Source organism: Mesorhizobium onobrychidis (assembly GCF_024707545.1).
Taxonomy (GTDB): Bacteria; Pseudomonadota; Alphaproteobacteria; order Rhizobiales; family Rhizobiaceae; genus Mesorhizobium; species Mesorhizobium onobrychidis.
Window position 1 is genome coordinate 1,408,159 of sequence record NZ_CP062229.1, and the last position, 55,602, is coordinate 1,463,760.

Consider the following 55,602-nt stretch of genomic DNA (forward strand, 5'->3'; position numbering starts at 1 on the left):
GCAAAGCCGAGCAGGCCCTGTGCGTAGAGCAGTGCGGAAAGCACCGAAGCTGCAAATTTTGTGTTCATCGTTTTCGTCCCGCAAGTTTGGTTTTAGGTTCGCTTCAGGGAAACCCCCGAAGTGCCCGCGCCGCCAGCGGAGCCCCCCGTCGCGGCGCGGGCCTTCGGTCCTCTCGGCTGCAAGTTGCCGGAGGGGCCGCGCATCTTCGTCAGCCCAAAACCGACCCGCCAGAGGGCCTTGAGCCGGTTGATGCGCAGACTGGACACGATCCAGACCGTGGCGAAAAACAGTGCGGCATGCAGCGTCGAAACTTCGCCTGAAGTCATCTCCGCAAGCTTTGTCATCGGGTTGCCGGCGAAGGTGCCGACGCCGCCAATGATCGCTGCGGCTATGCTTATCCTGAAAAGCCAGGAGATCGCGTTCGATTGCATGTTCATCTTCGTTTGTGCCGGCTGTTTTCGTTGGGTCAACTTTGCCGGTGACCTGTATCCAGATCATGCCGCTACAGCCCGCGGTTTGTTGCAGATTGGTTTCGAGGCAAGTCAAATTTCTTTCACAAGAGGCAAGATCGCACTTTCGTTTGAAGATGGCGGTACCTTTCTGCAGGTCTGGGCTCGGCCACTTTGCCCATGGTCCGTGGGCTTGGGGATATCCCTCGGAGGGGCTTCCGGCCGTTAACCAGAGGAAACAGATTCGAAACAGAAACGTCTGCGATGCGAAATCAATTCGAAACATGACGTAACGATAAGCCGGTCATCGAATTTGGAGCCGGCCATGTCCGGCAGACGGGGGACATCATGTACACTGCCATTTCTGCCAAGCTCATCAACATCGCTGCCGCCGTCACTGCGGGTACGGTTCTTCTGTTCGGCGCCGGCAGCGGCGTTGCCCATGCCGCCAATCGGGCCGCCAATCAGATCGTGGCGCGGATTTCGCTTTCGCAGCAGACGATGGAAGTCCTGGTCGACGGGCGGCCGACCTTCGCGTGGAAAGTGTCAACCGGCGACAGGGCGCATGTCACCCCGACCGGCTCGTTCAAGCCGACCCGCATGCACCAAATGTGGTATTCGAGCAAATACGACAACGCGCCGATGCCGCATTCGGTCTTCTTCAAGGGTGGCTACGCCGTTCATGCGACCAATTTCGTCAAACGTCTCGGCCGCCCGGCCTCGCATGGCTGCGTGCGGCTGCATCCGGACAACGCCGCCGATTTCTACCAGCTTGTCGAGATTTTCGGTCCGGCCAACACCCGGATCGTCATCGTCAAATAGATAACCAAAGACTACCCGCCTGCCGGGTATAAATACATTGCGGGTCGGACATCACTGCCCAAGAAAAAGGCCGGAAATTTCCGGCCTTTTTTATCAATCAATCAGCCGGCACCGGCATCAGCTTCGGGTCCGGCTTCTCGGCGTGATGCGGCAGGTCCTTGCTGGCAATGAAGGTGTAGAACATCGGCACCACGAACAGGGTGAATATGGTCCCCACCAGAATGCCGGTGAAGATCACCAGGCCCATCGAATAGCGCGCCGCCGCACCCGCGCCGCTGGAGATGATCAGCGGCACCACGCCGAGCGCCATCGCAGCGGTCGTCATCAGGATAGGCCTTAGCCGCACCCTGGCCGAGGCGACGATCGCATCGCGCCGCCGCATCCCGTGGAGCTCGCGCTGCTGGTTGGCGAACTCGACCAGAAGAATGCCGTGCTTGGTGATCAGGCCGATCAGCGTGATCAGACCGACCTGCGTGTAGATATTGAGCGTTCCCAGCCCCAGATTGAGCGGCACGATCGCGCCGAAGATCGACAGCGGCACCGACATCATGATGATCAACGGATCGCGGAAGCTTTCGAACTGCGCCGCCAGCACCAGATAGATGACGAGAACAGCTGCCGCGAAGGCGATGATGATCGTGTAGCCCTGTTCCTTCTCCTGCCGCGACTGGCCGGTATAGTCGATGAAGAACGTGTCGGGCAGGCTTTCCCTGGCGATATCCTCGATGGTCTTCAGCCCGTCGCCCGTGGTGACGGTGGGCAATGGCAGAGCGGAAATCGTGGCGGAGTTCAATTGGTTGAACTGCTCGATCACGGCCGGCGAGGCGTTGGTCGAGATCTTCACCACCGCCGAGAGCGGCACCATCTCGCCCGACGCGCTGCGCACGAAATACTCGGCCAGCTTTTCAGGGTTGTCGCGGAAGTTCTGCGGCACCTGCGGGATGATGTCGTAGCTGTTGGATTCGCGGTCGAATTGCGCCACTTCGGCGCCACCGACCAAAAGGGTCAGTGTCCGGCCGATGTCGGCGATCGGCAGGTTGAGCGCCGCGGCGCGGTCGCGGTCGATCGTCACCGTCACTTGCGGCGCGTCGTAGGACATCGAATTCTGCACGGCGAGGAAGCGACCGGAGGCCTGCGCCTTGTTCTTGATGTCCTCGGCCGCCTCGTACACCTGGGAGGCATCGCCGGTCGAGCGCACCACCATCGTGACCGGCAGGCCGCCGCCGGAGCCGGGCAGCGTCGGCGGTGCGAAGACGAAAGCCTCGACGCCTGCCACCTTGGCAAGGCGGGCGGTGATGTCTTCCTGAAGTTCCTTCGAGCTGCGCGCGCGCTCGGCCCAGTCTTTGAATGCGAACCCGACGAAGGCGTTGTTCGTCGGGCCTTGGAACGCAACGGCGGAGAACCGCGCCCTGGTTTCGGGGATATCATTCATCAGCCCGAGAATCTGGTTCACATAGGTCTCGGTGTAGTCCGACGTGGCATAGCGCGGCGCATTCACAATAGACAGCAAGAAGCCCTGGTCTTCTTCCGGCGCCAGTTCGCTCGCGGTCTTGGTGAACATGAAGCCGGTCGTGGCCACCAGTGCGATGACGATCATCAGCGTCACCGGGCGATATTTCAACGAGCCGCTGACCAGCCGCTCATAGATGTTTTCGACGCGCCCGAACGTGTTGTCGACAATACGCTGGAAGCGGCTGTGCGAGCCGGCCCTCAGGATGCGTGCCGACATCATCGGCGTGACGGTGAGGGCAACGACACCCGAAAGCACCACCGAGCCGGCGAGCGTCACCGCGAATTCGCGAAACAGTGCGCCGGTCAGGCCGCCGGTGAAGGCCAGCGGCGCGAACACGGCGGCCAGCGTTATCGTCATGGCGATGACGGCGGACGAGATCTCCCGCATGCCGTTGAAGGCCGCCTGCATCGGCGACAAACCGTCTTCCTCCATGTGGCGGTGAATGTTTTCCACCACCACGATGGCATCGTCAACGACGAGGCCGATCGCCAGCACCATGGCCAGCAACGACAAAAGATTGATCGAATAGCCCAGCGAAAACAGCAGGAAACAGACGCCGATCAGCGACAGCGGAATGGTCACGATCGGCATCAGCACCGAGCGGAACGAGCCGAGGAAGAGCAGGATGACGACGATGACGATGGCGACCGCCTCGCCGATGGTCTTGAACACCTCCTCGATCGAGGCGCTGATCTGCTCGGTCGAATCGTAGACGATCTCGATCGTCATGCCGAGCGGCAGCGTCTCCTGAATTGTCGGCACAATTTCGTGGATCGCCTCCGCTGTCGTCAGCGGATTGGCGGCCGGCGTCGGGAAGATGGCGAGGAAGATGCCGGGCTTGCCGTTGAAGCTGACCCTGGTGTCGGTGTTCGCCGCGGCGAGCTCGACGCGTGCCACGTCGCGCAGCCTCACCACATTGCCGTCTTTCGAACGGAGCGGAAGAGCAGCGAAAGCCTCCGGCGTCTGCAGCGTCGAACGAACGGTGATCGAGGAGGCGACGTATTCGTTTTCGGTATTGCCGGGCGCGGAGAGGAAATTCGATTCGTTGATGGCGGTCAGCACTTCCGCCGCCGTCACGCCGCGCGCCGCCAGTTTGACCGGGTCGATCCAGACGCGCATCGAATATTCGGCGGCCCCGAAGATCTGCACGTCGGCGACACCCTCGACCGTCGACATGCGCGGCCGCACGACGCGCTCGATATATTCGGTGAGCTGCTCCGGCGTCATGTTCGGATTCTGCATCGAGATATACATCATCGCGAACTGCTCGCCGGTGCCCTTGACGATCACCGGGTCTTCGGCCTCGTCCGGCAGATCGCCGCGCACGCCTTGTACCTTCGACAAGACTTCGTTCAGCGCGATGTCGGGGTTGGAGCCGAGTTTCATCTGCACCGTCACGGTGCTGGAGGACGCCCGGCTTGCCGACGTGACATAGTCGATGTTTTCGGTCGAAGCGACGGCGCGGGCGATCGGCGCGGAAATGAACCCCTGGATCAGGTCGGCGCTGGCGCCGGGATAGGCCGTGGTGATCGTGATGGCCGTTTCTTCGACCTCCGGATACTGCCGGATCGAGAGGCTGAAGATGCCCTGGAAACCCAGAAGCAGGATCATCAAGGCGAGCACGGTCGAAAGGACCGGACGGCGAATGAAGATGTCGGAGAAGCTCATTTCTGGGCTGCCTGCTGGTTTGCCGGCTTGGTCGGGTCGATGGTGTTGTCGACGGCAACGGACATGCCGTTGGAGAGCCGGTTCTGGCCGGCGGTAACGACTTCGTCGCCGGGCGCGATGCCTTCCAGGATCTCAACCAGGCCGGCATCGCGGCGGCCGGGCTTGACGAACACCTGGGCAAGCACGAGCTGCGGCTTCTGTTCTTCCGCCGTCGGTTCGGCCGGATTAGCAGCCGGTTTTTCCTCGGGTTTTGCCGCGGGCGCTTCGGCTGCGGGCTTCGCACTATCTGTGGCGGGCTTTTCTTCCGGCTTCGCCGCAGCAGCAGGGGGGGCGCCATTGGCCGCGGCAGGCTTCGCCGGACGCACCACAAAGACGAAGTCACCGTACAGGCTGGAGGTCAGCGCGGTCTGCGGCACCGTCAGTACGTTGTTTTCCTCGGGCAGTTCGACGCGCACCTGCACGAATTGGCCAGGGGTCAGCTTGCCTTCGGGGTTGGCGACCTCGGCCCTGACCGTCACCAGCCGGCTGGCCGGGTCGATTTTGGGGTCGATGCCGCGAATAGTGCCGGTGAAAGGCAACTCGCCGTCACCAACGCCCAGCCGCACCGTCTGGCCGATCTTCAGCAGCGGAAGCTGCTGTTCGGGAACCGAGAAATCGGCCCGCATCGTCTCCAGATCCTGCAGGGTCGCTACGGAAGTGCCGGGTGAGAGATACTGGCCGAGATCGATCCTGGGGATACCCACGGTGCCGCTGAAGGGCGCGGTCAGCAGCTTCTGCTCGAGCACCGCCTGCAGCCTGTTGACCCGCGAAGCGGAAGCCAATGCGGCTGCCCGCGCCGTATCGAGCGTCGAATCCGAGCCGACACCGCGTTTCTGCAATTCAAGGGCGCGTGTCAACGCCGTCTGGTCGAGCGCTGCTTGCGCCTTCGTCGCTTCGAGATCGGCGCGCTCGGCGGCATCGTCAAGCTGAAGGAGACCCGCGTTGGCTTCAACTTTCTGATTGGCGTGAAACAGGATGTCCTTGACGATGCCGGCGGTTTCGACGGTCAGGTCGACGCCGCGGACCGCACTGACAGTGCCGATCGCCTCGACGCCCGGCGTCCATTCCGTCGGCCCGACGATTGTCGTCGACACGGTCGCGGCCGGGGGCTTCATGGTGGCGAAGAATTGCTGCATTGCATTGTCGCGGAACAAATTGAAGCCGACGATGCCGCCGCACACCAGCACGAGCAGAATGAAGGCAATGATGAAACGCTTGATCACGAACAGTCCCCTTGGCCATGGCCCGGCATAACAGTCGGATGACCGAAACACATACCTGTGACTGGTCCCGATTTCAAATGACGGCGATCTTACTGTACCGTCTGGACGGTCTTGTCAATTCCGCATAGGCTAATGTATGGGGAGCGTTTGATGAAAGCCCGCAGAGCAAATTCGCGTGATAAAATTCTCGCCGCCGCAGCCGATGTGGCACGCGAGACAGGGCCCGGCAGCCTGTCGCTGGACGCCGTCGCCAGCCGAGCCGGCGTGTCGAAAGGCGGCTTGCTGTACAATTTCCCAACCAAGGCGAAACTGATGCAGGCGCTGGTAGAGGATTACCTGCGCGCCTTCGAGCAGGCGCTGGAGTCCGCCCGCACGGCCGGCGTCGGCGGCGAAAGCCCGCTTGCGACTTACATCAAGCTTTCGGCCGAACATGCCGAGGAATCGAAACCGTCGGCTTCCTGGATATTTTCAGCGATCGCCGAGGATCCCGATTTTCTGACACCGATAAAATCGTTCAGGCGGCAGGTTTTCGAGCGCCTCAAGGGAGAGACGCCGGACCTCAAGGCGCTGCTGGTCTGCTACCTCGCCATCGAAGGACTTCGCAGCATGAACCTGTTCGATTCGGATGTTCTTTCGGTCGACGAACGCCGGTTGCTGATATCGTCCTTGCTGGAGATCGCGGGATAGATTGCCGCGTAGGCTGGGCGAAGCACCTGCGGCAAGACACATCCCATCTCTCTCGACATTGATGCCTGCCCATCACCGCCGCTGCGTTACGGGAAAACCTGATCTCGCGGGCCGCCTGCATCATTGTCATGGCCAGATTTCCAACGTATTGCCGGCCGGGTCCTGCAACGGCCGTGCAAACGACCGGCACAGGGCGCAATGATATGCGGATGGGTGGAGCATGAGCGAAATCAGGGTGGAGCGCCTCACCAAGCGGTTCAACGAAACCGCCGCGCTGGACGCCGTTTCACTCGAGTTTGCGGCGGGCTCGTTCACTGCGCTGCTCGGTCCGTCCGGTTGCGGCAAGACCACGATGCTGAGGTTGATCGCCGGCTTCGAGGCGCCAAGCGAAGGCCGCGTGCTCTTTGGCGACGAACTGATGGCCGATCCGCAGCGGCAGGTGCCGCCGGAAGCGCGCGGCGTTGGGGTCGTCTTCCAGTCCTACGCACTCTGGCCGCATATGGATGTCGCTGAAAACGTCGCCTATCCGCTGAGAGCCCGGCATGTCAAACGAGGCGAGATCGCCGGCCGTGTCGGCGCGGTTCTCGATATCGTTGGGTTCAACGGATTTGAAAGCCGCCGCATCGAGGAACTGTCCGGCGGCCAGCGCCAGCGTGTAGCGCTGGCGCGCTGCCTCGTTGCCGACGCCAAAATTATCCTGTTCGACGAACCGCTCGCCAATCTCGACATGCATCTGCGCTCGTCGATGGTCGACGCGTTTCGCGACATCCACCGCCGCACCGGCGCCACCATCGTCTACGTCACCCACGACCAGGCCGAGGCCCTGGCGCTGGCCGACCGCGTTGCCATCATGAGCGGAGGCAAGGTGCTGCAGGCGGCGGCGCCGCAGGAGGTCTATCGCGCGCCGGCCAATGCCACGGTTGCTGGCTTCGTTGGTCGCGGGTCTATCGTTGCGGGCCTAGCGATCGATCACGCCCAAGGAAGCGCGACAGTCGACATAGCAGGGCATCGCCTCATGGCGCGAAGTGCCGGGACATCGGCTGGGCCGGTGAAAATCCTGCTGCGGCCGGAAGCGCTGCGGATTTCACCTGAAGGCATGCCGGCGACGGTGCTCGACAGCATCTATCGCGGCGCGGTCCATGAGGTGCGGCTGGCCTTGCCGATGCCGAGACGGGGGCCAGGACAGGGTCCGGCACAGGAATTGGTGATCGACAGTACCGAGGCAGTTGCAGTCGGCCAAAGAGTGCATGTGACCGTCTCGGACGCCTGGATTGTCCCGAGCGCCTGAGCCGGCTTACCGCCAGGGCAACACACCGGCCGGAAGCCGCCGCCCGAACCGGTCGAGCACAAGCAGCAGGACGACGACGACGGCAATCGTGGAAACAGCGATCGCGGCGGCCTGCGTTCCCAAGCCGGCTTCCTCGAGGCTGAACAGCACCACGCCCAAAGTTTCGTTGCCACTCGACCAGAGCAAGGCCGAGACCGTCAGTTCGTTGAAAGCGCTCATGAAGACGAGCAGCCCGCCCGCCACTGCCGCCGGCGCGGCGAGCGGCGCGGTAATAGTTGCAAGCCGGCGCAGCGAGCCGGCTCCCGACACCGCCGCTGCCTCGTCGAGATCGCGTGAAATCTGCCCGACCGCGGTCGCCACCGGTTTCAAGGCGAGCGTGAAAAACCGCATCACATAGGCGACCATAATGATCGAGGCCGTTGCATAAAGGCTGCCGACCAGCGGCAGCGGGCGCAGGAACAACAGGATGCAGGCAATGGCAAGCACGACGCCGGGAACCGCATAGGGCAGGTCGACGATGCCGCCGAGCAGACGCTGCCAACGGCGGCCGAGCCGTTCGAGGACGGCGGTCACCGGTATGACGCCGATGGCGAGGACCAGTGCTGCGCTGCCGGCAAACAGAAGGGAATTGCGGAAGGCACGGACGGTTGAAGCCTGGCGGACCAGAACCTCGGAATAATTGGACGCGGTCATCGTTTGCCAGCCCAGCGGCACACCGAAGGACGGGACGAGCGACGTTGCCAGCAGCGCGCAAGCCGGAAGCACAAGGATGAAACCGATCACCAGCCAACCGAGACCGGCCAGCAACAGGCGGTAGCGCCCGAGCTCGAAATGCGCCGGCGTGCCTGAGGTAAAGCGGTGAGCGGCGCCACGCAGGGCCAGCGACTGGCAAGCAACACCGGCCAGCGCCAGCACCCCGACCAGCGCCGACAGCGCCGTGATCTGCGGCAGAACGCCGGGTCCGAAACTCGACAGGTCCTGATAGATCAGCGTTGGCAGCGTCAGATAGTTGACCGGCATTCCGAGCAAAGCGGGGATGCCGAAATTGCCGACGCTCGAAACGAAGGCGAGTGCTGCCGCAGCCACGATATACGGACGCACGACCGGCAGGACGATGGTCCACAGCACGGATAGCGGCCTGGCGCCGGCGGCCCTGGCCGCCTCGACGAGATCGCGAGGAATCCGCGCTAGTCCGGCCCGCAGCGTGATGAAGACGATCGGTGCATGCTGGACGGCGTAAAGCAGGATGATGCCGTTGCGGCCAAGCATCGGATTTGGAGTTCCTGGCGGAGGCGCTATCCCAATCATGCCGAGAAGCGTGCTGGATGGGCCAAACAGGTGCAGCCACGACAAAGCGGTGACCTGTGGCGCGATCATCAGCGGCAGCAACAGCAGGAAGCCGAGGGCTTTCGTCCCGGCAGGTCGGTCATCGTTATGGCGACGGCAAAGGGGCTGCCGAGGCAGACCGCCAGCACGGCGCCGAAAAAAGCAGTATCCAACGTATGCCACATCGCCCGCAAGGCGGCGGGCTTGGCCAGGCGTTCGGCGAAAGCGCCGAAGTCGAGTTCGCCGCCCGGCGCGACGGCCGCGACGAGGAGCCTGACCATCGGCAGCAGACTGAGCAGAGCGATGACCAGTAGAACGGCGAGCGCCGACGCGCGAAACCCTGATGTGGCCCGCACCCCGGGCCCGCGCCGAGCCGGCACGGACCGCCCGGCGAGGATATCCGGCGCGGATGACACCACTGGGTAACGGGCTGGCTACTGGCTCATCACGGCGCCGAACTTTTCCTTGTTGGCGGCGTCGTTGGCGAGTGCGGCGGCCGCATTGTAGCCCAGCACCTTGATCGACGAGCGGTCGGGATAGCCGGCCGGCAAGGCAATATCGGCGCGCGCCGGGATGTAGCCCATTTTTGCGGCGGCCTGCTGTCCGTCCTTGGACAGCAGGAAATCGACGAAGGCCTTGGCGGCGTCGGCGTTCTTGGCCGTGGACAGGATGGCGACCGGCTCGGTGACGGCCGAGACACCTTCCCTGGGGAATACGAACTCGACGGGCGCACCCTTGGCCTTCTCGCGAATGGGCATGTAGTCGACGATCATGCCGAACAGCTTGTCGCCGCCGCTGACGGCCTTCAGCACGTCGCCATTGCCGCCGCTTGCCTGGGCGCCGTTCCTGGCGAGCGCGTTATAGTAGTCCCAGCCTTGCGGCAAATTGCCGGTCAGCGTCGCGGTGTGGATCATCGCCGCACCCGAGGTCAGCGGGCTCGGCATCGCGACAAGGCCCTTGGCCTCCGGCTTGGTGAGGTCTTCCCAGCTCGCCGGCACGAAGGGCGCCTTGGTGTTGTAGACAATGCCGGTGGTGATCAGCTTGGTCGAGAAATAGGTCTTGTCCTTGTCATAGAGCGCCCCTTCGATACCGGAGATATCGGCCTCGGGATAGGCGAGCAGCCGGCCTTCCTTCTTCAGTCCTTCCATGGTCACGACGTCGGCGATCAAAAGCACATCCGCCTGCGGCTGGCCGGCTTCGATCTCGGCACGCAGCTTGGCCAGGATCTTCGGTGTTCCATCGCGCACCCATTCGACCTTGACTGCGGGGTACTTCGCCATGAAGGCATCGACGGTCTGCTGGGCGTCGGTGTTGGGCTGGCTGGTGTAGAGGACGAGCTTGCCGTCGGCAGCCGAAGCGCCTGCGATGGCGGATGCCAAAAACATGGCGGCGAGAATGATCTTGCGCATGGAAAACCCCACTTGGTGTGAAGAGACGGATCCGGCTAGGCGCCGGATGCGAGAACGCTCTCCCTAGCGCCGCAGGATAAACCTATTGTGACAGGCGGGGATCGGCAAGGATGGCAGGTTTTTCGCCGCCGCCTCGGACGATCCGGGGAACTTTTGCTCGGCTGGCGATTTTGGATGTATGGTGGGAACCCGAACGACCAGAAGGGTGTTGCCGATGACGACAAAACGCCTTGCGATCTGCGCTCTCGTTTTCGCGATGGGCTGCAGCATGTCCGCCGCGGCCTTCGCTGGAAGTCGCGACCAACGGGCTGACCCTGAACGCTACGTTCCCGCCGAAGGCGACATCATCGATATCCTGTTCGGCGGCCCGCGCTACTATGACCAGCAGTTGTTCACGACAGCCGCAGGAGCCTGCTCCTACCACAGGGTCGGGCCCGACGCGAATGCGTCGAACAAGATCAACGATCACTACTGCGGGAAGTAGGCGGCAGGCTTTAGCGCCCGCCAGTCTTCTTCATCTGCTCGATGATCTCTGCCATCAGCGCCAGGTCGCGGCGTGAGTCAGCTAGGTCGGTCAGCGGCTTCGTCCCGTCGGTGATGTGACGGTGGAAGGTCTCCAGTTCGTTGGAGAAGGCGTCGCCATAGAGCGGCCCGAATGTCCGCGTCACTGGGCCGGCTGCTCCGGTTTCCGTCACTTCGAGCCGCGTCGGCAGGCTGCGGATGTAGGGCGTGTCGTAAATGATGCGGACCCGTTTGGTGTTCGAGCGCACCTCGATTATGGCATCGAATAGGCCGAGATCATCGACCACTGCATCATAGCAGCAGGCGAAGTGGCCGTAGTCGAATGTCACGCTGGTGTTGGCGCCGCCATTGGTGCGGTGCGCCGCCAGCACACGGTCCGGTTCGCCGAGCAGTCCGCGCATCGCCGAAATATGGTGCGAGCTCAGCGCCGTCAGGCCGCGATAGGCGCGTACGAGGTCAGCGGGCGCATCGCTGCCCACCACTTCGCGGATCAGCGCTTCGCGTTCCTTGGCGCCGCGTGCCAAAAGGGCCGGATCGATGTCGGTGGGATAGAGGATGTTCTGGCTCTTTTTCAGGAAATGCCGGCCCTCGGAGATCAGGTCGAAGATGCGGACATGGGTAATGTCGGCGAAGTCAGGCAGTTCCTCTATCGCTGCCAGATAGGCCGGAGCGTAGCGGCGCATGTAGCCGACGAAGATCGTTTTGGCGGAGTTTGGCGTCAGCGCCAGAAGCTCGTCGATCTCGCGCACCGTCAGGCTGGCGGGCTTTTCCAAGAGGACATACTTGTTCGCCTGGACGGCGGCACGGACGAAACGGCTGTGGGTCTCGTCTGACGAGAGGATGAAAACCGCGTCGATATCCGGCGAATCGATCAGCGCCTCTGCCGTTTCGAAGGCTTTGGCGGTCGGGTATTGGGATGTGCACAGCGCCATCAGGCTCGGCGAAACATCATAGATGCCTGATATCAGCCAGCGGTCGCGCTGGTCGCTCAGCACCGGCAGGTGGATCGACTGCGCGACCTCTCCAAGACCCACTAGCCCGACACGGATCACCGCCACGGCACACTCCCTTTGCAAACCAATTGTTTCAGCCAAAAGCCTGTTTGGGCGACAGGGGCGGCTCGTCCTTCATGCCGCACCGGTGACGAGCGCGACGAGTTCGTTGCCGGTTGTCTCGGATGAACGGACGGTCGCCACCATCCGTCCCGCTCGCATCACCCAGATCTGGTCGGACAGGCGCCGCACCTGATCGAAATTATGACTGACCAGGATGACGCTGACGGCTTGTTCGCGCAGCCGCCGGATCAGGGCTTCGACATTGGCCGTCTCCTGCACGCCGAGCGCTGCGGTTGGTTCGTCCATCACCACCAGCTTGGCCCCGGAACCCGCGGCGCGGCAGATCGAGATCGCCTGTCGCTGTCCGCCCGACAGGCGCCGCACGCGCTGACTGACCGAAGGCATGTTGATCGACAGGCGCGACAGCATGGCGCGCGCCTGCTGTTTCATGGCCTTGCGGTCGAGCAAGGCGAAGGGACCGATCTGGCGCACGATCTCGCGGTTGAGGAACAGGTTCTGGGCGACGGTCAGTTCGTCGATCAGCGCCAGGTTCTGGTGCACCGTCTCGATGCCGGCCTTGCGCGCCTCGTCGGGGTTGGCGAAGGGACGCGGCCGGCCGTCGAAGAAGATCTCGCCGCCATCCGGCACATGGACGCCGACCAGGCAGCGTATCAGCGTCGACTTGCCGGCGCCATTGTCGCCGATCACCGCTGTGACCTCGCCACGGCGGGCCTGGAAGGCGACATCGGTGAAGGCGCGGATGCCGCCGAAATGCTTGCTCAGTCCTTCGCAGGCGAGGATCGCGTCGACCGAGGGGGAGTGATTGACGGCGCTCATTTCTGATACCGCATGATCAGTGCCGCCAGCACCACGATGGCGCCAACGGCCAGGGGCTGGTAGAAGGCCGAAACGCTGAGCAGCGTCAGCCCGTTGACGAGAGCGGTGAGCATCAGCGCTCCGATCGCCGGGCCGAGAATGCTGGCGCGTCCACCAAACAGGCTGACGCCTCCCAAGACGACTGCCGCCACCGAATTGAGCAGAAGGCTGGTATTGATCTGCGGTTCGGCCGAGCCGATGCGCGCCACGAGGAGCAGTGCGGCGATGCCGGCGCAGAAGCCTGAAATCGTATAGGCGGCGATCTTGACCCGGTTGGTGCGGATGCCGAGCGCGCTGGCGCTTTCGACCTGGCCGCCGGTCGCCAACAGATGCACGCCAAAGCGGGTGTGGTAGAGCGCGATATGCGCCACCAGAACGGCTGATATCGCCACCCAGACGGGATAGCCGAACGGTCCAAAGGAGCCTGAGGCCAGCCGCAGCAGGAAAGTCGAGCCGACCATTATCGGCTCGCCGCCCGACAAGATCAGGCCGAGCCCGGTGACGCCCGAAAGCGTGCCGAGCGTTACCACGAAGTCGGGTATTCGCCCGGCTGTGATGAGCAAGCCGTTAAAGAAACCGACCGCGCTGGTGGCGGCTACGGCGAGCACGCAGGCGAGGAAGATGCCATAGCCCGCGGCATCGACGAGGCCGAGGATGATGGCGCCCAGCATGACGGCTGCCGCCAAGGAGAGATCGATGCCGGCCGTCGCCACGACGAAGGTCTGGCCGATCGACAGCACGACCAGGATCGCCGCTGCCAGCAGCAGGGCCTGCAAATTGGCGACGCTGAGAAAGACCGGCTGGGCGATGCCGAACACAATGACGAGGCCGACGAGGCCGACGACCGATGCCCAGTCGGCCCAGAAGGAAGGATCCAGGAGGAGAGCCGCCAGGGAGGGACGGCTCTCCTCCGCCGCGCCCGCTTCCCGCGAGGACGCGTTCTCGGCGGGAGCGCTCACTGCTGCAACATCTCGCGGAATGGGTCCGGATAGTCGCCGCCGGGGCGCGGGAAATTCTTCAACGAGGCTTCCGCATTGTCCTTGTTGATCAGCAGAACCGGCGCCGGCACGTTGGCGGGAAGCGCCTTGCCCTTGGCCGCCGCGGCGCAAGCTTCCACGCCCATGGCACCGACAACGTAGGGATACTGGGCGACGGTCGCGGCGAGCTCGCCGGCGGCAACGGATTTCAAGGCGTCGACGATGCCGTCGAGGCCGATCACCTTGACGTCCTTGCCCGAGGTCTGGACGGCGCGCTGGACGCCGAGCGCCATGATGTCGTTGGCGGCGAAGAAGCCGGCGAGATCTGGGTGTGCGGCCAGGATGTCGGTAGCCGCGGTCAGCGCCTTCTCACGGTCCCAGTCGGCGCTCACCATCACCACGACGTCGAGCTTGCCTTCGACAGCCTGCTTGAAACCCTTGATGCGGGCATTGCTGCCGACATCGCCGACGATGCCGGCCACCAGCGCGACCTTGGAGCCTGCAGGAACCAGCTTCAGCATCTCCTCGCCTGCCAGCACGCCGGCGGCGACGTTGTCGGTGCCGATATAGGTGCTGATGGTGAAGCCGGCGGCCTTGGCCTGCTCGGCGTCGATGGTGCTGTCGATGTTGACGATCGGCTTGTTCTTCTGGGCGACAGGCACCAGTGCCTGGACGAGGTTGCTGACGCTGATCGGATTGACCAGATAGCAATCGAAATCCTGCATGGCCATGGCGGTCAACCGATCGGCCTGCCCGGTCGCATCGCCCATATTGGCTGCTGCCTGGACGGTGACGGCCACGCCGTCGGACTTGGCCTGCTCTTCGATGCCCTGGTGCATGTACTGGAAGAAGGGATTGTCGAGGCCCTTGACGATGGCCGCGACGCGGGCCGCGTCCTGGGCATGGGCCGGCATGGAAATAATGGCTGCAAACAGGCCTGCGCCAAACGTCAGGCAATTGAACATACGCATGCTTCCTCCTCCTAATTGTTGTTGTGTCGCAATCGACCTGCTGTTCGGCGAACGGAATTGTGCCGACGAAGGCCAACCCGGCGCTTGCGATGACAGGCTGCTGACCGTTCCGCGATTGCCACACGGCTTGCAGGTTCCGACCCGGTTAGGGCCATTTTTCGTGTCAGGCATTTCTCCTCCCAGAGCGCTGACCGATGCCTGTCAGCATTTCCGCATGTTTTAGAAAAATTTGACACGCGTCAAGATTTAAAATGGTGTGCAGCGGTTTTTGATGTGCTGCAATGCAGCAGAAATTGGCAGGGACGAGGAAGAATGCAGCGATGAAGACGAGCGCTGGCGTTCCTTCGCGCCCCTCTGTCCTGCCGGACTCGGCCGTCATCCCCGCTTTCGCCAATCTCCAGCGTTGAAAGACAGGCTGGACGGCGAAGCTGCCGATCTCCCCCCAAGTGAGGGAGATGTCCGGCAGGACAGAGGGGGGCGCTGTCCCGCCCAACGTCTCGCGAATGTCGGGGAATTCAGCTCAAGCCAGAGCCGCCAGCGCCGGCCCATCGGTGCGAAACAGGTGGCAAACCGATGGTGAGATGTCGAGCGCGATCGGGCTGTGCAACGGCGTCCTGTCGCCGCCTTCGGCCTGGACGACCAGCGTGATGTCAGGCGCGATCTCGACATGCAGGATGGTCAGGCTGCCAAGCCGCTCCGCCAGCACGGCTTGCCCCTTGAATTGTCCGTTGGCCGCGATGCGGAGATGTTCCGGCCGCATGCCGAGCAGCAGCTCGTCGCCAGATTTGCTTGCGCCGGCGGCGACCGGCACGGTCAGCGCCTCGCCGTCCGGCAAGGTTACGGTGACGCCTTCGGAGCCAGTCGAGGCCACCTTCAGCTTCAGCAGGTTCATCTTCGGCGAGCCGATGAAGCCGGCGACGAAAATGTTCGCCGGCCTGACATAGAGGTCGAGCGGCGAGCCGACCTGCTCGATCGAGCCGCCGTTCAGCACCACGATTTTGTCGGCCATGGTCATGGCCTCGGTCTGGTCGTGGGTGACATAGATCATGGTCGCGGCCAGATGTTCATGCAGGCGCATCAGCTCGAGCCGCATGCTGACCCGCAAGGCGGCGTCGAGATTGGACAGCGGCTCGTCGAACAAAAACACTTTGGGATTGCGCACGATGGCGCGGCCGATGGCGACACGCTGGCGCTGGCCGCCCGAAAGCGCCTTCGGCCGCCGGTCGAGTAGATGCGAAAGCTGCAGCACCTCGGCGGCCTCTCGCACTTTGCGTTCCTTTTCGGCGGCGGAAACGCCGGCGATCTTCAGCGCAAAGCCCATATTCTCGGCCACCGTCATGTGCGGATAGAGCGCGTAGGACTGGAACACCATGGCGAGCCCGCGCTCGGACGGATCGATGTCGTTGGCGCGTACGCCATCGATCAGCAAGTCGCCGGCGGTGATCTTTTCCAGGCCGGCGATCATGCGCAGCAGTGTGGACTTGCCACAGCCGGACGGGCCAACGAAGACGACGAATTCGCGGTCCTCGACATCCAGGTCAAGGCCTTTGATGATCTCGACGGATCCGTAGGATTTGCGCGCACCGCGCAGCTTGAGCTCAGCCATGGCTTGCCTCCCTGGCGCCGGCACGCTCGGTCGCGCCGTCTTTGCTGTCCTCGTCCTGCGCCATCGCCAACGGCGCGCCCGGTTCGCCTTCCCACAGGATCAGGCTGGCCGCGCCGATCAGTCCTGCGCGGGCGCCAAGCTGCGCTGGCACGATCGGCACATCCCGGTAGGCCAGCATGGCCCGCTGCTCGACGGTTGCCCTGATGGTTGGAGCCAACAGGTCGAAACCGTTGGCAAGGCCGCCGCCCATGACGATCAGGTCCGGCGAATAGAGGTGAAGCAGGTTGGTGAAGCCGATGCCGAGCCACCTGGCTTCCGCCTCGATCAACTCGAGCGCACTGATATCGCCGGCACGTGCGGCCTCGACGACGTGCCTGGCCGAAACGTCGCCGTCGGCCGAAAGGCGCCTGAGCAGGGAGCCGTCGCCCGGCGCTGTCAGCGCTGTGGCACGCCGCCCGAGCGCGGTTCCGGAGGCAACCGCCTCGAAACAGCCGACAGCGCCGCAGAAGCAGCGGTCGCCCTCGCCGGTGATGGTCATGTGACCGATCTCGGCGGCAAGCCCGCGCCGGCCGTGATAGATGTGGCCGTCGGCAACGACCCCGCCGCCGATGCCGGTCGATACGGTGACGAACACCAGGGATCCGGTGCCCTGGCCGGCGCCGAAGCGCCATTCGCCAAGGGCCGCCGCATTGGCGTCGTTTTCCAGCCGCACCGGCAGGCCGAAATGCTTGCCGAGAATGTCGATCAACGGCACATCGTGCCAGCCGGCCAGCGTCGGCGGTGCGATCACGATCCCGGCTTTGGGATCGAGCGGACCCGGTGCGCCGATGCCGATGCCGACGACATCCGCCTGTGGGCGCTGTGTCAGAAGAGCCCCGGCCAGTGCGATGATCTGGCCGATCACCGCATCCGATCCCGCGATCGCCATCGTCGGCGCCGAAACCTGCGCGACAACCCGGCCGCCGCTCTCGACCAGCGCGCCGCGCAGCTCCGTTCCGCCGAGATCGAAGGCGAGGGCCAGTCTTGTCATCAGGCGGCGACCTTCAGCCCATGCAGCCAGGCCATGCGCTGCGCGAGGTCGGGGTCGCCGAATGCCAGCGATCCGAGCACCACCGTCTCGGCCCCGGCGGCGCGCAGGCGCGGCACGGTCTCGTGGCGGATGCCCCCGTCGGCAGCCAGGATGATATCGGCCTCCCGGCCGGCTTGCCGCATCAATGTACGCGCCTCTATCAGGCGTGGGCAGGCCTGTTCGGAAAGGCTCTGGCCCTTGACGCCGATAGATGTGCCAAGAAGCGTCACAAACGCGACTTCGGGCAGGAACGGGGTGACCGCAGCGACCGGCGTTTCCAGCCTGAGCACCACGCCGGCTTCGGCGCCGAGCTCACGCGCCAGTTGCACGGCGCGCAGGCCGGCTTCGCCGTTTTCGGCATGGACGCTGACCAGGTCGGCGCCGGCCTCGATGAACTGACGCGTCTGCTCCTCGACGATCTCGGCTTCGACCATCAGGTGCACATGGATCGGCTTTGCCGTCAGCCCGGCGATCCGCGCCACCAGGTCAGGGAAGAACAGGAAGCCGGGGGTGAAGCGGGCGTCTGCGACGTCGATGTGGTGGAGGTCGACATGAGGTTCTATGCGCTTCAGGTCGCGCTCCATATTGGCAAGATCGGCCGACCACAAGGAAAATTCGCCGAGCAGCCGGCTGCGCGGCAGGGCGGCGATGGCGTCGGGACCGGACAAGAATTTGGTCGTCATGACGGAATGAGGCTCCGGAAATTCCAGTAGGTGTGAAGGAAGGTCGTGATCTCAGCCTGCAGCTCGGCGAAATGCCTGACGCTGTCGAGTGCCTTTGGAGAGGTTTCGGCAAAGGTTGCGCCGGGGATCGCCGCCGCGAGCGTACGGGCCGCCATCAGCGGATGCACCGCATCCATGGCATTGCCGATGACGAGCGTGGGGATGCCAAGGGCAGCGGCGTCACTCGCAGAAACACCTGGGCCGTCGGCGGCAATGTCGGCGAGGACCTGCGCGAATGGCGCGGCGTCCGGCCGGTCGAAATAGCCGAACAGCGAGGCAAGGTTGTCGGGCGCGTCGCGCTGCAGGCGCGCGGCGGTTTCCGATTGCGCGAAGATCGTCCTGGCATCGTCGGGGCCGTGGTCCAGGATAAGCTTGGCAACCTCGGCGATCGGCCGCAGGTTCACCGGCGCGCTGTCGAAAATCCAGGCCGGCCGCACCAGCAGCAGGCCGGCGACGCGACCCGGGTGACGGCAGGCCAGGCGCAAGGCGATCGCCGCGCCCATGGAAATGCCGCCGGCGACGAAACGGTCGAGGCCGACCTGATCGGTGGCGGCAACAACATCGTCCGCGAACATGCTCAGGCAAAACGGACGGCGGCTGCCCAGTCCGGAGGCACCGTGTCCGCGGCATTCCAGCGTGATGCGCCGCAACCCCGTCCCGGAAGGGAAAGCCTGGGCGACCTGCGCCTCGCCGCCGCCCAGCCCATGCTGAAAGACGACCGCAAGCCCGTCGCCGTGGTCGCAGACTTGCAGCGCGGCGTCATCGCGAAGCAGCGTGGCAGGGCGCGCCATCAGATCAGCCCCTTCAGGAAGCGGGCAACCGCAGGCGCTTCGTCGGCCGAAAGGCCGTGCGTGACCAGCGCCTCGTCAAAGCCAGATACTTTCAGGCGGGCGACGAAATCCCCAAAGTCGACGACACCTTGCCCGGCGGTGGCGAAGCGGCCGTCGGCAAAGCGGTCCTTGGCGTGCGCCATGGCGACATGGCCTGCCGTGGTTTCGACCGCAGCGGCCACGATGGCGCGTGCTTCCTCGGGGCTCGCCTGTTCGAACAGGTTGGCCGGATCGAGCACGACGCGCAGCCGTTTCGAGCCCATCTCGGCGATGAGGCGCATCGCGTCCGACGCCGAGGTGACGATGTTGGCCTGTTCGGGCTCGATGCCGAGATCGACGCCGTGGCGCTCGGCGAGTTGCAGCGCCTTTTCCATCTCGCTCGCCATGTCGTCCCATGCCTCAGGGGCGGCATTGTCAGGGTGATACGCCCACTGATCGTCCGCGTTGCGCGTTCCCGTGCACAAGGTGACCAAGGGAACGGACAGGGATGCCGCGGCCTTGATGACCACGCCAAGCCGGCGCAGGCCGTCGTCGCGCATAGCCCTGTCGGGATGGGCCATGTTGTAGGTGCCGGAGAGCGCCACCAGCGCGACACCGCAAGCATTTGACGCGGCCGCGATGGCATGAATGGCGTCTTCCGGTACCGCATCCGGCATCGACGGCAGGCCGGCGCAGGCCAGGTTGAACTGGGCGACGGCAAATCCCGCGTCGCGGACCGCCGCCAGCACGACGGCCGGTTCGCTGCCCGGGAAGGTCTTGGCGAACACCCCGATCTGCATCAGACCGCTCCCGTGACGCTGGCGATCTCGACGCGCTCACCGCTTTCGACCGAGCGGGCGATCGCCACCATGGCGCGGATCGAGGCGAGGCCGTCCTCGACATTGGCGCCGCGCAGCGGCGCGCCGTCGAGCACCGTGTCGGCGAGGCCCTCGAGCTGCCGTCTGAAGAAATGACCGTCGGCGCCGAGCGGCCTTCGCGACGTCGCATCCTTCTCGTGAAAGATATCGACCTCGCTCGCCCGGAAATACCAGGGGTTGAAGGTCTTGGCGATCACCGAGCCGTTTTCGCCATAGAGCTGGAAGCCCTCGTGCCAGTCCATGCGGACAGCGACGGTGAGGTCGAGATGGCCAAGCGCGCCGTTGGCGAATTCGGTTTCGACGAACCAGCAATAGGCGCCGAAACGCTCGTTGAGCCGGGCGCGCACGGCGACGATCTCGCCGCACAGGAAGCGCGCGGTGTCGACAAGGTGCGAGCCGTGCGCCAGCATAAAATACTGCCTGAGATCGGCCTTCGGATTGCCGCCCGGCCTGCGCGCCAGCTTGCTGGTGACGGGCAGCGGCTGGACCGCGTCGGTGTTGGTGTAGCGGTGGGTGGAATCGCAATACCAGGCTTTTAGCGCCAGGATCTCGCCGATCTCGTCGCGGACGAAATCGCGCGCCGCTTCCAGCGCCGGGTCGAAGCGCTTCATGTGCCCGACCTGCAGTACCTTGCCGGAGCGCCTGACCGCATCGGCGAGCATCTCGCCTTCCTCGATCGAGACGCCGATCGGCTTTTCGCACAGCACGTGCTTGCCGGCCTCGAGCGCCTTGATCGACATCGGAACGTGGTAGGCGTCGGAGGTCGCGACGATCACCGCCTCCAGTTGCGGGTCGGCGAGCATCTCATCGTAATCGCCATACATTTTTTCGGGTTCATAGGTCGCGCCCATGCGCGCCAGAAGATCGGGGGCGGCATCGCAGATCGCATAGAGATCGGCGTTCCTGGCCTTCACGCAGGATTCGAGATGGGCGAATTGGGCGATCGGCCCGCAGCCGAGCACGCCGACACGAAGGCGACGGTCTTGCTTTCGGATCATGGTCTCTTCCTCACGCGCCGTAGCCGCGCATGGTCTGGCGGTTGGTCTTGACCGCGGCGGCCGGATCGGCGGCGGCAGTCTCGGATTCCTCTTCCAGCACCAGCCAGCCGTTGAAATGTGGCGCCGCACTGGCGATCTCGATCACAGCTTGGGTGTCGCAGACGCCCTTGCCGAGCATGGCCCAGGTGCCGCTGGCGTCGACATCCTTCAGATGCACGTAGCGGATGCGGCCGCGGTAGGTGGTGAGCGTATCTGCCATGTCTTCATGGCCGCGCAATATGTGGCCGGTGTCGGGCACCCAGCCGACGAGCGACGGATCGATCAGTGCGAAAATCCGGTCGTAGTCGGCACGGTCGAACAGCAGCGTGTTGTGGTGGGAACTGGGATGGACAGCGATGTCGACGCCGGCCTTGCGTCCGAATTCGCCGGCCTTGTTGTAGAACTCGGCAGCGATGGCAAACTTGTCGTCACGCGGGCCGTCGGACACGACGGTGGCCGAACCCATGGAGACGAGGGCGCCGGGAAATGCGGCGGCGAATTCGATCCAGCGCTGTGCGGTTTCCAGGTCGGCGCCGATCCTGTCCTGCAGCGTGAAGCCGCTCTTCGAGCCGAATGCGAAAGAGACGAGAGTCAGCCCGGCCGACTTCAATGCCGTCGCGAATTCCGCCGGCCTGTCGGCATAGCGGCCGATCATCGTGTCGGTGATCTCGATGCCGGCATAGCCGCCATCGGCGATCGCCTTCAAGAGATCGTCGGGACCACCGGCAAACCGGTCTCCGAGCATTTCCCAGGTAAAGGTCTGGCAACCGACTTTCAGGTCTTTCACGATCGTCCTTTCATTCCTTGATGCCGCCCTGCGTCAGCCCTTCGATGATGTGCCGCTGGAAGAACAGCACCAGTATGATCAAAGGGACGGTGACGACGGCCGAAGCTGCGGCGATGTCGCCCCAGGGCACGTAATAGAGATTGGTGAAGTTGGCGATGCCGACGGGGATTGTCTGGCGATCGATGTTGGAGGTGAAGGCGAGCGCGAACAGGAACTCGTTCCAAGCGGTGATGAAGGCAAGCAGGCCTGTTGTCACCAGGCTCGGCAGCGACATCGGCAGGATGATATGCCAGAGCAGGCCGGGAACGCTGACGCCGTCCATGCGCGCCGCCTCGTCGATCTCGCGCGGCAGCGTTTCGAAATAGCCGAACAGCACCCAGGTGACGAGCGGCAGCCCGAGCGCCAGATAGGTGATGATCAGCGCCGTGTAGGTGTCGAGCAGGCCGAGATTGGTCGCCACCAGATAGAGCGGCCCGACCAGTGCGATCTGCGGAAACATCGACACCGAAAGGATGATCATCAGGATGCCGAAGCGGCCCTTGACGTTGAGCCGCGACAGCGCGAAGGCGGCCAGCGATCCGACGAAGAGGCACAGGAATGTAGTGGCCAGCGAGACCACCAGCGAATTCCAGACATAGCGGTGCAGCTGCTTCTCGATGAAGGCGTTGTAGTAGTGCTCGAGCGTAAAAGGCGCGGGGATCAGCGATGGCGAGCCTGACGTCAGCGCCTTGTCGAGCTGGAACGATGTCGAGAACTGCCAGATGAACGGGCCGCCGGACCAGATGAGGATTAGCAGGGCGCCAAGATAGATGGCGATCGTCTGCAGCGGCGAACGCGTATCGTTCATTGCGCCCTCCTGATCTGCCTGATGAGATAGAGGCAGAACGCCAGTGCGATGATGCCTTCGGTGACGAACATTGCCGTGGAAACGGCCGAGCCATAGCCGAATTGCAGCGTCGAGAAGAGCACCTTGTAGGACAGTGTCGACAACGTTTCGGTCGAATCGGCCGGACCGCCGCCGGTCAGCACGTAGACGAGGTCGAAGACGCGAAACGCGTCGAGCGCGCGGAACAGGCCGGCGATCAGCAAGGTCGGCATCAGCAGCGGCAGGCGGATATACCAGAAGGTGGTCCAGCCTTTCGCGCCGTCCATGCGCGCCGCTTCGATCAGCGAATTGGGCACAGTCTGCAGCCCGGTCAAAAGCAACAGCGCCATGAACGGTGTGGTCTTCCAGACGTCGGCGATGATGATGGTCGTCATTGCCGTGTCGGGCGAGCCGTACCAGTTGACGTTCTGATCGATCAGCCCGGCATGCAACAGGATATAGTTGATGATGCCGTTTTGGCCGTCGAACAGCCAGCCGAACATCTTGGAGGTGACGACGGTTGGCATCGCCCAGGGAACCAGCATGGCGGCGCGAACCAGGCCGCGTCCTTTGAAGGCCTCGCACAGGATGAGCGCCATGCCGAGCCCGATCACCGTCTCCAGTATCGTGGACGCCGTGGTGAACCACATCGTGTGCCACCAGGCATTCCAGAATTGGGCGTCGCCCCATAGCTGCACATAGTTGGAGAAACCCGAGAACTCGTTCTCCTGAGTGATCAGCGAGGTGTTGGTGAACGAGAGATAAAGCCCGTTGATGATCGGGTAGAAGGAAACCGACGCCAGCGAAACGAAGGCCGGCGTCAGCAGGAGCAAGGCCCACAGTGAAACTGGAAGCGCCTTGCCAAACCGCCGCGGCCGGCCAATGCCAGAAACAGTGGCCGCCGCGGTCATGGGTTCAGCCGACGATCTGGTTGATTTGCGCAGCCAGCGCGTCCATCTCGGCCTGGACGTTGCCCGACACCAGCGCCTTGGAGATGCCCGACTGCAAGGCCAGCGTCACCTTCGCATATTCGGGCGTGATCGGCCGGGCGGTGGCGCCGGTGAACACGTTCTCGAGGGTGGCCATGAACGGCTGTTCGGTCTTGATCTTCTCGTCCTGGAACAGCGCCGGGCGCGTCGGCGCAAGGCCGAAGTTCAAGGCGATGCGATGCTGGGTCTCGGTCGACGACAGCCAGGTAAGCAACTCGATCGCGGCTTCGCGCTGCTTGGAGTTGGCGTTGACGCCAAGCTGGTAGCCGCCGAGACAGGCCGAGCTCTTGCCGCCGGGGAAGGACGGCAGCGGCGCGACACCGATCTTGTCCACCACTTGGGAAGCCTTGGCGTCCTGGGCAATCGGATAGACATAGGACCAGTTGCGCATGAACATCGCCTTGCCCGAGGTGAACGGCTGGCGCGACGGCTCCTCGTCCCAGGACAGGACGTCCTGCGGGCTGATCTTGGTCCCGTTGATGGTGTCGTGCAGGAACTGGATCGCGTCCACCGCCGGCTTCTGGTTGATCAGCGACGACTTGCCGTCGGTGGCAAGGATCGCGCCGTTGTTGGAGGTGATGATCTCGACCGCGTCGCAGACCAGAACCTCGGCCTGCTTGCCCTGCCAAAGATAGCCGAAATCGACATCGCCGGCCTTCTGCGCGGCGGCGGCGATGGTCGCCATGTCGGCCCAGTTTTCCGGCACCTTGCCGCCATGCTTTTCCAGCACGTCCTTGCGGTAATAGAACATGCCCGAATCCATGAACCAGGGCAGGGCAGTCAGCTTGCCGTCATAGGTACAGGCGTTGAGGGTTCCGGAGAAGTAGGCGCTGCGCTTGTCCGCCGGAAAGTATTCGTCGAGCGGCAGCGCCCAGCCGGCGGCGGCAAAGCCGGCGATCCAGATCACGTCCTGGCTGAAGACATCAGGCGTGCCGGTGCGCCGGGCGAGCTGCTGGACGAGGCCCTGATAGACTTCCGTCGATGAGCTCGGCGGCGGCAGCTCGATGTTCTTGACCAGAACGCGGTCCTGCGATTCGTTGAAGGCCTTGATCAGATCGCCGAAAGTCTCCTTGCCGAAGAAGGCGGCGCTGGCAAAGCTGATTTCGGCGCGTGACTGTGCGCGCGCCCGGCGAACGCCCAGCCCGGTGCCAAGGCCAAGTGCCGCCGCACCCAGCAGGCCGGCGCTGCCGATGAGAAACTGCCGGCGGTCGGCGATCGTCACATGCGCCGCAGGCTTCGAGCCGGAGACCGGCCCTTTTTTGATGTCAGTCATTTTCTCCTCCTTGCGCTGGCAGCCTCCCAACCAGCATTTCCGCATGTTCCATAAAACTTTTACGCGCGTCAAGATTTAAAATGCTGTAAAGCGGCCTGCGAATGTGATCCGTTGCTGGTGCAATGGGTCAACCAGAGCGTCGCGATGTCGGGAGGTGGATTAGAAAATGCCAGGAATATCAGCAGCTAAGCTCGGCATCGGTGTTGTAGGGTGCGGCAACATCTCGATGACCTATTTGCGCAATGCGGCTCTGTTCGGCGAGGTGGAGCTGCGCGCCTGCGCCGACATATCGCCTGACATGGCGGCCCTGCGTGCCGGCGAATACGGCATCCGGGCTCTCAGCGTCGACGCGCTGCTGGCCGATCCCGAGATCGACCTTGTCCTCAACCTGACCGTCCCGGCGGCGCATTTCGACATTTCGTTTTCGGCGCTTTCGGCGGGAAAGCACGTCTTCACCGAAAAGCCGCTGGCGACCTCGGCCAGCGACGGGCGGCGGCTTGTCGCCGAGGCGGCGGAGCGCGGGCTGCTGCTGGGCTCGGCCCCGGACACCTTCCTTGGCGCCGCCGGACGGCGGGCGCGCTGCCTCATGGACGAGGGCGCGATCGGCCGCGCGGTGACCGGCACCGCCTTCATGATGGGGCGCGGCATGGAGCATTGGCATCCCAATCCGCAATTCTACTATCAGCCTGGCGGCGGACCGGTCTTCGACATGGGCCCCTATTACCTGACGATGCTGGTCAATTTGCTCGGGCCGGTGGCCCGCGTGATGGCGATGGCGACGCGGGGCCAGGAGGAGCGGCTGATCACCGCCGAAGGCCCCTACCGGAACACCAGCTTCAAGGTCGGCACACCGACCAACATCCTGTCGCTGCTGGAGTTCCGCTCAGGCGCCACCGTTACCTTCGGCGCCTCGTGGGATGTCTTCAGGCATTCCAACCACCCTATCGAGCTGCATGGGACGGAAGGCTCGCTCAGGCTGCCCGATCCGGACACGTTCGGCGGCACCGTCTCGCTGTCGCAACGTGGGGCCGACTGGGCCGACTTTCCCAGTGAGAGCGAACTCTATGGCGCGCGCAATTGGCCCTTCGCCGCGCCCGACCGCGCCAACTATCGCATGCTCGGCGTCGCCGATCTTTCGCACGCGCTGACCACCGGCAGAAGGCCGCGGGCGTCCGGCGACCTGGCACTCCATGTGCTCGAGATCATGGAGGCGATCCTCGCTTCGGGAGAGAGCCGTAAGTCCGTCGCCGTCAACACAAAGGTTGATCAGCCGCTGCTTCTTCGGGAAGACGAAGCGGCCGGCCTGCTTGCCTGATATCGGAGGCGACCTAACATGACGACATCGCTTTCGCCCTTGCTCGATCCGGAGGCGCGGCATGTGCTCGACCTCGACCGGCAAGCGGCTGCCCCGCCATTCGAAGCCGGCACGCCTGAAGAGGCGCGCCGCGCCTATGAGCAGGGCCTTCCGGCATTGCAGGGCGAGCGCGAGCCGGTCAGCTCGCTGACCGAGCGCACCATCGCCGGGCCAGGCGGCCCGTTGACGCTCAGGATCTACCGCGGGCAAGGCGCGGCCGCGACGGATGCTCCTGCGCTGCTCTATCTGCATGGCGGCGGCTGGGTGATCGGCAATCTCGAGTCCCATGACGAGATCTGCCGCTGGTTGGCCAATCTGGCGGCCTGCGTCGTCGTCTGTCCCGACTATCGGCTGGCGCCGGAGCATAAGTTTCCGGCGGCCATCGAGGATTGCGTTGCTGTGCTTTCCTTCATGCAGGGCGGCGCGGGCGATCTTGGCATCGACGCAGAACGAATCGCTGTCGCCGGGGACAGTGCCGGCGGCAATCTCGCTACCGTGCTTTGCCTGCTTGCGCGCGGCGACAAGAACCCGCCGACTGCGCAACTGCTGTTCTATCCGAACACGGACGCCTCGCAGGCGGCGGACAGTTATCGCCGCTTTGCCGACGGTTATGGTCTCACCGCGGCGACCATGGCCTGGTTCCGCGACCACTACATCCGCGATGCCAGGGACATTGGCGACTGGCGCGTATCGCCGCTCAAGGCCGAGAGCCTTGCCGGCGCAGCCCCGGCCTTTGTCGCCATCGCCGGTCACGACATCCTCGCCGATGAAGGCGAGGCCTACGCGAAGCGTCTGGAAGATGACAAGGTGCCGGTCGTCCTGCGGCGCTGGCCCGGCCAGATCCACGGCTTCGTTTCGATGGGCCGCCATGGTCCGGCGGCACGGCAAGCGGTCGGCGCGGCGGTTGCCGCATGGCGCGGCTTCGATCCTGTCTTTGGAAACGCTCAGGCCGACTGACGCATGACCAGCGTCGCGTCGAGACTGACCTTGGGGGCAACTGCCGCGTCGTCCTCGTCCAGCAAGGCCAGCAGCGTCTCGACGCTGTGTCCCGCCATGGAAGCGAAGTCCTGCGCCATGGTGGTGAGGGCAGGGCAGGTGTAGCGGCTCAGCGGATGGTCGTCATGGGCTGCGACCCGCAGGTCGCAATCGCCTTTGCGGCCGATCTTGCGGCCTTGCGAGTAGGCGGCAGCCATCACGCCGAAGGCGAGACGGTCGTTGGCGCACAGAATGGTCTTGCCCGGCGGACCGCCACGGGCGAGCATCGCTTCCATCTGCTCATAGCCGATCCGTTCGAAATCCCAGGTGTAGTCATCGGTGTTGCCAATGACCACCGGCTCGTGCCCGAGCCGCTGCATGGCGCCGATATAGCTCTTCAGGCGTTCGCGCGAATTGTGGTTGACGTGTGGGATATCGAAATAGACCGGGGCATCGCCGGAACGGCAGAGATAATCGACGATCGTCGAGACGCTCTGGCTGTTGTTGTTGCCGACGAATGGCGTGTCGCCCTCCAGATAGGTGTCGAAATAGACGATCGGTATGGTCTGCGTCAGCTTCTCCAGCGTGCGGTGGTCTGAGCGCAGGCCGAGCGGCGCGATCAGCGCGCCGGAGACTTTCAGCGAAAGAATGGTTCGCGTCGCTTCCACTTCGAGATCGCGCGAGCCGTGCGAGGAGATCACGATCGGCCAGTAGCCTTCGTCGCGCAACCTGAGTTCGATGCGGCTGACCATCTCGGAATAGAAGGGATCGGCGACCGTCGGAACCACGATGCCGATGCTGCGGGTCCGCTTGCGGTTGAGGTTGCGCGCAAAGAGATTGGGCTGGTAGTCGGACGAGCGCAGCGCCACCTCGATCCGCTGACGCGTCGCCGGCTTGACGCTGGTCGGATCGTCGAAATATTTCGACAGTGTCGGCCTGGAGACGCCGCAAGAGCGAGCAAAATCCTCCATCGTCTTGTGTGTCATCGACATCAAAGCCCCCGCGCTGCTACGAGCGCTGCCCGGTCTCTACATACGGTGCACCAGCGCGCAACTGCAAGGCGAAACTTTACAGACAATTTCGATAGTTTTCATGCGTCAATTTATTAATTGACGCGAAAAAGCGCAAGCCCTATCACCTCCAGTGGGCGAATTCGAAATTCATGTCACCCGGAAAGTGCTCGCGCGGTTCATCAGAAGCGAGGCCGGGGCGAAACGCCGGGAGGGATTCCGCGAGATGAGGAAGCTGGTCAGTGCCGGCGAGATTCTGGTCGAGATCATGGCCGAGCGGATCGGCCAGAGCTTTCTCGAGCCTGGTCCGCTGCTTGGACCCTACCCGTCCGGAGCGCCTGCCATCTTCATCGGCCAGGCGGCGGCGCTCGGCCAGCCGGCCGGTCTCATCGGCGCCGTCGGCGACGACGATTTCGGCAGGCTGAATATAGAGCGGCTGCGGGCACTAGGCGCCGACGTGTCGGCGATCGCGGTACACAAGGGCCATGCAACGGGCACGGCCTTCGTCACCTACCGGGCCGACGCCAGCCGGCATTTCGTCTTCAACATCCGCAACAGCGCCTCCGGCCTGATCGAGACCGACGGGGCGGCAACAAACTTGCTCGCTAGCGCCGATCACGTCCATGTCATGGGTTCATCGCTGTTTTCCGACCGCGCCATCGCGGTGGCGCTATCGGCGATCGAGACTGTCAAGGCCAAAGGTGGAACCGTGTCATTCGACCCGAACATCCGCCGGGAGATCATGCAGGCGTCCGGCATGCGCGCGGCGCTCGATCATGTGCTGGCGCGAGCCGACATCTTCCTGCCGAGCGGCGAGGAGCTCTTCCTGTTTTCATCGGCGAAGGACGAGAAGAGCGCGGTCGACGAATTGCTGGCCCGTGGCCTGTCCTGCATCGTCCTGAAGAAAGGCGCCGCCGGCGCCGTTTATCATGATCGCAACGGTGCGGTCGCCTCGTCAGGCTTTGCCGTTGACGAGGTCGATCCGACCGGCGCGGGCGATTGTTTCGGTGCTGCCTTCGTCTCGTTCTGGCTGCGCGGGGCGGCTCCTGCCGAAGCCCTGCGGATCGCCAATGCCTGCGGTGCGCTTGCCGTCACCCGCAAGGGGCCGATGGAAGGCATTTTCCCGCTTGAAGCGGTCGAGGCATTCATCGCCACGGGCAACACGCAGTGAGTGACGCGACGCGAAGGTTTGCGAACATTGTGGCCAGGCGCGCCGCAGGCGAGAGAAGCGGCATCGCCTCGGTCTGCTCGGCGCATCCGCTGGTCATCGAGGCTGCCCTGCGCCACGGCGCCTCGCGGCACGCGGATGTGCTGATCGAGGCCACCTGCAACCAAGTCAACCACGAGGGCGGCTACACCGGGATGACGCCCGCCGACTTCCGCAGCTTCGTCGAGGCGCATGCGCTGAAAGCGGGTTTCCCAGTCGATCGCCTGATCCTTGGCGGCGATCATCTCGGACCCAATCCGTGGAAGCACATGGCTGCGGCCGCCGCGATGAAGAAGGCGGGGGCGATGATCGATGCCTATGCGAGCGCCGGCTTCACCAAGATGCATCTGGACACGAGCATGGCCTGCGCCGACGATCCCTCGGTGCTTGCAGATGAAACGATCGCCGCGCGCGCGGCCGAACTTTCGGCTATCGCCGAGGCGGCGGTCGAGCGCGCCGGCAGCGAGAAACCCGTGTACGTCATCGGCACCGAAGTGCCGGTGCCGGGCGGTGCACTGGAGGCGCTCGACCACTTGCATGTGACGGCGCCGGACGATGCCTTGCGAACGGTGGAGGTACACGCCCGAGCGTTTTCCCGCGCCGGCCTCGAGGCCGCTTTTGCCCGAGCGATAGGCGTCGTCGTCCAGCCGGGAGTCGAGTTCGGCAATACCGAAATCGTGCCCTATGCGCCGGACAAGGCGACCGAACTGGTAGCTGTGCTCGACCGCATGCCAAAAGTCGTTTTTGAGGCGCATTCGACCGACTACCAGCCGGCCGAAGCGCTTAACGCTCTCGTTCGCGACGGCTTCGCCATTCTCAAGGTCGGCCCCTGGCTGACCTTCGCGCTTCGCGAAGCGCTGTATAGGCTCAGCCACATCGCCGATGTGCTCGCGCCGGACCCTTCGCGCGAAAGCCTGCCTGCCGCGATGGAACGCATCATGCTGGCGTCGCCGGACAACTGGCAGAAATACTATCCGGGCACCCCGGAAGAGCAGCGCGTGCAGCGGCATTTCTCGTTCAGCGACCGCATCCGCTATTACTGGCCGACGCAGGCGGCGCAGCGCGCGACACAGACGCTGCTGGACGTGCTGAGCGAGAAGGACATTCCCCGGCCTCTGATAAGCCAGTATCTGGGGCAGCTCGACGCCGAGGTTGCGGCAGGCCGGGTCAAGCCCCTCGCGCACGACCTTCTGATCGGCAGCATCACCCGTGTCCTTGATATCTACGCGGACGCGACGGGACAGTAGGGATCGCGCAGCTGGAAAAACGGCAACTGCCTAAATCCGCCTCATAGAGTCCGATGTCGACGTCGTTTCGAAAAGGGCGCCGCCGCAATTTACAACTAACATGTTAGTGTGCTAGTGCTGCGTTCACATTGATCTCTGGAGAGAATAGCAGTGGCCTCGCGCTTTGGTCTTTCGGTTGCCCTCACCACGCCTTTCGAGGCTTCCGGGCAAATCGCCATCTCTCCCATGATCACGCAGGCCCGGGCTTGCCTTGGCGCCGGCTGCAGCAGCGCAACGCTCTTCGGCACCACCGGGGAAGGCGCCTCGGTGGGCACGGGAGAGCGGCGGATCGCCACCGAGGCCATGCTGGCCGCCGGCATTCCGGCACATCAGCTCGTCGCCAGCGTGCTGGTCGATGCGGCCGAAGACGCTGCCGAACAGGCGCGGCATGCCTTGCAGTGCGGCGTCCGCAACATCCTGCTGGCTCCACCGAGCTACTTCAAGAATGTCAGCGAGGACGGGTTGTTCGGATGGTTTTCCGCCGCCTTCGCCGCGCTCGGCCCACTGGCCCGCGACGTCCTCCTCTACAACATCCCTTCTGTCACCATGGTGCCGCTCCCGCTTGCCCTGATCGGTCGGCTGCGTGCGGCCTTCCCCGGCGTGGTCGCCGGCGTCAAGGATTCGGGTGGCGACTGGAGTTACAGCGAGGCGCTGCTAAGAGCTCATGGCGACCTGGTGATCCTGATCGGCGACGAGCGGCACCTGGCCAGAAGTGTGCGCCAGGGCGGGCAGGGCGCCATTTCCGGCATGGCCAATTTCGTCACCAGTGAAATCCGTGCCATGGCCGAGGATGGGCGCGACGATGCCCGTGTCGAGAGCTTCGTGCTCGAATTGCTCAAATATCCGGTCACCCCGGCGGTGAAGGTCATGGTGGCGCGCAAGACCGGCGACGAGCGCTGGCTGGCTGTCCGTCCGCCGCTGGAGCCGATCGCTTCGCAGGGGCGGCAACAGCTTGCTGCCGCCTATGACAGGCTGTTTGCGACAGAGCCGGCCTGACCGGCAAAGGGAAGCGCGCTGAAATGGACGACAGCAGCGAACCGGCAACCCTCAGGGAAAGAGCTTATGCCAGTTTCACGCGGCATTTGCTGGCCCGCGATCTGCGACCGGGACAGTTCGTGTCGCAGCGTGAACTGGTTGCCTTTACCGGGCTGCCGCTTGGCGCCATCCGCGAGATCGTGCCCCGTCTCGAGGCCGAGGGGCTTTTGACTACCATCCCGCAGCGCGGCATGCAGATCGCTCATATCGACATCAACCTGATCCGCGAAGCCTTCCAGTTTCGCCTGTTCATGGAGCGCGAAGCGGTGGCGATGTTCACCGTCAACGCCTCCGACGCCGAGCTCGCCCGCCTGCGGCACGAGCATGAGGACATGCTGGCTCAAGCGCTGTCGCAGGCGCCGACGCCGGAAATGGAAGCCAGGGCCCAGAACATCGATTGGGCCATGCATGACACCTTCATCGATGCGCTGGGCAACGAGATCATCGCCAAGGCGTATCTGGTCAATTCGGTAAAGATCAGGCTAATCCACCAGGAGCGTTTCCGTATCGACGGGCGCGTCGTGCCGGTAATGCAAGAGCACCTGACGGTGATCGAAGCGCTCGAGAGCCGCGACCCGCAAAAGGCGGTCGAGGCGATCAGCCGGCATATCGACAACGCGCGCCGGTTGGCGCTCCAGATCTGAGGACGTATGGTTCGCGGCTGCCGCGACGCTATCCACAACGACAGCAACCCAGGGAGGAAGAAATGTCGTCCAATCCGTTTAAGCCAACAAGAAGGCAAGTCCTTGCAGGAACCACGGCGCTCGCCGCCGCGGGCCTGGCGGGCCTTCGCCCGAGTTTTTCCGCCGGCGTCGACTGGAAGCGCTTTGCCGGCACGACGCTCGACGTCAATCTGGTTAAAAGCCCGCGCAGCGACACCATCCTGAAATATATCGCCGAATTCGAGGAGCTGACCGGCATCAAGGTCAATGCCGAGGCGACGCCGGAACAACAGCAGCGGCAGAAGACGGTGATCGAACTGAGCTCCGGCAAGCCGAGCTTCGATGTCGTGCATCTGAGCTACCACGTGCAGAAGCGCCAGTTCGAAAAGGGTGGCTGGCTGGCCGACATCGCCGGCTATCTGGCCGATCCGACGCTGACCGATCCCGGCCTGGTCGAAAGCGATTTCGCCGAGGCCGGCATGCTTTTCGCCAAGGACAACCAGGGCGTGCTGCGTTCGCTGCCCTTCTCGGTGGACTACTGGATCGTCTACTGGAACAAGGAGCTGTTCGAGGCCAAGGGCCTCAAATACCCTGAATCGTTCGACCAGCTGGTGGCCGCCGCCGAAGCGCTGACCGATCCATCGACCAACACTTTCGGTTTCGTCGCCCGCGGCCTCAAGAATGCCAACACGCCGGTGTGGACGTCGCTGATGCTCGGCTACGACATGACGCCGCTCGATGACAAGGGAAAGCTGCGCACCGAAACGCCCGAGGCGATCGAGGCCGCTGCCCTCTACCAGAGGCTGATGACCAAGTCCGCCCCTCCGGGCGTCACCGGCTTCAATTGGGCTGAAGCGCAGTCCGCCTTCCTGCAAGGCAAGATCGGCATGTGGTTCGATGGCGTGGGTTTTGCTCCGCCGATGGAAAATCCCGAAAAGTCGCGCGTGGTCGGCAAGGTCGGCTATGGCGTCATGCCCAAGGGGCCCAAGGCGCATGCCTCCGGGACGTTTGGCGACGGCCTCGGCGTGACCGCCTCCAGCGAAAAGAAGGAAGCTGCCTATCTCTTCTGTCAGTGGGCGGTTTCCCCGGCCATGGGCGCGCGCCTGCTCCAGGCCGGCGCCGGCGTGCCTTTCCGCAAGTCGGTGCTGGAAGACCCAAAGGTGCGCGAAGGCGTTACCATGCCGGCAAGCTGGCTCGATGCAGTGGTTCAGTCCGGCAATATCAGCAGGCTGGCGCTGCCGGTGATTATCCCGGTCACCGAGTTCCGCGACATCTACGGCGTGGCGTTGACCAACATGATTGCCGGTGCCGATCCTGCCGAAGAGCTGAAGAAGGCCACCGCGCAGTTCCAGCCGGTTCTCGACAGGAGCGAGCAGGGCTGATGTCCGCCATTGCCCCAGAACGCACCGGGGTGACGACTGAACAGGCCATCGAAGGGAGCCAGACGATTCGGCTGGCTCCCAACTACTGGCCCTTCGTCGTTCCGGCGCTCGTCGTCGTTAGCGCCGTGATCGTCTTTCCCTGGGCTTTCACGCTCTGGATGAGCGTCAACCGCTGGACGCTCGGCCAGTCGCGGAGCTTTGCCGGGATGGAAAACTATCTCCGCCTGGCCAGCGACCCGCGATTCTGGGAATCCCTTGTTCATACGCTGACCTACACCTCCCTCTCGGTGGCAGCGCCGATGTTCTTGGGCACTGTCGCCGCCCTGATCTTCGACGCCAGGTTTCCGCTGCGCGGCCTGTTGCGCGGCGTCTTCGTCATGCCGATGATGGCAACGCCGGTTGCCGTGGCGCTGGTCTGGACCATGATGTTCCATCCCCAGCTCGGCGTGCTCAATTACCTTCTATCGCTGGTCGGCATCCCGGCGCAGGAATGGATATTCAACGCCAACACGGTCATCCCTTCGCTGGTCGCGGTCGAGACCTGGCAGTGGACGCCGCTGGTGATGCTGATCGTGCTGGGCGGGCTAGCCTCGGTACCGCGCGAGCCGTTCGAGAGCGCCGAGATCGACGGTGCCAATGCCTGGCAGCAATTCCGCTACCTCACCCTGCCGATGATCGCGCCGTTCCTGATGATTGCGTTGATCATCCGCACCATCGATGCGCTGAAGAGCTTCGACATCATCTATGCGATGACCCAGGGCGGACCGGGCACGGCGTCGGAAACCATCAACATCTATCTCTACAACACCGCCTTTTCCTACTACGACATCGGCTATGGCTCGGCCATGGCCGTGGTGTTCTTCATCGTCATCGTGGCGCTGTCCTTCATCCTCCTGATGCTGCGCCAGCGCTCGCAGTGGAACGACGCGGAGGGCAAATAGATGAGCTCACGATTGCTCAACCAGATCGGCCTGTTTTTCGCGGCCCTGGTCATCGTCTCGCCGGCGATTCTTTTCTTTCTCTGGATGATCTCGCTTTCGCTGAAATTCGAGATCGACAACGGCGCCTATCCGCCGATCCTGATCCCCGAACGCTTCGCCTGGTCGAACTATGTAAAAGTGTTCGAGGAGAACAATTTCCTGCTCTATCTCTGGAACTCGGTTCTGGTGACCGGCACGGCGACACTGCTGGCGCTGCTGATCGGCGTACCGGCCGGCTATGGCATAGCGCGGCTCAAGGCCGAAAAATCGGCGGTCGTCATCATGATCGCCCGCATGACGCCGGGGCTATCGTATCTCATCCCGCTGTTTCTGCTGTTCCAATGGATCGGGATACTCGGCACGCTTTGGCCGCAGATCATCATCCACCTGGTGGTGACGGTGCCGATCGTAGTCTGGGTGATGATCGGCTATTTCGAGACCACGCCGATGGAACTGGAAGAGGCGGCCAATATCGACGGCGCCAGCTCCTGGCAGGTGTTCCGGCTGGTCGCCCTGCCCATCGCCAAGCCGGGCATCGTTGTCGCCTTCATCCTGTCGGTCATCTTTTCGTGGAACAATTTCGTCTTCGGCGTGGTGCTCGCCAGCCGTGAGACGCGCACATTGCCGGTCGCCGTCTACAACATGCTTTCCTATGAGCAGGTGAGTTGGGGGCCGCTCGCCGCCGCAGCACTGGTTGTGACGCTGCCGGTGCTGGTCCTGACCATGTTCGCGCAAAAGCAGATCGTCGCCGGGCTGACCGCCGGAGCGGTCAAGGGCGGCTGAAGCCGCATTCCAGCTCGACATCAATTTTTCTCCCGGAGAAATCCAATGGCATCGGTAACAATCAACAACGTGCAGAAGGCTTTCGGAGCCACCAAGATCATTCACGACGTCAGCGTCGATATCGCCGACGGCGAGTTCGTCATCCTGGTCGGCCCGTCCGGATGCGGAAAGTCGACGCTGCTGCGCATGATCGCCGGACTTGAAACGATCTCGGGCGGCAAGATCACAATCGGCGAGCGTATGGTCAACAATCTGCGGGCGCGGGACCGGAACATCGCCATGGTGTTCCAGAATTACGCGCTCTATCCGCATATGACGGTGGCCGACAATATGGGCTTTGCCCTCAAGATCAAGAAAGCCGATCCCGCCGATACCGCTGGCCGCGTCAGGAATGCCGCCAGCATCCTCGGCCTGGAAAAGCTGCTTGAGCGCTATCCGCGTCAGCTCTCCGGCGGCCAGCGCCAGCGCGTCGCCATGGGCCGCGCCATCGTGCGCGACCCGCAGGTCTTCCTGTTCGACGAGCCGCTCTCCAATCTCGACGCCAAGCTGCGCGTCCAGATGCGCGGCGAGATCAAGGCGCTGCACCAGCGGCTGGGCACAACAACCATCTACGTCACGCATGACCAGATCGAAGCCATGACGATGGCCGACAAGATCGTCGTGCTGCATGACGGCCTGGTCGAGCAGATCGGCGCGCCGCTCGACCTCTACGACCAGCCGGCCAATCTCTTCGTTGCCGGCTTTATCGGCTCGCCCGCCATGAATTTTATTGCCGGCCGCATCGAGGAAGGCGTGTTCCGCAGCGCCGGCGGGCTGATCCTGCCGCTGCCGGAAGGCGCCCGCCCGGCTGACGCCGCAGGACGCGAACTTGTCTGCGGCATCCGCCCCGAACATATCCGCGCAACTGCCCAGGGCATGCCGGGCACGGTCACGCTTCTGGAGGCCACGGGCTCGGAAATCTTCGCCAAGGTCGACTGCGCCGGCGAGGAAATCTCCTGCCTGTTCCGCGAGCGGCTGCCGCTCAAGCAGGGCGCGCAGGTGCGGATCGAGATCGATCGCGCCTGCGCCCACCTGTTCGACGCGAAAACCGGCCGGCGTGTGTAACTGACGCAGGCACCCATAATCAGCGTCAGCGAACCCATTCGCCAGCATTCCCGATCTGAGTTCCGGCCCAGCAAAGTCTCCCAAGGCCGCTTGAAACGGTTGCTCCTGGCGAAGGTTCGGAGCCGGATATGATCCCCGTGAAAATTACGCGAAGCGTCTTCGGCCAGGATTGACCGTTCAGTACCGCCGGAACCGGTCTAGCCGAAGACGAACGCCATCAGCAGCTCCGGCTCGATTACCGGCGCCCGCACGACGTTCAATTGACCACGGTACCGACGTTCGCCCGTGCCGAGGACAAATCCGCTGGTGACCGGCGTTTCACCGTTGATGTCGAGGCGCGCAAGAATGTCGGCGACGTTGAGGTCCAACGCCAGCTTGAGATCGTGCCGCGCATCGTCGTTTGGCCCGGAAGGCAGTTGGCGCTTCACCAGTTGCTGGAACGGAACATTGAAAGTCAGGATCTTCTTCGATGACGTCAAGGCAAATGCAGGCGAGGGGCAGGCAACCAGTATGGCGTTGATTGTCCTTATTGACGCGAGCTTACTCAACGTAACGTTTTCCTCCGCCTGACCGCGTATGCAGGCTACCCGGATTGCCGATGTCAGGTTGCCCTTCTGCGCCTGAGTTCCGGCTATCTCATCGATGAGCATGCCGATCGTGCACTTCCGGCTCTCAGCCATCTGCTTCAGCGATATCCAAAAAGCCCGCTCCAGGCGGATCCCGCGGCGCATTCCGCCACGCGCCACAACTCGAAATTCCAGTGCAAAATCCTCGTTGGCGAGCGGCAGGAGTAGCGGATCAGGATTGGTGGGGGGAGAGGTGGCGCTAGCGCTCACTCATAGCCTCCTGACGCGCCTTGTTGATCGGCTTCAAAAGGTAACTCAGGATCGTCTTGCGTCCCGTCTTGATGTCGACTGAGCAGATCATGCCCGGGATGATCGAACGAGCCTTGCCATCCCGTTCGAGCGTCGATTTGTCTGTCGGGACATGTACCTGGCAAAAGGGCACACCCGTTTTTTGATCGACCAGGCTGTCGGCGGAGACCTTGCCTTCGATGCCGCCGAAAATCGAGAAGTCGTAGGCGATGACTTTTAGCAGCGCCCCCTGCTCTGCCAGCGCCTGCGTCAGTTCATCCAATGGGTCCTGCTGCAGCCGGAGCCCAAACTCCTCGACCTGGAGTTGAGCTTCGGTGATCGTTGACCTGATCATCTTGACTGTCTCGCCGGACAAGTTCAGCTGACCATTGAGCATTTCCCCCCGTCCCGCTATATTGAACTCGTTTAATATAAACTATTTTATTCAGCGACTTTCTGCAGTGCCTGTACAACTTGTTCCTTTGGCCCGTCAGCAACTATCCTGCCTTGTCCGACGACAACAAGGCGATCTGCCAGCTCAAGCATGCTGTAGCGGTGGTTGACACGATCAGGCGACGGGCTCCCGAGGATGCCTCGAGATCGATGCTGGGAAGATAGAGCCCTTTCGCCTGGCGCAGTTCGAATTCGATTGCTTCGCGGTTTTCGACCGCTTGGCCGATCTCCGGATTGGACTCGACGGCCACGGCCATCGCTTCCTTGAGCGTGAGGGCACTAGCGCCCCCGCAAGCCAGCATCGAAAATGTGAAGAGCAGGCCAAGGCGCTTGCCAATGGCCACTTTGATTGTCGTATTCATGGTCTACCCCACCCACGCTTCTGCCCGGTACTTTTTGTATGGCCAAGCCTTCTCACCGAAGCTTTGACAAATTATCCGATAAATTCTTCGAATACGTGAGTGTTTATTGATTTAGGGCCGGCCAAGAACCGAATTCGGGCCATAAGTTTCGGGAATGTAGCAAAAATGGCACATAAAACGGGCGCTCGCCACGGTTGTGGGCTGCGCCTGCGCCTGTGATCAATGCTGTTCGCCGCTTTCCTTAAGCCTCGCGCAATCTTTGCAGTCTATCCTGCTTGTCGATTGGCGAGGGAACATGACACGCAAGCCGCTACTGCTTTTTGCCTTCCCGGCTCTCATTCTTCTCATTCTGGCAGGGGAGCGAGCAGCGACGTTCCTGCTCGGAAGCTATCCGGCCAGCCCCGCCCTGTGGCGGATCTGGCTTGAATTGCGGCCGTTGGCGACGATGTTCTGGCAGCAGGTCGACCTCTACCTGAGCGGTTCAATGGTCCTTCATGCCGCCATGCTGACCGCCGCATCGATCGTCTGCTGGATGGCTTGCCGGACGCGAAAATCGGCCGCGTTCTTCTTCCTTGCCAACCACGCCGCTCTGCTTTTCGCCGGGTTGATGATGGCTTCCAGCAGCCATTCTGAAACAGCGAGCACGATTGCGGCATTCACCGCGCCGAGCGGACATCCATTCTCGCTGATCCTCGATTTCACATGGCAGAACAGCCTGGTGCTGGGTCTGGGCACTGCAGCCTGCGCCTATTGTCATGTTGCGTTTCTCGTCGAAGCGCGACAGCGTTCCCAAGCGCTCGCCGTACGGCTTATTGCTCTGCAGCGGGATCTCTAAAGCGCGTCGCGCAAAAGTGCGCAGCGGTTTTGCGATAACGACATGCATAAGAACAAGAACTTAAAGCGCGTCGCATGAATCCATTCAAACGCGACGCGCTTTAGGACCCGGGGCACGCCGTGGTCTTCACGAAATGGGCCTTCACGTAGCCGTCCAGGCTGACTGACGGCAACGGATAGTAGGTGACCGGGCACCATTGCCGCTTTCGGTCGGCCCCCGCCGGCCGGCATGGGCCTGTGGCCACGATGATGCCGTTGTGATCGCTAGCGATTGCGCCGGCCGCGCTGGAGAGGTGGCTTGGCTGCGATCGGATATAGAGCACATCCCAAAAGTCGACATTGACAACATGGTAGCAGGTCGCAGCCGTCGCGCTCCCGATCGGCATTGCCGACAAGACGACGGCAGCTCTGCACAAAGCTGAACGCAAGAACCCGTCTCTCGATGTGTCTGTCGCTTCTAGTTGATTTTCTTGTAGTGGACCTTGCCGTCAGGCTGCACTATGCGCTGGTAGGAAGAGTTTGGGGGAGGGGGCGGCGGCGCGATCCTCTTTTTGGGCGGGCGCGGCGCTTCGACGATACTGGGTTCGGTCGCTTCTTCGAGATCGGTGGCTGCTTCCGCCATGGTGCTGGTCGTGATCACGGGAGGCTCCGCCGCGCTTGACATGTCGTCATCACTGTCCAGGGGCAGCTCCTGTTCAAGCCGGGCAATACTGCCTTTGACTTCGTTGAAGCTGCCCTGCAGTTGACTGTCCAGTTTTTCAAACCGGCTTTGAAAGCCGTTGTTGACCGTATCGAGCCGGGCTGCGATCCGTTGCTCGAACGATCCGAGCTGTTCCAGCCGCCGTTCGACAAGGCGCAGATCGTTGATGCCGCGGTAGAAATAGACCGCCGCCGTTATGTTTACCGCCGTGATCAGCAAGGCGCCGACGGCGACAACGCCGATCATCCTTGCATTGCTCGGTTTCCCCACCGCAGCTTGCTCTTCCGTGTGGGTTGCCGGCCCAATGTCGATTGCCGGCATATCCGGGTCGCTGATCATCGTCATTGGACCACCACCTTTGCGCCGACCGAGACACGCTTGAAGAGATCGATCACATCGGTGTTGGTAAGACGGAAACATCCCGATGTTCCGTCGAAGCCGATGCCCTTGGGATCGTTGGTGCCGTGGATGCGGTAGAGCGTGTCGCGCCCGTCCCGCAGCAGATAGAGTGCCCTGGCGCCGAGCGGATTGTAGGGACCGGCGGGCACCATTTCCGGCAGCTCCGGCTGGCGGGCGCGCATTTCCCTGGGCGGGCGCCATTCCGGCCATTCCGTTTTCGCTCCCACCTTGACGATGCCGGTCCAGCCAAAGCCGTCGCGCCCGACGCTGATCTGGTAGCGCAGTGCCTGGCCCTGCCTGGTCACAAGATAAAGCGCCTTCTCGTCCTTGCGGATGATGATCGTGCCGGCCCGTTCCGCGGTTTGGAGAGCAACCGCCTTGCGCAGGCTGGGCCCCATTGCCGGCAGCGGCGGCCGGTCCGACAGCGCAGATCGGGCATGGGCGAATTCCCAGGCCGGCATCCCCAAGGCAAGGCCGATGATGCAGGCGCCGGCAAGCCTCGGGACGGTACGAAATCTACCGTGCAGCGTCATCGAGCCGCTCTTTGAACATCCGCTTCAGGTCCTTGTTGAAGCGCGCCCGCCCATCCACTTCGGAGGGCAGGATGGCCCGGTTCAGCGCGTCGGTCAGCAGCGCATTGTCCAGGCCGACCGACTTGATGTGCGGCGCCTTGAAGATCTTCTCGAGTTCGCTGCGCGAAAAGTGGTTGCCGAACCATTTGCGCTTATGCTTGTTGGCGACCAGCGTGATGCTCACCGAATTGCCGCGCAGTTCGCGGATCTTCGTGTAGAGCCGCTTGCCTTGCCGCAGCGAGGCGACGTTGAGCTCGAAGACGATGAAGATCTCGTCGCTCGTCGAAAGCACGGAATTCTGCCAGGGGGTTTCGATATTCGGCAGGTCGATGACGATGTCGTCGAACCGGTAGGCGACGAGGTCCAGCAGCCGGAACACGAAATCGGCGCCCTGCGGCTCAAACGGCAGCTGCGGCCTCTCGAATGAATAGAGGGTCAGGCCGGACGGGCGAGAGAGCTTGATGACATCCATCAGTTCGACATCGAGCCTTTCAGGCTGGCCGATGATGCCGGCCAGGTCGAACTGGTTGAACAGGTTGAGATAGGCGCCGCAATTGGCGCTCTGGAAATCGAGGTCGACGAGGCAGGTCGAAGCCGCACGTTCGGTGGATTTCGACGCCAGGAACTCCGCCGCCGACAGAGCGAGCGTCGTGGCTCCGGCGCCGCCGCTGGCGCTGATGAAAGTGATGATACGGCTCTTGGTGCCCTGGTTGCCGGTGTCGTGAAATGTGACCGCGTTGAGCAGTTCCTTGGCGTCGAGCGGCTTGTGCAGCCAGTCCGAGGCGTTCATGCGAACCAGGATGCGCGTCTTTTCGGAGGTCAATTCGTCGGAAACCGCGATCAGCGGCACGGATGCCCACAAGGCGCGCGCCGCGACGATGCCGGGCTCGCCGAGCAACTCGCCATTGGCCACGTCGAGGATGACGATGCCCGGCCGCGTCTCAGGGGGCGGGCCGTTGAGGAAGTCAGCCGTCTCGGAAATCCTGACATCGTAGATGGCCAGCGCGTCGAGCCGCGTCGCCACCTCGCGTTTGAACTGCGGATCCGACGAGAACAGAGCGACCTGCTTTCTTTTGGTCGGGAGAACTTTGGTGTTGATGGCATTCATGGGTAGGTGCTTTTCATATCTTCGCCCGTAACCGTGCTGAGCATGGAGGGCATGGTGATGTCATTGAATCCAAGAAGCCCACTGAGAAAGAAGAACTGGAAGGTAAGACCCTCAAGGCTGACCGTGACCGTCGGGACCGGTCCGCCTGGGCGGCCCCAATAGCCGAGGCCGGTCGCGGAGTAGGTGATCCTGACATTCGCCGGCTGGAGCCTGGGGAAGAAAACGACCATGCGATTGTAGATCGCGTCGAAATTCGCCTGGTCGAATCCAGTACATCCGCCTGCACCGGTACAGGAATAGGTGGGGAAGCTTCCAGACGCCATAGCCGTGCCCACCAGCGGCACGTTCGTGGTGACCGCCGCGCTGGCAAGCGCGACACTGACAGGATTGGAAATAGAGGCTGCCCTCGCGCCGACTTGGACCGCCTTTGTGGCTGCGTTCCATTGGTAAAGCGCATAGCCGAAATCGATAAAGCCGAGCGTCAGCGTGAGAAGCAGGGTCATGGCAATTGTAGCCTCGACCATTGCGGCTCCGCATTCCTCTTGTCTGAAATCACGTCGTGGTCGCATGTCAATAGCCAACAAATCGCTCCTCATGCGAGGCCGCGATGGTGATTGGGCCGACCCCGATGTAGAACAACAGCGAGCCGGCCCCATAGTTGTAGGTAGTGGTCACGCGGATTGTGCGAACGGTCGTGCCGGTCCCTCTGTAGTCCTGCAAGCCCGTGTCTGGATCGACCGGGTTTGCAGTGTCGTAGGTCGCGATTGCGACGGGCTCGTCGGCAGCCCAGTCAGCTACCCTGAACGTCCCGGCCACCGGTGTCCCGTATTTAGCGATGTTTTGTGCAGTAGAGACGCAATAATTTGTGCCTGGGTCAGGGTTTACAAAGTCCTCTGTGCAGCGCGCCATGAAGCGTGCGGCATCACGCAGACCCGCCTCGATCAGCAGCTTGCGATGGATAATGGTGCCAAACTCAAATACGCCGGCCGTCAGGGCAATCATCAGCGGCGTGATCAACGTCATCTCGACCAAAATTGCACCGCGCTCCTCGCGCCGGAATTGCCGGGCGAGGCGCTGGACGGAGTCGACGCACCTAGCGATAAAGCTGCACATTGTCCTTCGCGAAGCCCATCATGGTGCCTCGACCCTTATTGCCATCGATGTCAACGATTTCGGCCAGCACGTCGTCACCGGTAACCGGCTCGGTGAGGAAGAAACTCGCGAAGCCCATCGCGGTCATGCTGCCACTCTGTCCGTTCAGTTCATCCTCGTATTGAGCGCAATCGACAATTGCTGCGTAGATCAAACGCCGATCAGGATCGGTCGATGGCGATGCATGGCAAAGTGCTTCGCCGGTTTCACCGCCGACTGATAGGGTGTCGACCAGACCGTTGGCGGGGTCCGTCTCGTATTTGTAAAGGTCATACCGGGACGGCGGGTTGGCGTTCGTATAGGCGCTCCCGTCTTCGTGTTGGAAGTCATCCAGCTCACCATTGGGGTAGTTGGCTGCCACGTAGCCCTCGTAATCCCACAGGCCATTACCGATGCGCCCGTCGAATAGCGGGTAGGCGGTGTCCTGCGTCAGGCCATGGAACTTTGTGAGGTCGGTCCCGGGTATCTTGTCGCACGGGTCGGTGCCGGGATTGTTGCCCTTTGGCGCGAAGTCGAACCCTTTTCGAATGTTGGGTGCCGGTGGCACCGACGCGTCGGTCTTTGCGAAGTGCGATCCGTACATGTCGAACCGGGTATTGAACGCCGCCTTCGCTTTTTCAGTCAGATTGCCGGTCTGTGTGTAAATTCCTCTGCTGTTCACGCATTCCGGAAAATCGACGTGCGCGATGTCATCGGCAAGATCTGGCTCACCGTAACCATGGGCAGACAGCGGGCGCAGGAAGCCCATGTTGCCCGGCCCCCACGACGTTGAGCCCATCACAAGTTTAATGCCCTTTCGGTAGAAATTCTGATTGTTCGCCACATCCTGCAGGTTCTGACCCGGGAACGGGTTGCAGATGAAGAGCGGGGTCATGTCGCAGACGACGACGCCCGCGAATCCCGCAACGGCGGTCGCGCCGACATCGAAGAAGTTGTTCGCCCCGGCGCCGACGAAGGACGCTGGGAAGATCGCGTCGAAACGGCTTGCCTGGACTGAAACCATAGCAAACTGCGCATCCGCGCTGGTCGCCGCCTTCCGATCGACTCCATTGGCGTCGACCCCCGTCAGCGGATTTATGGCCGTCGAATCGCTTGGCGGTATGCTCGCGAGAAAGCACCAAGCGATGTCGCCTCCGTTCCGGCAGGCCGTCGTGCCGTTCACGGCGCCGCCATTATCAAGGTCGGCGCGAGCAGTCACACTGGAGAAGCGGCTGTCGTTCTCGACAAGGTTGGCGAGTGCTCGTTCCGCCCGGGTCCACGCATCCGGCTTGCCGTCCAGTTCCGCTGCCGCCGCGAGCGCGAACGCGTCAGCGCCCTTCTGAAGATCGTTGTGGAGGTTGTTGACCCGGCTCATATCGATCGCCAGCAGGGAAAAGCCGATGATCGCCGGCAGCATGACGCTGACCAGAATCAGCGCTATTCCCCTCTGATCGTGCCAGAACGCGCGAACAATCCGCAGCATGGCCCTTGCTCCCCTGACGCCAGTCGCTTTGCCTGACGCTGAACCCGCACCCTTCTATTCAACGCCGGTGTTGCCGACATTGACCGTTATGGCTGGCGGTGGCGGTGGTGGTGGTGGAAATTTGTAACTCTGGGCAACAGCGGCAGCGCGCGCGCCATCGCCTTCAATCGCCGTGTTCCTCGACGCCGGGTTGAGCGGGTCGACCGTCTGCAGCAGCGAATTGTATTTCTGCGTGTCGCCGGCAGCCAGTGTCACCGTTTCGTAATTGTTCAGGTAGTCGGCGGCGCAGCCCGTCAGCAAGCCGGCGCACAAGAGGATGAGCAAGATCCTATTTCTTGGCATAGATCATCTTGTCCTTGGATTTGAGGTCGAGCATGTGGCCGTAGGGACCGACCACGCCTTGGCCGAGTTCATATTTGCGAACCATGTCCTTGGTCACTTCCAGTTGACCGAGCACGAAAAACTCTGGGTCGTTGGCCGACCGCGTCTTGTCGAACGGCGTCGCCAGTTGCTCGCCAGGCTTTACCGGCCGCACGATACGCGGCGTCACGATCACGACCAGTTCGGTTTCTTCCTTCTGGTTGCTCGAATTCCTGAACAGCGTCCCGACGATCGGCACCTGGCCGAGCCACGGCACCTGCCTCTGGATCTTGGTGTTCTTGCTGGACAAAAGCCCGCCGACCGCGAAGCTCTGGCCGTCGCGCAATTCGACGACGGTCGACAGCTTGCGGTTGGTGAAGATCGGGTCGCCGGCGACGGTGAAGCCGGTCAGGTCGCTGACTTCCGGCGCCAGCCTGATGTTGATCTTGTCGTTGGCGAGCACGACCGGCGTGAACAGCAGATTGACGCCGAACTGCTTGTACTCGACCGAGATCTCGCCATCACCTTCGTCGGTGCGGATAGGCACTTCGCCGCCGGCGTTGAAGCTGGCCAGCTCACCGGAAAGCGTGGTGAGGTTGGGTTCGGCAAGGGTGCGCACCACGCCCTTGGCCTCGAGCGCCTCAATGATCAGGTCGACCTTGATGTTGCTGTCGATGACGCGGGTGATCAGCGCCGCGAACGGGTTGGTGTTCGAAAGAAGGCCGGTAAGCAGATCGCCCGGCCCGAGCACCACACCGTCCTCATCGACGGCGGCTATGCCCGTTGCGGTGCGGGTCGTGCCGCTGCCATTGGTGCTCCTGATTGAGACGCCAAGATCGCGGCCGGCATTGCGCTTGGCCTCCAGCACCCGCACTTCAAGGTTAACCTGCTGGCTGTCGTCGACGGTCACCGCGTTTATGATCGCGTCGGGGCCATATTGCTGAGCGACCTCCATGATCGCCGCCAGCGTGGCGCCGTCCTTGACATGGCCGCCAAGCCTGACCTTGCCGTTGATCGAGCCGATATCGATGCGCGAATTGGGCGCGACCTGCCGGATCGCCTGCGCCATGTCGCTCACGTCGACGCCGACCTCGATCTGGATCACGCCAAGCGAGCGCTTGTCCTCGGAAAAGAGGTTGACGGTGGTGGTGCCGGCGCTCTTGCCGATGACATAGAGCGTGCGGTCGGTCATTGGCTGGGCGTCGGCGATCTTCTCGTCGCCGACGACGATATCGCCGAGAGTGGCGTTCACCTGGATTGTCACCGACTGTGACATGGGCAGGAAAATGCGGTGGACGCTGGGGTTCGATACATCGATCCTGCGGTCGGCTGCATGAGCAGCGGGGCTTAAAGGCAATAGCGCCGCAGAACAGGCTAGTGTGGCCGCCGCAAGTGGTCCCCAGAACATACGCATCTACGCTACCCCCCTTTGCCGGCTGATTCGGACGCCCCTTATCCTAACAGCCGGGTGTCACTTTTGTCGCGGCACGTCGTAAGATTCAAGCTTCACACCCCTGAAGACGCCGATTGTCGCACGCGCCGGCGGCTCCGGCTGCACATATTTGATCACTTCCTTAACCACTTCTTGCACCTGGGGTGCTGAGACCACTGCCGGAACAGGTTTTGCCTTGCTCAACAGGTCGAGCCTGCTTCCCACCCGTTCCACGGCCTGGGTGAGCCCATTGATCTTGTCGTCGGCGCGCTTGCGCTCGGCTGCGGCCTCAGCCTCGGCTATTGCCTGCTTGGCGAGTTCGGCCTGCCTGGCGGCAACATCGGCCGGCGTGTCACCGGTCAGGTCTGAAAGCGTAATGCGTTCGGTCGTCTCGCCCTTGCTGGCGGCAGCCTGGCGAAGCGCCAGTGACAGTTGGCCAGCGTCGGCGGCCAAGGTAAGCTTCTGGGCGTCTTTGGTGCTGACCTCGAGCGTGACCGCTTTGACGACCGTCGGGTTCTCGGTGCTTTCATCGGCGACCTGGTCGACGGCGAGCACCTTCATGCTCTGCAAAAGCACGTCGACAAAACTCTGGTCCGCCCCTTGGCCGGTGCGCACCTTGCGCGTCAGCAGCACATCGACCCGGTCGCCGGGGAAAACGAACCCGGCGACGCCGAGCACGTCGTTGACCCTGATAGAAACGGCCTTCATGCCTTCGCCGAGCACCGCCGAAAGCGTGGCGCGCTGGCCGGGACCGGTGATCTTGGTTGCGAGAACGGGCTCGTTAGTGCCGATCGCTTGCAGCGCCTGCTTCGTGCCATCGCCGGCCAGCAGATCTTTTGTTGTCTTGAAAGCTCCGGTCGGGACCGCGCCTGAGGGCCAGGCGACTTCGCGCACCTTGTCCGCCGACAGCGTGTCGCCGAACTTCAACGGCATCGCGGCCACCACAACCGTGTCGTGCTGAACATCATCGGGCCGCGCCATTGCACTGCGCTGGCTAGCCAGCCAAATATTGGCGAGCACGACCGCCACCACGCCGAACACGCCGGCGAGAACGATCATGATGACAGTGTTTGCGCGCATTTCTTGCCCCACCCGACTGCGTTTGCACAGCTTGCTGTATTATTCTTGATCATCGACGCCACGGATATCCGCGGCGTCGATGACAGCGACCCGTATCACGGGTTGGCAGTCAACGTCGTCGATAGCGATGTCCACCGGGCACCGACCCAAGTGCCGACGACAACAATCGACGCAATCACTGCGATAGTGATGATGCCGAGCAAGATGGTATATTCGACCATAGCAGCGCCGTTTTCGTCGTCGCGGAACTGCCGGGTCATCGTCATGAGCTTCTTCATGCCAATTTCTCCATTGGAGGTTTGAACCCGACGAGACGAGCCAAGGATGAAATCCATACCCAAGCATCCCCCGTCATCTCGATCTAAGTCCCGACGAAAATCAGAGTCAAACGGGATTAAGGGTTTCTTAACTTTCCTATACATTGCCGGGCAAGAATATTTGCGACCTGAAGCGGACCAAAACATTGATTCGGCTCGTTTTTCAACCATCTTAACCATTCGTTCATAATTTGGCCGTGGGTATGGCAGAAGTGGGGCAGCATTAGCGGTAGTGCATATTCCTTTATATCTTAAGGGTTTGCGTGGGTTCCATGGCGCCTTTGTGACAAAAAAAGCATCTGGCATTGAAAGGCGAGTGCTCGTGTTCCATCAGGACAGCGCTACTGACCAAATAAGCGTCGCGTTTTCTGATGCTTGATCTTAACTATGTCTGAAGTATTAAATTGCATGGTGCGCGGCTGGCGCTTGTGCCCTGCGTGGTTAACGTTTAGTTTCCATGGCGACGGATTCTACGGGGGAGTATAACGCGATATGCTGGGGCGGTTCACCAAAGGGCCAAGCGAGTTGCGAGTCGAGCCAAAGCTCGAGCCGATGGCGGTTTTGCCCGCCACCCCGACGCTTTCACCTGTTGTCGACTTTGAACCGCATGGTAACGATTTCCTGACGCTCAAGGTCGAGCTCCACCGCCACCTCATTGATCGCTTCAACCTGACCGCCCTTGAAAACGCGTCCAAGGATGAAATCTTGAATGAGATCCGGCCGATCGTGCGGGAATTTGTCCGCGCTCGCAACGTGCCGCTGAATGCTCGCGAGCTCGATCAATTGACCAGCGACACCGCCGACGAGATGCTCGGCCTGGGGCCGATCGAGCCGCTGCTGAAAGACGATTCAATTTCCGACATACTGATCAACACGCACAATCGCGTTTTCATCGAGCGGCGCGGCGTGATCGAGGAAACCTCGATCCGTTTCCGCGACGAGGCACATCTGCTGCGTGTCATCAACAAGATCGTCTCGGCGATCGGCCGACGCGTCGACGAATCGGCGCCGATGGTGGATGCGCGGCTGGAAGATGGTTCGCGCGTCAACATCGCAGTGCGGCCGATCTCGGTGGATGGCCCGCTGGTGTCTATCCGCAAATTTTCCAAAAACCCCTATTCGCTCGAACGCCTGATGGCGTTCAATTCGATCCGCCAGCCGATGATCGACCTTCTGCGGATCGCGGTGCAGGCACGCAAGTCGATCCTGGTTTCAGGCGGCACCGGCAGTGGCAAGACGACCTTGCTCAACGCCCTGTCGAGCTACATCCCGTCCCGGGAGCGCCTGATCACCATCGAAGACGCCGCGGAACTGCAATTGCAGCAGCCGCATGTCGGCCGGCTGGAGACGCGTCCGCCCAATGTCGAGGGCAAGGGCGAGGTCCGCCAGCGCGAACTGCTCAAGAATGCGTTGCGCATGCGGCCGGACCGCATCATCGTCGGCGAGGTCCGCGGCGAGGAAGCCTTCGACATGCTGCAGGCGATGAACACCGGCCATGAAGGTTCGATGACCACCATTCATGCCAACACACCGCGCGATGCAATATCGCGGCTGGAGCAGATGGTCGGCATGGCCGGCATGCCGATGACCCACGAGTCCATCCGAGCGCAGATTGCGTCGGCCATCGACATCATCGTGCAGACGCAGCGTCTTGCGGACGGCGGCAGGCGGGTCGTCTCCATATCGGAGCTGACCGGGATGGAAGGCAATGTCGTCCAGCTTCAGGAACTTTACCATTTCGTTCGCCGCGATGTGAATGCGGAGGGTCAGATCGTCGGTGAATTTCGCGCCACCGGCGTCCGGCCGCGCTTTGCCCAGGAAGCGGCGACGCTCGGCCACCACTTCGCCAAAGACGCGTTCAATCCGCAGGTTCCGCTTTGATGCCGTCTGGCCAGACATTACTTTACCTCATCTATGTGATGGCGGCGGCGTCGGTTATTCTCGCGGCCGAAGCTCTGTACATGACGTACTCCAAGCGCCGCTCAACGGTCAGCACGATCAATCGTCGGCTGAAGCGGCTCGCTGATGAGGTTCCGGCCGAACAGACCTTGCAGGGATTGCTGCGAGAACGTGGGCTTACCGGCTCGGGCGATTTTCTTTTCAATGCGGTCGGGCTGAACAGGCTATACACCCAATCCGGCATTACCGGGAATCCGCTGTCGTTTGTCGCGATATTTATTCTCGCTGGGCTAGTACTGGCACTGGTATTTTCGTTCCTGCTACACTTCTCCGCCGTGGTTTCGTGCATCGTCTTTCTTCTCATCGGATTCGCCCTGCCGTTTCTGGTTCTCCGCCGCGCCCGTGCCAAGCGAATCCAGAAATTCGCGAAGCAATTGCCGGATGCACTCGACATGATCGTGCGTTCGCTGCGCGCCGGTCATCCAACTTCCGTGGCGATAGGTCTTGTCGCCCGTGAAATGCCTGATCCACTCGGCACCGAATTCGGCATCGTTTCCGACGAAATCACCTTTGGCCTTAGTCTTGAAAACGCGGTGCGGAAACTCTCGCAACGCGTTGGCTTCGAGGGCCTTCAACTGCTGTCTGTGTCGCTGTCGATTCAGGCCAAGACCGGCGGCAATTTGACCGAGATACTGTCGAACCTCGCATCGGTGCTGCGCGAACGGCAGAAACTCAGATTGAAGATCAAGGCGCTCTCGGCCGAGGGGCGAATGTCGGGGTGGATCATTTCATTGTTTCCGCTCTTCATGTTCGGCATCCTCATGGGCATCGCTCCGAGCTACTATGGCGATGTATGGGGCAATCCGCTGATCATGCCTGTGTTTTTGATTTTCGGACTATGGGCTCTGCTGGGCGACTTCATCATGTATCGCATGGTCAATTTCGATTTTTGACGGGAGCCAGCCATAAACCTGTTTTCGAATACCCAGGATCTGAGCCTTTTGGTCTCAATCGCCGTTTTCCTGGCGGCGGTGGCGCTATTCCTGTTGGGAGCGTTTGTCTTCACGCCGGCGCTGCAGACGAGGAAGCGGGTTGCGCAAAGCCTGTTGGCAGACGGTATTCCCAACCGACGTTCGCTCGTCGGACAGGAAGAATTGGCCAGGATCTCGGCGCAGCGGCCGGTCGAGGCGTATTTTCGATCGCTCAAAAAGGAACGGGACGAGCCCAGCGCGCTGGACGCGAAGCTCTTTCGCGCCGGCTTCTACCAGCCAAGCGCGCCGCTCATTTATACTCTGTCTCGGCTCGGCGCAGTCTGCGTCGGTTTTGTTGCGACCTATGCACTCCTATCCCAGATCTTACCACCCCAATTGCCCAGTCTTGTCGCTTTTGGAGGTTCAGCCTTGCTTGGGCTTGCATGCATTGTCATACCCAGCATCGCGCTCGACCGGTTCGAGAATGGGCAAAAGCAGATCTATCGTCGCGGCTTTCCGGATTTCATGGATATGATGATTACCTGCGCCGACGCGGGCATGAGCCTGGAGGCGGCCGTCGAGCGCGTCAGCAACGAACTGGCCGGCACCCATAAATGGCTCGGTATCCAGCTTTCGATCATGACTCTGCAGTTGCGCGCCGGCAAGCCGCTGCGCGAGGCGCTGCGCGAACTCGCTGACCGAATCGGCCTTGACGAGGCGCGGGCGCTGGCTGTGCTGTTTCGTCAGTCGGAAGAACTCGGTACAAGTTTGACAGAAGCCCTGCGCGTCTACAGCGACGAAATGCGTGGACAGAGAATCCTTCGCGCCGAGGAACGCGCCAACTCTTTGCCGGTCAAGATGATGATTCCATTGGGGCTGTGCATCTTTCCGGTGGTGATGATGGTCGTCATGCTGCCTGTTATCATCCGAATGAAAGGCATTTTCTTCTAGGCAGGTATATGCTTTGGTCGAAATACAGAGTCGGGGGAACTCTTTTGAGGGACAAAATGACAGGGCCAATGCGCCGCGCAGCCGTCGCCAGCCTGCTGCTTATCGTGCTTTCCGGCTGTCAGACGGCTGATACCAGCGGCGTCGTCCGTACCAATGAGCCCTCAAAAGGTGACGTGACAGCCTTTGGCGATACCTTCGACGGGCTGAAGACGGTCAGCGACGTCGAATACTATGCCTCGGACCAGGCCGTCGCCGAAGCCAAGAACCAGTTCCGTGCGGAAAACTACGGCAATGCCGGCGCCCTGTTCTACAAGGCGACGCAACTGGCGCCCAATGATGGTGGTGCCTGGATGGGCCTGGCCGCCTGCAGCGATCGCATCCGCCGCTTCGACCTCTCCGACCTGGCCTACGCCCGAGCCTTCCGGCTGGTCGGCGGGACGCCCGAATATTACAACAATGTCGGCTATTCCTATCTGCTGCGCGGCAAGCTGCAGGACGCGCGCAGCAATTTCCTCAAGGCTTATGAGCTGGCGCCCAACGATCCGACCGTGGCCAACAATCTGCAGCTCCTGTCGTCCAGCGTGAAGAATCTCGAGCGGTAGGCGATAGCATGCTGCTCGCCGCATCGCTGCTGCTGAAGGGACTAGCCATTCCTTTGCTGGCAAGGATCGCCTGGCGCGACTTCACCACCCAGAAGATATCCAACCAGAATGTGCTGCTGCTGCTTTGCCTGGGTTTGGGCTCGCTGCAGCTCCTGTCGGTTCAATCCGGGTCGTGGTGGGACATGGGCCTGAGCGCGCTTGCCGGTCTTTTGCTGTTTGTTGCGCTGTTTCCGTTCTGGGCCATGCGCAAGATCGGCGCCGGCGACGTCAAGCTGATGGCGGTGGTGCCGTTGCTGATCGGCGGCAGCGGCCTCCTGGTGTTCTCCGTGCTCCTGCTGGTTTTCGCCCTCGCCACGGCGTTGATCGTGAAAAATCCGTTCATGCTGCCCGCGGGAGTCTTCCGCCTCTACGTTCAGCACCTGGACCGCAAAGGCGTCGTGCCGTTTGGCGTGCCGATCTCGCTCGCAGCGATCTGCACGATAGCGTTTCAGGTCTATAGCAACTTGACGGCTCTAGGCGGCTTCTCGATCTGACACTGGTGGCGCGCAAATCACCTTCCCAATTAACCTTCTGGAAACCATTAACTTGCGCTCAAATCGGCGAAGTGCTTGGATTGGGTCTTGCCGGCGGGGCGCGGTATGGACATTCTCAATCTCAAAGCGCTTTTGATTGCGGTTCTGATCTTCGTTCCGATCAAGCGCCTGTTTGCTCTAAGGCCAGGTCAAACGATCCTCAGGAAAGCCGACGCGCCCTTTGGAACGATGTACCTGCTGGCAAAGCGGTGCCGGAGCGTTATAGCGATCGATGATCCCATTCCACCAACTTACGTCGAGCAACTCGCCTATCCATTTATTCCAAAGGGTAAATTCCATGAAGCTCCCACCAGCGGCGACGCGTGATTTCATCGGGCGCGCAATAATGGTACTCTACTTCACGGTCTGCGCGACTTTGAAGGCTGGAGCATTGGTTACAGCTCTTCGCGGCGCAGAATGGCCAACAGCGCGAATTATCGGGGTCGTGGCAGACGTTGCCGCTCTCGGCTTCCTCGTTCTCGTTGTTGCAACGACAGTGGCGCGTCTTCCGCCGCTGAAGACAGCGCAGGGGCTTGAACCCCGAATCTCGGCGCTGATCGGATGCTTTGCCACCGTAACTTTGATTGCTGTCCCTCGAGTCGAGATACTTCCGCAGATTGAGCTCACTGCCAACCTGATTACCATCGTCGGCTTCGCGCTTTGCGTTTGGTGCCTATGGTGGCTCGGCAGATCGTTCAGCATCGCTGCTCAGGCCAGACGGCTCGTCACCGCAGGCCCCTATCAAATCGTGCGGCACCCGCTCTACGCCTGCGAAGCGATCGTCCTGCTCGGCATTCTTTTCGGTAATCCGACGTGGGCGACGGTCGCAATCTGCGCGATCGCCCTCGCTTTTCAATATCGGCGGATAATCAACGAGGAGAGGGTCTTGCGAGCGACGTTTCCCGAATATCATGAATACGCTCAGCGCGTTCCGATGCTCTTGCCTCGTTTCGCTGGCGCATCTTTGCCGGCGCCTGACCCGCGATAGCTTATGTCGCATCTCAAAACACGGTGGGTAAATTCATCCAATACTACGGCGAGGATTATGGGCGCGGGCGCAAGGAACTACCTTTACGCGACGTTGATCACTTCAGGCCTGCTTGGGGCTGTTGACCTGCTGTGGCTGCCCTATTCGACTGTCAGCTTTTCGCCACTTAACTGGCATGACATTAGAGCAGTGGCACTATGTATCTGCTTGGCTGGTTTGGTTTCGTGGCTTGTAACGCGGCGCCTACGGGACGATCGCTCGCGGGCAGGCCAATTTGTTCGCCGGGCATCCGATTTTCTTGGAAGCTTGGTGCTTGTCGCGGCAGCCTTTGTCCCACTGCTGATCTGCACGACTATTCTAATGCATGTGGCCAGCGCGACTGGGCGCCCGCTTGCCGACCCGGTGCTCGCCGCTATCGATGCCCGAATGGGCTTCGATTGGCTTTGGTTCCTCTCCGTCACAAATAACAAGCTGGTAGCTCCTGTGCTGATCGTTGCCTACCATGCGCTCGGACCACAGGTGCCGTTTGTCCTATTGTTGAACATAGCCACAAACAGAAATGACAGGAGCTTGCAGTTCATCGCGATGCTAGCCGTCTCATCAGTGCTCGCTGGAGCAATAATGGCGCTCGTACCGGCTGAAGGGGCCTATGCGTACTTCAAGCCAACTGCAGAACAGTTCAACCATTTCACCGCCCAGGCAGGCATGTGGCATCACGAGACTTTGATGGCGCTGCGATCCGGCGAACCGTTCGATCTGATCATGACCAGAAGCAACGGACTGGTTACCTTCCCGTCCTACCATACAGCTCTCGGTATAATAGTCGTCTATGCGCTTCGCGACTATCGCTGGCTGATGTGGCCAATAGCTGTTTTGAATGCTCTGATGATCATCGCCACCCTTCCCGAGGGTGGGCATCACCTGATTGATGTGCTTGCTGGCGCAATGGTTGGCGTGGCTTCGATTTTTGCCGTGAGAATGATTGGCGCTTATGAGCGCGGAAAGGCCGACAGCGTCGCGAGATCAGCGGTGGGATCGGAAGCGGGCCGCTGAGTCGGAAAGTTCGCCGTACTTAAATCACAGAAAGAGTACGGCGGGGCTCCTCTAAGTGCCTGAAAATAAGGCGATCCCGACAGGGCGGGACGAAGACGCTACCGGGTGGGGGATTTGTGTGACGTGCCCGATCGTGATGGCGGCGTCGACAGGGCACGTCCGCTCATGTTTTGGCGCTATTTATTGAAAAGCATGGTGATCCCCGACAGAACCTGTGACCTACAGATTAGGAAACTTCCTACAGTCCCTGCAGCGCAAGGCTTTGTCTGGCCGATGTCGCAGTCACTGCAGCAGAGCCGCCTCGGCGTTGGCCAATTCTGCGGCGTCATCGGACCGGGGAAACAGATGGCCGCAGTTGTCCATCGTCAGCCGGGGACATGATAGATGCGCTCGCCGGTTGATTGAAATATTGCCCTTGATGTCACAGCCAGCAGACGAGACGAATGCACTTACCGCATTCGCCAGATTGGATGAGTTCGACCACAAGTAATTGCCTGCTGCAGCGCCGCCCGTGGCAGCGACAAGTATCCAGCCATATGGAATGCTGTTGCGGGGCTTTGCTTTGCCCCATGGAAGATCGGCCATTGCCATCTCTCCCCAAGGGAGAATGCGTCGGGGCCGGCGGCTTCGTCAAGCGGTTGCTAATGCAAGGCTTGACCTTGGATCGAGGTCGTGGTCCCTTTACCAAAAAAGGAGGGAACCAACCCCCATGAAGAAGAAGCTGAAATTCAATTCAGCCAAAGTCCGAAGCGAACTGGTCGAGATCCAACGCGGGAAATGCTACTACTGCAAGGAACCGTTCACCGAGACCGGACCGAAGCAAGCCACCCTAGAGCACAAGAA

The 55,602-nt window shown here is 62.1% G+C and carries 57 protein-coding genes and 3 pseudogenes (2 of these 60 cut by a window edge); 25 read left to right on the top strand and 35 right to left on the bottom strand.

Annotated features, from left to right (window positions below):
• On the bottom strand, positions 1–68 hold the 5' end (the start) of the coding sequence (locus tag IHQ72_RS06875) for a hypothetical protein (RefSeq protein WP_023797130.1). Its footprint begins 100 nt before the window's first position; the window shows 68 of its 168 coding nt (coding positions 1–68); the start codon lies at positions 66–68; the stop codon falls past the left edge of the window.
• A 181-nt stretch (positions 69–249) separates the two neighbouring features.
• Between IHQ72_RS06875 and IHQ72_RS06880 the strand changes: the two genes are divergently transcribed.
• Positions 250–678, top strand: coding sequence for a hypothetical protein (locus tag IHQ72_RS06880; RefSeq protein WP_258121748.1), 429 nt, complete (start codon positions 250–252; stop codon positions 676–678).
• Between the two features lie 119 nt (positions 679–797).
• The gene (locus tag IHQ72_RS06885) at positions 798–1,271 is read left to right on the top strand and encodes a L,D-transpeptidase (RefSeq protein ID WP_258121749.1); all 474 of its coding nucleotides are present in this window, start codon (positions 798–800) and stop codon (positions 1,269–1,271) included.
• 97 nt (positions 1,272–1,368) lie between these two features.
• Here IHQ72_RS06885 and IHQ72_RS06890 read toward each other — a convergent pair whose 3' ends face one another.
• Together IHQ72_RS06890 and IHQ72_RS06895 are read right to left on the bottom strand one after the other, a co-directional pair.
• Positions 1,369–4,452: an efflux RND transporter permease subunit gene (locus tag IHQ72_RS06890; RefSeq protein WP_258121750.1), complete on the bottom strand. Its 3,084-nt coding sequence runs from the start codon at positions 4,450–4,452 to the stop codon at positions 1,369–1,371.
• Complete coding sequence (locus IHQ72_RS06895; protein ID WP_374120334.1) at positions 4,449–5,714, bottom strand: efflux RND transporter periplasmic adaptor subunit; 1,266 nt, start codon at positions 5,712–5,714, stop codon at positions 4,449–4,451. The genes IHQ72_RS06890 and IHQ72_RS06895 overlap by 4 nt, the downstream gene beginning before the upstream one ends.
• 150 nt (positions 5,715–5,864) lie before the next feature.
• On the opposite strand from IHQ72_RS06895, the gene IHQ72_RS06900 reads away from it, so the two are divergent.
• Complete coding sequence (locus IHQ72_RS06900; protein WP_258121752.1) at positions 5,865–6,401, top strand: TetR/AcrR family transcriptional regulator; 537 nt, start codon at positions 5,865–5,867, stop codon at positions 6,399–6,401.
• Between the two features lie 220 nt (positions 6,402–6,621).
• Positions 6,622–7,689 (top strand): ABC transporter ATP-binding protein, encoded by a 1,068-nt coding sequence (locus IHQ72_RS06905; RefSeq protein WP_258121753.1) that lies wholly within the window; start codon positions 6,622–6,624, stop codon positions 7,687–7,689.
• Between the two features lie 6 nt (positions 7,690–7,695).
• Here IHQ72_RS06905 and IHQ72_RS06910 read toward each other — a convergent pair.
• Together IHQ72_RS06910 and IHQ72_RS06915 are read right to left on the bottom strand one after the other, a co-directional pair.
• Positions 7,696–9,296, bottom strand: a pseudogene (locus tag IHQ72_RS06910) (ABC transporter permease).
• A 153-nt stretch (positions 9,297–9,449) separates the two neighbouring features.
• A complete protein-coding gene (locus tag IHQ72_RS06915; RefSeq protein WP_258121754.1) occupies positions 9,450–10,424 on the bottom strand; it encodes an ABC transporter substrate-binding protein in 975 nt (324 codons plus the stop codon).
• A 214-nt stretch (positions 10,425–10,638) separates the two neighbouring features.
• Here IHQ72_RS06915 and IHQ72_RS06920 point away from each other — a divergent pair, with 214 nt between their 5' ends.
• Positions 10,639–10,908, top strand: coding sequence for a hypothetical protein (locus IHQ72_RS06920; RefSeq protein WP_258121755.1), 270 nt, complete (start codon positions 10,639–10,641; stop codon positions 10,906–10,908).
• A 10-nt stretch (positions 10,909–10,918) separates the two neighbouring features.
• Here the strand turns inward: IHQ72_RS06920 and IHQ72_RS06925 are convergent, their stop codons facing one another.
• From IHQ72_RS06925 to IHQ72_RS06995, 15 genes are all read right to left on the bottom strand, one after another.
• Positions 10,919–12,004 (bottom strand): Gfo/Idh/MocA family protein, encoded by a 1,086-nt coding sequence (locus IHQ72_RS06925; RefSeq protein WP_258121756.1) that lies wholly within the window; start codon positions 12,002–12,004, stop codon positions 10,919–10,921.
• A 69-nt stretch (positions 12,005–12,073) separates the two neighbouring features.
• Positions 12,074–12,838 (bottom strand): ATP-binding cassette domain-containing protein, encoded by a 765-nt coding sequence (locus tag IHQ72_RS06930; RefSeq protein WP_258121758.1) that lies wholly within the window; start codon positions 12,836–12,838, stop codon positions 12,074–12,076.
• Positions 12,835–13,836, bottom strand: a complete 1,002-nt coding sequence (locus tag IHQ72_RS06935) for an ABC transporter permease (RefSeq protein WP_258121760.1) — start codon at positions 13,834–13,836, stop codon at positions 12,835–12,837. Before IHQ72_RS06935 ends, IHQ72_RS06930 begins: the two co-directional genes overlap by 4 nt.
• Complete coding sequence (locus IHQ72_RS06940) at positions 13,833–14,825, bottom strand: sugar ABC transporter substrate-binding protein (RefSeq protein ID WP_258121761.1); 993 nt, start codon at positions 14,823–14,825, stop codon at positions 13,833–13,835. The genes IHQ72_RS06935 and IHQ72_RS06940 overlap by 4 nt, the downstream gene beginning before the upstream one ends.
• 163 nt (positions 14,826–14,988) lie before the next feature.
• A complete protein-coding gene (locus IHQ72_RS06945) occupies positions 14,989–15,204 on the bottom strand; it encodes a hypothetical protein (protein ID WP_258121762.1) in 216 nt (71 codons plus the stop codon).
• A 141-nt stretch (positions 15,205–15,345) separates the two neighbouring features.
• The gene (locus tag IHQ72_RS06950) at positions 15,346–16,431 is read right to left on the bottom strand and encodes an ABC transporter ATP-binding protein (RefSeq protein WP_258121763.1); all 1,086 of its coding nucleotides are present in this window, start codon (positions 16,429–16,431) and stop codon (positions 15,346–15,348) included.
• Positions 16,424–17,461, bottom strand: a complete 1,038-nt coding sequence (locus IHQ72_RS06955) for an ROK family protein (protein ID WP_258121764.1) — start codon at positions 17,459–17,461, stop codon at positions 16,424–16,426. The genes IHQ72_RS06950 and IHQ72_RS06955 overlap by 8 nt, the downstream gene beginning before the upstream one ends.
• On the bottom strand, positions 17,461–18,183 hold the full coding sequence (locus IHQ72_RS06960) for a ribulose-phosphate 3-epimerase (RefSeq protein WP_258121765.1): 723 nt from the start codon (positions 18,181–18,183) through the stop codon (positions 17,461–17,463). The genes IHQ72_RS06955 and IHQ72_RS06960 overlap by 1 nt, the downstream gene beginning before the upstream one ends.
• Positions 18,180–19,013, bottom strand: coding sequence for an alpha/beta fold hydrolase (locus tag IHQ72_RS06965; RefSeq protein WP_258121766.1), 834 nt, complete (start codon positions 19,011–19,013; stop codon positions 18,180–18,182). Before IHQ72_RS06965 ends, IHQ72_RS06960 begins: the two co-directional genes overlap by 4 nt.
• Positions 19,013–19,831, bottom strand: coding sequence for a sugar phosphate isomerase/epimerase family protein (locus tag IHQ72_RS06970; RefSeq protein WP_258121767.1), 819 nt, complete (start codon positions 19,829–19,831; stop codon positions 19,013–19,015). Before IHQ72_RS06970 ends, IHQ72_RS06965 begins: the two co-directional genes overlap by 1 nt.
• Positions 19,831–20,907, bottom strand: a complete 1,077-nt coding sequence (locus IHQ72_RS06975) for a Gfo/Idh/MocA family protein (RefSeq protein ID WP_258121768.1) — start codon at positions 20,905–20,907, stop codon at positions 19,831–19,833. The genes IHQ72_RS06970 and IHQ72_RS06975 overlap by 1 nt, the downstream gene beginning before the upstream one ends.
• Before the next feature lie 10 nt (positions 20,908–20,917).
• The gene (locus IHQ72_RS06980; RefSeq protein WP_258123762.1) at positions 20,918–21,691 is read right to left on the bottom strand and encodes a sugar phosphate isomerase/epimerase family protein; all 774 of its coding nucleotides are present in this window, start codon (positions 21,689–21,691) and stop codon (positions 20,918–20,920) included.
• Positions 21,692–21,743: 52 nt separating this feature from the next.
• Entirely contained in the window at positions 21,744–22,580 is an 837-nt protein-coding gene (locus IHQ72_RS06985) for a carbohydrate ABC transporter permease (RefSeq protein WP_258121769.1), read from the bottom strand.
• Positions 22,577–23,509, bottom strand: coding sequence for a carbohydrate ABC transporter permease (locus IHQ72_RS06990; protein ID WP_258121770.1), 933 nt, complete (start codon positions 23,507–23,509; stop codon positions 22,577–22,579). Before IHQ72_RS06990 ends, IHQ72_RS06985 begins: the two co-directional genes overlap by 4 nt.
• A 4-nt stretch (positions 23,510–23,513) precedes the next feature.
• Positions 23,514–24,860 (bottom strand): ABC transporter substrate-binding protein, encoded by a 1,347-nt coding sequence (locus IHQ72_RS06995; RefSeq protein ID WP_258121771.1) that lies wholly within the window; start codon positions 24,858–24,860, stop codon positions 23,514–23,516.
• A gap of 166 nt (positions 24,861–25,026) precedes the next feature.
• On the opposite strand from IHQ72_RS06995, the gene IHQ72_RS07000 reads away from it, so the two are divergent.
• Positions 25,027–26,175 (top strand): Gfo/Idh/MocA family protein, encoded by a 1,149-nt coding sequence (locus tag IHQ72_RS07000; protein WP_258121772.1) that lies wholly within the window; start codon positions 25,027–25,029, stop codon positions 26,173–26,175.
• A gap of 18 nt (positions 26,176–26,193) precedes the next feature.
• Entirely contained in the window at positions 26,194–27,171 is a 978-nt protein-coding gene (locus IHQ72_RS07005) for an alpha/beta hydrolase (protein WP_258121773.1), read from the top strand.
• On the opposite strand, the gene IHQ72_RS07010 is transcribed toward IHQ72_RS07005, so the two are convergent.
• Entirely contained in the window at positions 27,159–28,181 is a 1,023-nt protein-coding gene (locus IHQ72_RS07010; protein ID WP_374120335.1) for a LacI family DNA-binding transcriptional regulator, read from the bottom strand. The genes IHQ72_RS07005 and IHQ72_RS07010 overlap by 13 nt on opposite strands.
• Before the next feature lie 244 nt (positions 28,182–28,425).
• Here IHQ72_RS07010 and IHQ72_RS07015 point away from each other — a divergent pair, with 244 nt between their 5' ends.
• The 8 genes from IHQ72_RS07015 (at position 28,426) to IHQ72_RS07050 (ending at position 36,638) form a co-directional block, all read left to right on the top strand.
• On the top strand, positions 28,426–29,370 hold the full coding sequence (locus tag IHQ72_RS07015) for a sugar kinase (protein ID WP_258121775.1): 945 nt from the start codon (positions 28,426–28,428) through the stop codon (positions 29,368–29,370).
• A complete protein-coding gene (locus tag IHQ72_RS07020; protein ID WP_258121776.1) occupies positions 29,367–30,653 on the top strand; it encodes a D-tagatose-bisphosphate aldolase, class II, non-catalytic subunit in 1,287 nt (428 codons plus the stop codon). The genes IHQ72_RS07015 and IHQ72_RS07020 overlap by 4 nt, the downstream gene beginning before the upstream one ends.
• Before the next feature lie 150 nt (positions 30,654–30,803).
• Complete coding sequence (locus tag IHQ72_RS07025) at positions 30,804–31,688, top strand: dihydrodipicolinate synthase family protein (protein ID WP_258121777.1); 885 nt, start codon at positions 30,804–30,806, stop codon at positions 31,686–31,688.
• 23 nt (positions 31,689–31,711) lie between these two features.
• Complete coding sequence (locus IHQ72_RS07030) at positions 31,712–32,371, top strand: GntR family transcriptional regulator (RefSeq protein WP_258121778.1); 660 nt, start codon at positions 31,712–31,714, stop codon at positions 32,369–32,371.
• Between the two features lie 62 nt (positions 32,372–32,433).
• The gene (locus IHQ72_RS07035) at positions 32,434–33,771 is read left to right on the top strand and encodes an ABC transporter substrate-binding protein (RefSeq protein WP_236368759.1); all 1,338 of its coding nucleotides are present in this window, start codon (positions 32,434–32,436) and stop codon (positions 33,769–33,771) included.
• Positions 33,771–34,712, top strand: coding sequence for a carbohydrate ABC transporter permease (locus IHQ72_RS07040; RefSeq protein WP_236385054.1), 942 nt, complete (start codon positions 33,771–33,773; stop codon positions 34,710–34,712). The genes IHQ72_RS07035 and IHQ72_RS07040 overlap by 1 nt, the downstream gene beginning before the upstream one ends.
• Positions 34,713–35,534, top strand: coding sequence for a carbohydrate ABC transporter permease (locus IHQ72_RS07045; protein ID WP_023797160.1), 822 nt, complete (start codon positions 34,713–34,715; stop codon positions 35,532–35,534). It begins immediately after the preceding gene.
• Between the two features lie 45 nt (positions 35,535–35,579).
• A complete protein-coding gene (locus tag IHQ72_RS07050; protein ID WP_258121779.1) occupies positions 35,580–36,638 on the top strand; it encodes an ABC transporter ATP-binding protein in 1,059 nt (352 codons plus the stop codon).
• Positions 36,639–36,835: 197 nt separating this feature from the next.
• Here IHQ72_RS07050 and IHQ72_RS07055 read toward each other — a convergent pair whose 3' ends face one another.
• The 3 genes and pseudogenes from IHQ72_RS07055 to IHQ72_RS07065 all read right to left on the bottom strand — a co-directional run.
• Positions 36,836–37,474, bottom strand: a complete 639-nt coding sequence (locus tag IHQ72_RS07055) for a ribbon-helix-helix domain-containing protein (RefSeq protein WP_258121780.1) — start codon at positions 37,472–37,474, stop codon at positions 36,836–36,838.
• Positions 37,464–37,886: pseudogene (locus IHQ72_RS07060) on the bottom strand (beta-barrel domain-containing protein); the annotation flags it as partial. The pseudogene IHQ72_RS07060 and the gene IHQ72_RS07055, both read right to left, overlap by 11 nt.
• A 175-nt stretch (positions 37,887–38,061) precedes the next feature.
• Positions 38,062–38,247 (bottom strand): annotated as a pseudogene (locus IHQ72_RS07065) (channel protein TolC); the annotation flags it as partial.
• A gap of 256 nt (positions 38,248–38,503) precedes the next feature.
• Here IHQ72_RS07065 and IHQ72_RS07070 point away from each other — a divergent pair.
• Positions 38,504–39,142 carry a hypothetical protein gene (locus IHQ72_RS07070; RefSeq protein ID WP_258121781.1) on the top strand — a complete coding sequence of 213 codons (639 nt, stop codon included), beginning with the start codon at positions 38,504–38,506 and terminating at the stop codon, positions 39,140–39,142.
• A gap of 456 nt (positions 39,143–39,598) precedes the next feature.
• On the opposite strand, the gene IHQ72_RS07075 is transcribed toward IHQ72_RS07070, so the two are convergent.
• From IHQ72_RS07075 to IHQ72_RS07120, 10 genes are all read right to left on the bottom strand, one after another.
• Positions 39,599–40,186: a hypothetical protein gene (locus IHQ72_RS07075; RefSeq protein ID WP_258121782.1), complete on the bottom strand. Its 588-nt coding sequence runs from the start codon at positions 40,184–40,186 to the stop codon at positions 39,599–39,601.
• On the bottom strand, positions 40,183–40,773 hold the full coding sequence (locus IHQ72_RS07080) for a L,D-transpeptidase (RefSeq protein WP_258121783.1): 591 nt from the start codon (positions 40,771–40,773) through the stop codon (positions 40,183–40,185). Before IHQ72_RS07080 ends, IHQ72_RS07075 begins: the two co-directional genes overlap by 4 nt.
• Positions 40,757–41,920, bottom strand: a complete 1,164-nt coding sequence (locus IHQ72_RS07085; RefSeq protein ID WP_258121784.1) for a CpaE/TadZ family protein — start codon at positions 41,918–41,920, stop codon at positions 40,757–40,759. The genes IHQ72_RS07080 and IHQ72_RS07085 overlap by 17 nt, the downstream gene beginning before the upstream one ends.
• Complete coding sequence (locus IHQ72_RS07090) at positions 41,917–42,501, bottom strand: TadE/TadG family type IV pilus assembly protein (protein ID WP_258121785.1); 585 nt, start codon at positions 42,499–42,501, stop codon at positions 41,917–41,919. Before IHQ72_RS07090 ends, IHQ72_RS07085 begins: the two co-directional genes overlap by 4 nt.
• Positions 42,491–42,943, bottom strand: coding sequence for a TadE family protein (locus tag IHQ72_RS07095; RefSeq protein ID WP_258123764.1), 453 nt, complete (start codon positions 42,941–42,943; stop codon positions 42,491–42,493). Before IHQ72_RS07095 ends, IHQ72_RS07090 begins: the two co-directional genes overlap by 11 nt.
• A gap of 70 nt (positions 42,944–43,013) precedes the next feature.
• Positions 43,014–44,534, bottom strand: coding sequence for a TadE/TadG family type IV pilus assembly protein (locus tag IHQ72_RS07100; RefSeq protein ID WP_258121786.1), 1,521 nt, complete (start codon positions 44,532–44,534; stop codon positions 43,014–43,016).
• A gap of 54 nt (positions 44,535–44,588) precedes the next feature.
• Positions 44,589–44,858, bottom strand: a complete 270-nt coding sequence (locus tag IHQ72_RS07105) for a hypothetical protein (RefSeq protein ID WP_258121787.1) — start codon at positions 44,856–44,858, stop codon at positions 44,589–44,591.
• 4 nt (positions 44,859–44,862) lie between these two features.
• Positions 44,863–46,308, bottom strand: coding sequence for a type II and III secretion system protein family protein (locus IHQ72_RS07110; RefSeq protein ID WP_309508784.1), 1,446 nt, complete (start codon positions 46,306–46,308; stop codon positions 44,863–44,865).
• Between the two features lie 57 nt (positions 46,309–46,365).
• Entirely contained in the window at positions 46,366–47,406 is a 1,041-nt protein-coding gene (gene cpaB, locus IHQ72_RS07115; protein ID WP_258121789.1) for a Flp pilus assembly protein CpaB, read from the bottom strand.
• Positions 47,407–47,501: 95 nt separating this feature from the next.
• On the bottom strand, positions 47,502–47,684 hold the full coding sequence (locus IHQ72_RS07120; RefSeq protein ID WP_258121790.1) for a Flp family type IVb pilin: 183 nt from the start codon (positions 47,682–47,684) through the stop codon (positions 47,502–47,504).
• 531 nt (positions 47,685–48,215) lie between these two features.
• Between IHQ72_RS07120 and IHQ72_RS07125 the strand changes: the two genes are divergently transcribed.
• From IHQ72_RS07125 to IHQ72_RS07160, 8 genes are all read left to right on the top strand, one after another.
• Entirely contained in the window at positions 48,216–49,604 is a 1,389-nt protein-coding gene (locus IHQ72_RS07125; protein WP_258121791.1) for a TadA family conjugal transfer-associated ATPase, read from the top strand.
• Positions 49,604–50,575, top strand: a complete 972-nt coding sequence (locus IHQ72_RS07130) for a type II secretion system F family protein (RefSeq protein WP_258121792.1) — start codon at positions 49,604–49,606, stop codon at positions 50,573–50,575. The genes IHQ72_RS07125 and IHQ72_RS07130 overlap by 1 nt, the downstream gene beginning before the upstream one ends.
• 18 nt (positions 50,576–50,593) lie before the next feature.
• Complete coding sequence (locus IHQ72_RS07135) at positions 50,594–51,544, top strand: type II secretion system F family protein (RefSeq protein ID WP_258123766.1); 951 nt, start codon at positions 50,594–50,596, stop codon at positions 51,542–51,544.
• A 56-nt stretch (positions 51,545–51,600) separates the two neighbouring features.
• A complete protein-coding gene (locus IHQ72_RS07140; RefSeq protein ID WP_374120336.1) occupies positions 51,601–52,146 on the top strand; it encodes a tetratricopeptide repeat protein in 546 nt (181 codons plus the stop codon).
• An 8-nt stretch (positions 52,147–52,154) separates the two neighbouring features.
• On the top strand, positions 52,155–52,679 hold the full coding sequence (locus tag IHQ72_RS07145; RefSeq protein WP_258121794.1) for a prepilin peptidase: 525 nt from the start codon (positions 52,155–52,157) through the stop codon (positions 52,677–52,679).
• A gap of 105 nt (positions 52,680–52,784) precedes the next feature.
• Complete coding sequence (locus IHQ72_RS07150; protein WP_258121795.1) at positions 52,785–53,045, top strand: hypothetical protein; 261 nt, start codon at positions 52,785–52,787, stop codon at positions 53,043–53,045.
• A 19-nt stretch (positions 53,046–53,064) separates the two neighbouring features.
• A complete protein-coding gene (locus tag IHQ72_RS07155; RefSeq protein ID WP_258121796.1) occupies positions 53,065–53,706 on the top strand; it encodes a methyltransferase family protein in 642 nt (213 codons plus the stop codon).
• A 57-nt stretch (positions 53,707–53,763) separates the two neighbouring features.
• Positions 53,764–54,759 (top strand): phosphatase PAP2 family protein, encoded by a 996-nt coding sequence (locus tag IHQ72_RS07160; protein ID WP_258121797.1) that lies wholly within the window; start codon positions 53,764–53,766, stop codon positions 54,757–54,759.
• A 282-nt stretch (positions 54,760–55,041) separates the two neighbouring features.
• On the opposite strand, the gene IHQ72_RS07165 is transcribed toward IHQ72_RS07160, so the two are convergent.
• Entirely contained in the window at positions 55,042–55,344 is a 303-nt protein-coding gene (locus tag IHQ72_RS07165) for a hypothetical protein (RefSeq protein ID WP_258121798.1), read from the bottom strand.
• Positions 55,345–55,468: 124 nt separating this feature from the next.
• Between IHQ72_RS07165 and IHQ72_RS07170 the strand changes: the two genes are divergently transcribed.
• Positions 55,469–55,602, top strand: partial view of an HNH endonuclease gene (locus IHQ72_RS07170; RefSeq protein ID WP_258121799.1) — the 5' portion only. Its footprint extends 163 nt past the window's final position; the window shows 134 of its 297 coding nt (coding positions 1–134); the start codon lies at positions 55,469–55,471; its stop codon lies beyond the right edge, outside the window.

Bases quoted from the DNA above. Each gene is read 5' to 3' on its own strand.
- IHQ72_RS07100 (WP_258121786.1), bottom strand. From the start codon at position 44,534: ATGCTGCGGATTGTTCGCGCGTTCTGGCACGATCAGAGGGGAATAGCG.
- IHQ72_RS06985 (WP_258121769.1), bottom strand. From the start codon at position 22,580: ATGAACGATACGCGTTCGCCGCTGCAGACGATCGCCATCTATCTTGGC.
- IHQ72_RS07160 (WP_258121797.1), top strand. From the start codon at position 53,764: ATGGGCGCGGGCGCAAGGAACTACCTTTACGCGACGTTGATCACTTCA.
- IHQ72_RS07075 (WP_258121782.1), bottom strand. From the start codon at position 40,186: ATGACGATGATCAGCGACCCGGATATGCCGGCAATCGACATTGGGCCG.
- IHQ72_RS07085 (WP_258121784.1), bottom strand. From the start codon at position 41,920: ATGAATGCCATCAACACCAAAGTTCTCCCGACCAAAAGAAAGCAGGTC.
- IHQ72_RS07005 (WP_258121773.1), top strand. From the start codon at position 26,194: ATGACGACATCGCTTTCGCCCTTGCTCGATCCGGAGGCGCGGCATGTG.
- IHQ72_RS06970 (WP_258121767.1), bottom strand. From the start codon at position 19,831: ATGCAGATCGGGGTGTTCGCCAAGACCTTCCCGGGCAGCGAACCGGCC.
- IHQ72_RS07165 (WP_258121798.1), bottom strand. From the start codon at position 55,344: ATGGCCGATCTTCCATGGGGCAAAGCAAAGCCCCGCAACAGCATTCCA.
- IHQ72_RS07035 (WP_236368759.1), top strand. From the start codon at position 32,434: ATGTCGTCCAATCCGTTTAAGCCAACAAGAAGGCAAGTCCTTGCAGGA.
- IHQ72_RS06955 (WP_258121764.1), bottom strand. From the start codon at position 17,461: ATGACAAGACTGGCCCTCGCCTTCGATCTCGGCGGAACGGAGCTGCGC.
- IHQ72_RS07000 (WP_258121772.1), top strand. From the start codon at position 25,027: ATGCCAGGAATATCAGCAGCTAAGCTCGGCATCGGTGTTGTAGGGTGC.
- IHQ72_RS06990 (WP_258121770.1), bottom strand. From the start codon at position 23,509: ATGACCGCGGCGGCCACTGTTTCTGGCATTGGCCGGCCGCGGCGGTTT.
- IHQ72_RS07145 (WP_258121794.1), top strand. From the start codon at position 52,155: ATGCTGCTCGCCGCATCGCTGCTGCTGAAGGGACTAGCCATTCCTTTG.
- IHQ72_RS07050 (WP_258121779.1), top strand. From the start codon at position 35,580: ATGGCATCGGTAACAATCAACAACGTGCAGAAGGCTTTCGGAGCCACC.
- IHQ72_RS06880 (WP_258121748.1), top strand. From the start codon at position 250: ATGCGCAGACTGGACACGATCCAGACCGTGGCGAAAAACAGTGCGGCA.
- IHQ72_RS07120 (WP_258121790.1), bottom strand. From the start codon at position 47,684: ATGAAGAAGCTCATGACGATGACCCGGCAGTTCCGCGACGACGAAAAC.
- IHQ72_RS06900 (WP_258121752.1), top strand. From the start codon at position 5,865: ATGAAAGCCCGCAGAGCAAATTCGCGTGATAAAATTCTCGCCGCCGCA.
- IHQ72_RS06980 (WP_258123762.1), bottom strand. From the start codon at position 21,691: ATGCTCGGAGACCGGTTTGCCGGTGGTCCCGACGATCTCTTGAAGGCG.
- IHQ72_RS06995 (WP_258121771.1), bottom strand. From the start codon at position 24,860: ATGACTGACATCAAAAAAGGGCCGGTCTCCGGCTCGAAGCCTGCGGCG.
- IHQ72_RS07155 (WP_258121796.1), top strand. From the start codon at position 53,065: ATGGTACTCTACTTCACGGTCTGCGCGACTTTGAAGGCTGGAGCATTG.
- IHQ72_RS06950 (WP_258121763.1), bottom strand. From the start codon at position 16,431: ATGGCTGAGCTCAAGCTGCGCGGTGCGCGCAAATCCTACGGATCCGTC.
- IHQ72_RS06975 (WP_258121768.1), bottom strand. From the start codon at position 20,907: ATGATCCGAAAGCAAGACCGTCGCCTTCGTGTCGGCGTGCTCGGCTGC.
- IHQ72_RS07110 (WP_309508784.1), bottom strand. From the start codon at position 46,308: ATGCGTATGTTCTGGGGACCACTTGCGGCGGCCACACTAGCCTGTTCT.
- IHQ72_RS07150 (WP_258121795.1), top strand. From the start codon at position 52,785: ATGGACATTCTCAATCTCAAAGCGCTTTTGATTGCGGTTCTGATCTTC.
- IHQ72_RS06905 (WP_258121753.1), top strand. From the start codon at position 6,622: ATGAGCGAAATCAGGGTGGAGCGCCTCACCAAGCGGTTCAACGAAACC.
- IHQ72_RS07040 (WP_236385054.1), top strand. From the start codon at position 33,771: ATGTCCGCCATTGCCCCAGAACGCACCGGGGTGACGACTGAACAGGCC.
- IHQ72_RS07045 (WP_023797160.1), top strand. From the start codon at position 34,713: ATGAGCTCACGATTGCTCAACCAGATCGGCCTGTTTTTCGCGGCCCTG.
- IHQ72_RS07095 (WP_258123764.1), bottom strand. From the start codon at position 42,943: ATGACGTTGATCACGCCGCTGATGATTGCCCTGACGGCCGGCGTATTT.
- IHQ72_RS07130 (WP_258121792.1), top strand. From the start codon at position 49,604: ATGCCGTCTGGCCAGACATTACTTTACCTCATCTATGTGATGGCGGCG.
- IHQ72_RS06940 (WP_258121761.1), bottom strand. From the start codon at position 14,825: ATGCGTATGTTCAATTGCCTGACGTTTGGCGCAGGCCTGTTTGCAGCC.
- IHQ72_RS06965 (WP_258121766.1), bottom strand. From the start codon at position 19,013: ATGGCGCGCCCTGCCACGCTGCTTCGCGATGACGCCGCGCTGCAAGTC.
- IHQ72_RS06960 (WP_258121765.1), bottom strand. From the start codon at position 18,183: ATGACGACCAAATTCTTGTCCGGTCCCGACGCCATCGCCGCCCTGCCG.
- IHQ72_RS07140 (WP_374120336.1), top strand. From the start codon at position 51,601: ATGACAGGGCCAATGCGCCGCGCAGCCGTCGCCAGCCTGCTGCTTATC.
- IHQ72_RS06920 (WP_258121755.1), top strand. From the start codon at position 10,639: ATGACGACAAAACGCCTTGCGATCTGCGCTCTCGTTTTCGCGATGGGC.
- IHQ72_RS07030 (WP_258121778.1), top strand. From the start codon at position 31,712: ATGGACGACAGCAGCGAACCGGCAACCCTCAGGGAAAGAGCTTATGCC.
- IHQ72_RS06930 (WP_258121758.1), bottom strand. From the start codon at position 12,838: ATGAGCGCCGTCAATCACTCCCCCTCGGTCGACGCGATCCTCGCCTGC.
- IHQ72_RS06915 (WP_258121754.1), bottom strand. From the start codon at position 10,424: ATGCGCAAGATCATTCTCGCCGCCATGTTTTTGGCATCCGCCATCGCA.
- IHQ72_RS07080 (WP_258121783.1), bottom strand. From the start codon at position 40,773: ATGACGCTGCACGGTAGATTTCGTACCGTCCCGAGGCTTGCCGGCGCC.
- IHQ72_RS07010 (WP_374120335.1), bottom strand. From the start codon at position 28,181: ATGTCGATGACACACAAGACGATGGAGGATTTTGCTCGCTCTTGCGGC.
- IHQ72_RS07015 (WP_258121775.1), top strand. From the start codon at position 28,426: ATGAGGAAGCTGGTCAGTGCCGGCGAGATTCTGGTCGAGATCATGGCC.
- IHQ72_RS07125 (WP_258121791.1), top strand. From the start codon at position 48,216: ATGCTGGGGCGGTTCACCAAAGGGCCAAGCGAGTTGCGAGTCGAGCCA.
- cpaB (WP_258121789.1), bottom strand. From the start codon at position 47,406: ATGCGCGCAAACACTGTCATCATGATCGTTCTCGCCGGCGTGTTCGGC.
- IHQ72_RS06945 (WP_258121762.1), bottom strand. From the start codon at position 15,204: ATGACGGCCGAGTCCGGCAGGACAGAGGGGCGCGAAGGAACGCCAGCG.
- IHQ72_RS06885 (WP_258121749.1), top strand. From the start codon at position 798: ATGTACACTGCCATTTCTGCCAAGCTCATCAACATCGCTGCCGCCGTC.
- IHQ72_RS06890 (WP_258121750.1), bottom strand. From the start codon at position 4,452: ATGAGCTTCTCCGACATCTTCATTCGCCGTCCGGTCCTTTCGACCGTG.